General features: G+C 68.1%; 37 protein-coding genes and 3 pseudogenes. 11 read left to right on the top strand and 29 right to left on the bottom strand.

Annotated features, from left to right (window positions below; all coding sequences use genetic code 11):
• Positions 1-63: 63 nt before the first annotated feature.
• Together AC5P1C_RS39685 and AC5P1C_RS39680 are read right to left on the bottom strand one after the other, a co-directional pair.
• Complete coding sequence (locus AC5P1C_RS39685; protein ID WP_493870848.1) at positions 64-567, bottom strand: FAD-binding oxidoreductase; 504 nt, start codon at positions 565-567, stop codon at positions 64-66.
• Between the two features lie 40 nt (positions 568-607).
• Positions 608-736: a hypothetical protein gene (locus AC5P1C_RS39680; protein ID WP_493870850.1), complete on the bottom strand. Its 129-nt coding sequence runs from the start codon at positions 734-736 to the stop codon at positions 608-610.
• 15 nt (positions 737-751) lie between these two features.
• Between AC5P1C_RS39680 and AC5P1C_RS39675 the strand changes: the two genes are divergently transcribed.
• The gene (locus AC5P1C_RS39675) at positions 752-1,480 is read left to right on the top strand and encodes a helicase associated domain-containing protein (RefSeq protein WP_493870847.1); all 729 of its coding nucleotides are present in this window, start codon (positions 752-754) and stop codon (positions 1,478-1,480) included.
• On the opposite strand, the gene AC5P1C_RS39670 is transcribed toward AC5P1C_RS39675, so the two are convergent.
• The 7 genes from AC5P1C_RS39670 to AC5P1C_RS39640 are packed head-to-tail and all read right to left on the bottom strand — an operon-like array spanning position 1,477 to position 8,094.
• Positions 1,477-2,889, bottom strand: a complete 1,413-nt coding sequence (locus AC5P1C_RS39670) for an APC family permease (RefSeq protein WP_493870846.1) — start codon at positions 2,887-2,889, stop codon at positions 1,477-1,479. The two genes, AC5P1C_RS39675 and AC5P1C_RS39670, sit on opposite strands and share 4 nt — an antisense overlap.
• Positions 2,890-2,919: 30 nt before the next feature.
• Positions 2,920-3,852, bottom strand: coding sequence for a PDR/VanB family oxidoreductase (locus tag AC5P1C_RS39665; protein WP_493870845.1), 933 nt, complete (start codon positions 3,850-3,852; stop codon positions 2,920-2,922).
• Complete coding sequence (locus tag AC5P1C_RS39660) at positions 3,836-4,882, bottom strand: Rieske 2Fe-2S domain-containing protein (RefSeq protein WP_493870844.1); 1,047 nt, start codon at positions 4,880-4,882, stop codon at positions 3,836-3,838. The genes AC5P1C_RS39665 and AC5P1C_RS39660 overlap by 17 nt, the downstream gene beginning before the upstream one ends.
• Before the next feature lie 35 nt (positions 4,883-4,917).
• Positions 4,918-5,679, bottom strand: coding sequence for an SDR family NAD(P)-dependent oxidoreductase (locus AC5P1C_RS39655; protein WP_493870843.1), 762 nt, complete (start codon positions 5,677-5,679; stop codon positions 4,918-4,920).
• Complete coding sequence (locus AC5P1C_RS39650) at positions 5,676-6,119, bottom strand: VOC family protein (protein WP_493870842.1); 444 nt, start codon at positions 6,117-6,119, stop codon at positions 5,676-5,678. The genes AC5P1C_RS39655 and AC5P1C_RS39650 overlap by 4 nt, the downstream gene beginning before the upstream one ends.
• 32 nt (positions 6,120-6,151) lie before the next feature.
• A complete protein-coding gene (locus AC5P1C_RS39645) occupies positions 6,152-7,198 on the bottom strand; it encodes a C45 family autoproteolytic acyltransferase/hydrolase (protein ID WP_493870841.1) in 1,047 nt (348 codons plus the stop codon).
• On the bottom strand, positions 7,195-8,094 hold the full coding sequence (locus tag AC5P1C_RS39640) for a polysaccharide deacetylase family protein (protein WP_493870840.1): 900 nt from the start codon (positions 8,092-8,094) through the stop codon (positions 7,195-7,197). The genes AC5P1C_RS39645 and AC5P1C_RS39640 overlap by 4 nt, the downstream gene beginning before the upstream one ends.
• Positions 8,095-8,332: 238 nt before the next feature.
• Here AC5P1C_RS39640 and AC5P1C_RS39635 point away from each other — a divergent pair, with 238 nt between their 5' ends.
• Positions 8,333-8,812: an Lrp/AsnC family transcriptional regulator gene (locus AC5P1C_RS39635; protein ID WP_493870839.1), complete on the top strand. Its 480-nt coding sequence runs from the start codon at positions 8,333-8,335 to the stop codon at positions 8,810-8,812.
• 47 nt (positions 8,813-8,859) lie between these two features.
• On the opposite strand, the pseudogene AC5P1C_RS39630 reads toward AC5P1C_RS39635, so the two are convergent.
• From AC5P1C_RS39630 to AC5P1C_RS39610, 5 genes and pseudogenes are all read right to left on the bottom strand, one after another.
• Positions 8,860-9,506 (bottom strand): annotated as a pseudogene (locus AC5P1C_RS39630) (NF041680 family putative transposase); the annotation flags it as partial.
• 305 nt (positions 9,507-9,811) lie between these two features.
• The gene (locus AC5P1C_RS39625) at positions 9,812-10,270 is read right to left on the bottom strand and encodes a MaoC family dehydratase (RefSeq protein WP_493870838.1); all 459 of its coding nucleotides are present in this window, start codon (positions 10,268-10,270) and stop codon (positions 9,812-9,814) included.
• 67 nt (positions 10,271-10,337) lie between these two features.
• Positions 10,338-11,885, bottom strand: a complete 1,548-nt coding sequence (locus AC5P1C_RS39620) for an acyl-CoA synthetase (protein WP_493870837.1) — start codon at positions 11,883-11,885, stop codon at positions 10,338-10,340.
• Between the two features lie 10 nt (positions 11,886-11,895).
• On the bottom strand, positions 11,896-12,783 hold the full coding sequence (locus AC5P1C_RS39615; protein WP_493870836.1) for an amidohydrolase family protein: 888 nt from the start codon (positions 12,781-12,783) through the stop codon (positions 11,896-11,898).
• A gap of 1 nt (position 12,784) precedes the next feature.
• Positions 12,785-13,696, bottom strand: a complete 912-nt coding sequence (locus AC5P1C_RS39610) for an SDR family oxidoreductase (RefSeq protein WP_493870835.1) — start codon at positions 13,694-13,696, stop codon at positions 12,785-12,787.
• Between the two features lie 206 nt (positions 13,697-13,902).
• On the opposite strand from AC5P1C_RS39610, the gene AC5P1C_RS39605 reads away from it, so the two are divergent.
• A complete protein-coding gene (locus tag AC5P1C_RS39605) occupies positions 13,903-14,388 on the top strand; it encodes a MarR family winged helix-turn-helix transcriptional regulator (RefSeq protein ID WP_493870834.1) in 486 nt (161 codons plus the stop codon).
• Here AC5P1C_RS39605 and AC5P1C_RS39600 read toward each other — a convergent pair.
• A complete protein-coding gene (locus AC5P1C_RS39600; RefSeq protein WP_493870833.1) occupies positions 14,381-14,842 on the bottom strand; it encodes a DUF3237 domain-containing protein in 462 nt (153 codons plus the stop codon). The two genes, AC5P1C_RS39605 and AC5P1C_RS39600, sit on opposite strands and share 8 nt — an antisense overlap.
• Positions 14,843-15,167: 325 nt before the next feature.
• On the opposite strand from AC5P1C_RS39600, the gene AC5P1C_RS39595 reads away from it, so the two are divergent.
• Positions 15,168-16,814, top strand: coding sequence for an ABC transporter substrate-binding protein (locus AC5P1C_RS39595; protein ID WP_493870832.1), 1,647 nt, complete (start codon positions 15,168-15,170; stop codon positions 16,812-16,814).
• 29 nt (positions 16,815-16,843) lie between these two features.
• Positions 16,844-18,280, top strand: a complete 1,437-nt coding sequence (locus AC5P1C_RS39590; RefSeq protein ID WP_493870831.1) for an amidase — start codon at positions 16,844-16,846, stop codon at positions 18,278-18,280.
• 545 nt (positions 18,281-18,825) lie between these two features.
• Here the strand turns inward: AC5P1C_RS39590 and AC5P1C_RS39585 are convergent.
• From AC5P1C_RS39585 to AC5P1C_RS39565, 5 genes are all read right to left on the bottom strand, one after another.
• Positions 18,826-19,614, bottom strand: coding sequence for an ABC transporter ATP-binding protein (locus AC5P1C_RS39585; RefSeq protein ID WP_493870830.1), 789 nt, complete (start codon positions 19,612-19,614; stop codon positions 18,826-18,828).
• A complete protein-coding gene (locus AC5P1C_RS39580; protein ID WP_493870829.1) occupies positions 19,607-20,602 on the bottom strand; it encodes an ABC transporter ATP-binding protein in 996 nt (331 codons plus the stop codon). Before AC5P1C_RS39580 ends, AC5P1C_RS39585 begins: the two co-directional genes overlap by 8 nt.
• On the bottom strand, positions 20,599-21,456 hold the full coding sequence (locus tag AC5P1C_RS39575; protein WP_493870828.1) for an ABC transporter permease: 858 nt from the start codon (positions 21,454-21,456) through the stop codon (positions 20,599-20,601). The genes AC5P1C_RS39580 and AC5P1C_RS39575 overlap by 4 nt, the downstream gene beginning before the upstream one ends.
• Positions 21,453-22,403 carry an ABC transporter permease gene (locus AC5P1C_RS39570; RefSeq protein ID WP_493870827.1) on the bottom strand — a complete coding sequence of 317 codons (951 nt, stop codon included), beginning with the start codon at positions 22,401-22,403 and terminating at the stop codon, positions 21,453-21,455. The genes AC5P1C_RS39575 and AC5P1C_RS39570 overlap by 4 nt, the downstream gene beginning before the upstream one ends.
• 125 nt (positions 22,404-22,528) lie before the next feature.
• Positions 22,529-24,202, bottom strand: coding sequence for a CocE/NonD family hydrolase (locus tag AC5P1C_RS39565; RefSeq protein ID WP_493870826.1), 1,674 nt, complete (start codon positions 24,200-24,202; stop codon positions 22,529-22,531).
• Between the two features lie 97 nt (positions 24,203-24,299).
• Here AC5P1C_RS39565 and AC5P1C_RS39560 point away from each other — a divergent pair, with 97 nt between their 5' ends.
• On the top strand, positions 24,300-24,866 hold the full coding sequence (locus AC5P1C_RS39560; RefSeq protein ID WP_493870825.1) for a TetR/AcrR family transcriptional regulator: 567 nt from the start codon (positions 24,300-24,302) through the stop codon (positions 24,864-24,866).
• 199 nt (positions 24,867-25,065) lie between these two features.
• Here the strand turns inward: AC5P1C_RS39560 and AC5P1C_RS39555 are convergent, their stop codons facing one another.
• Positions 25,066-25,515 (bottom strand): hypothetical protein, encoded by a 450-nt coding sequence (locus tag AC5P1C_RS39555; RefSeq protein WP_493870851.1) that lies wholly within the window; start codon positions 25,513-25,515, stop codon positions 25,066-25,068.
• Here AC5P1C_RS39555 and AC5P1C_RS39550 point away from each other — a divergent pair.
• The gene (locus AC5P1C_RS39550; RefSeq protein WP_493870849.1) at positions 25,483-25,725 is read left to right on the top strand and encodes a transposase; all 243 of its coding nucleotides are present in this window, start codon (positions 25,483-25,485) and stop codon (positions 25,723-25,725) included. The two genes, AC5P1C_RS39555 and AC5P1C_RS39550, sit on opposite strands and share 33 nt — an antisense overlap.
• A gap of 1 nt (position 25,726) precedes the next feature.
• Positions 25,727-26,489, top strand: a pseudogene (locus tag AC5P1C_RS39545) (IS5 family transposase); the annotation flags it as partial.
• A gap of 93 nt (positions 26,490-26,582) precedes the next feature.
• Here AC5P1C_RS39545 and AC5P1C_RS39540 read toward each other — a convergent pair.
• From AC5P1C_RS39540 to AC5P1C_RS39530, 3 genes are all read right to left on the bottom strand, one after another.
• Positions 26,583-27,143 (bottom strand): dihydrofolate reductase family protein, encoded by a 561-nt coding sequence (locus tag AC5P1C_RS39540; protein ID WP_493870824.1) that lies wholly within the window; start codon positions 27,141-27,143, stop codon positions 26,583-26,585.
• Between the two features lie 606 nt (positions 27,144-27,749).
• Complete coding sequence (locus AC5P1C_RS39535) at positions 27,750-28,775, bottom strand: SGNH/GDSL hydrolase family protein (protein ID WP_493870823.1); 1,026 nt, start codon at positions 28,773-28,775, stop codon at positions 27,750-27,752.
• A 208-nt stretch (positions 28,776-28,983) separates the two neighbouring features.
• Positions 28,984-29,307, bottom strand: coding sequence for a hypothetical protein (locus tag AC5P1C_RS39530; protein WP_493870822.1), 324 nt, complete (start codon positions 29,305-29,307; stop codon positions 28,984-28,986).
• 308 nt (positions 29,308-29,615) lie between these two features.
• On the opposite strand from AC5P1C_RS39530, the gene AC5P1C_RS39525 reads away from it, so the two are divergent.
• Positions 29,616-32,393: an nSTAND1 domain-containing NTPase gene (locus AC5P1C_RS39525; protein WP_493870821.1), complete on the top strand. Its 2,778-nt coding sequence runs from the start codon at positions 29,616-29,618 to the stop codon at positions 32,391-32,393.
• Between the two features lie 7 nt (positions 32,394-32,400).
• Here AC5P1C_RS39525 and AC5P1C_RS39520 read toward each other — a convergent pair.
• Both AC5P1C_RS39520 and AC5P1C_RS39515 read right to left on the bottom strand, forming a co-directional pair.
• Positions 32,401-33,043 (bottom strand): annotated as a pseudogene (locus AC5P1C_RS39520) (transposase); the annotation flags it as partial.
• A gap of 470 nt (positions 33,044-33,513) precedes the next feature.
• Complete coding sequence (locus tag AC5P1C_RS39515) at positions 33,514-33,744, bottom strand: hypothetical protein (RefSeq protein WP_493870820.1); 231 nt, start codon at positions 33,742-33,744, stop codon at positions 33,514-33,516.
• Positions 33,745-33,914: 170 nt separating this feature from the next.
• Between AC5P1C_RS39515 and AC5P1C_RS39510 the strand changes: the two genes are divergently transcribed.
• Entirely contained in the window at positions 33,915-34,901 is a 987-nt protein-coding gene (locus AC5P1C_RS39510) for a hypothetical protein (RefSeq protein WP_493870819.1), read from the top strand.
• 55 nt (positions 34,902-34,956) lie between these two features.
• Here the strand turns inward: AC5P1C_RS39510 and AC5P1C_RS39505 are convergent, their stop codons facing one another.
• Together AC5P1C_RS39505 and AC5P1C_RS39500 are read right to left on the bottom strand one after the other, a co-directional pair.
• Positions 34,957-38,937, bottom strand: coding sequence for a CHAT domain-containing protein (locus tag AC5P1C_RS39505; RefSeq protein WP_493870818.1), 3,981 nt, complete (start codon positions 38,935-38,937; stop codon positions 34,957-34,959).
• A 30-nt stretch (positions 38,938-38,967) separates the two neighbouring features.
• Entirely contained in the window at positions 38,968-40,014 is a 1,047-nt protein-coding gene (locus tag AC5P1C_RS39500; RefSeq protein ID WP_493870817.1) for a hypothetical protein, read from the bottom strand.
• A 323-nt stretch (positions 40,015-40,337) separates the two neighbouring features.
• Here AC5P1C_RS39500 and AC5P1C_RS39495 point away from each other — a divergent pair, with 323 nt between their 5' ends.
• Entirely contained in the window at positions 40,338-40,652 is a 315-nt protein-coding gene (locus AC5P1C_RS39495) for a hypothetical protein (protein ID WP_493870816.1), read from the top strand.
• A 322-nt stretch (positions 40,653-40,974) separates the two neighbouring features.
• On the opposite strand, the gene AC5P1C_RS39490 is transcribed toward AC5P1C_RS39495, so the two are convergent.
• Positions 40,975-41,307: a MerR family transcriptional regulator gene (locus AC5P1C_RS39490; protein ID WP_493870815.1), complete on the bottom strand. Its 333-nt coding sequence runs from the start codon at positions 41,305-41,307 to the stop codon at positions 40,975-40,977.
• Positions 41,308-41,438 lie beyond the last annotated feature (131 nt).

The raw sequence follows: 41,438 nt of genomic DNA, 5'->3' as shown, positions 1-41,438 counted from the left end.
CCATGAAGCTTTCCTCGGCATCGCCGTCTGCCTGATCACTCACCGACACGTACAACGCCTTTGTTAGGGCCAGTAATGGGAGACCGCCGCCCACACGGAGAGCCAGTGGTGGCGCTGAGCCATCCTGAGCATGTCGTCCAGGCCGTAGAGCTCTTCCGCTGTGCGGGCTCCGATGAACAGGGCGACGTAGCGCCGCATGTCGCCGTGGCCCGCCTCCTCCAGCAAGGCCCGGATGGGGGCAAGTCCTGTTCCGCCCGCCACGCACACCAGGTCGCGATCGCCTGCGACATTCAGGGTCATGTCGCCCTGGGGTGGCCGCAGGCGTACGACGTGGCCCACGGTCGCATGGTGCACCAGAGTGTTGCTGCCGGTTCCGCGGGACACGGCGCGGATGTGGAAGGTAAGGGTGTTGTCCTGGCTGGGAGCGTTGGCTGGCGAGTGGTGGCGCCATGCCAAGGGGTGCCAGGGCATCTCCATGGTTACGTACTGGCCTGCCGCGTAGGCGTAGTGAAGGTCCGGTTGCACGGTGATCTCGGCGATGCCATGGCCGCGGTCGGCATGGTGCACGATCCGGGCTTCCCAGGTGGTGGGCCGTACGCGGGCGTCGTCATCGGCGCGATGCGGTGGTGTACGCGCGTGTCCATGCGGCGGCCATCACTGCGGTCCAGGCCCTGCCAGCGTACTGGACCAGAGCAGCCAGAAGACATTCACCGACCGCGGGATAGTGGGCCTCAATCGCACCGAACCTCTGGTGATCGCGTCCGAGCCGGACGCCTACTGGTTCACCGAGAACAAACCTGAGGTGAGCCTGGACAACTTCAACGGCGGCGACGGGACCAAGGACATCGCCTGGGACGCGCTAGCGTTCGTTCCCGGCGACTACTCCGGCATCCCCTCCAACCTCACCTTCGGCGACCCCGACCCCACGCAGCCGAACCGGCACCAGTCGAGCCGCCGAACAGCCGAACACAGGCACCTCCTGGCGCCGCCGGACGCCACCTACCAGGGCGCGAAGGTGGGCACCTTTCTGAAGAACGCGCGGGCCGCCGCCCGGAAGGCCGCCAAGATCGAACGGCGTCGTGCGGATGGGCTGCCCGTGGAGTCGTCGGCCGGTGCAATGTCGACGGAGCGGCGTGAACAGTTGGATGAGATCGACGCGTCCTGGTGCCCGTCGTGGCCGGTGACGTGGCAGCGGTCCTTCCACCTGGTGCGGATGCACCTGGACGCCGGTGAGGCGCTGCCCACCGAGGCGGGCAAAGTTCTGCGCCAGGGCGAGGACCTGGGGCGGTGGGTGCAGTCGGTGTGGCTCGGGTGGGAACAGCTCACGACCGTACAACTGGCAGCTGCTCCACGCACTGTCTCAGCCCGGCCCCGGTCCGGGTGCTGCCGACCTGGACATACCCGGACCGGAACTGGGCCGCTGTCTTTCGTGGAGCAAAGCCAGCCGGGCTCGTCGCGGCCAGAATCCGACAGCGGCTAACTGCGCTCCTGCACGCGTTGTCGGTACAGCCACAGCGCTACGCCTACGGCCAGCACCAGGAAGGCGACGGCCAGTTCGGTGAATCCCCCGTAGCCACTCACCGAGAAGCCGGTCGCACCGACGATGAGGATGACGCTCAGCAGCGCGGCCAGGGTCCAGGCCACCGGGACGAAGAAGGACGGCAGTCTGATCGGGCGCGGCGCGTCGGGGCGGTCGCGGCGCAGCAGCGCGAAGGCCGACAGGGCGAGGATGTGGGTGAGGATGTACCCGAGGTTCCCTGCCACGATGATCGCCAGCGGGGTTTTGAGCAGCGTCAGTGTGAGGACGTTGAGGACCAGGGCGACGACCAGTGCCCGGGCCGGCACGCCTCGTTTGTTCAGTACGCCGAACTGGCGGATCGTGGTTCCCTCGACGCCCATGGTGTAGAGCACTCTTGAGCCGTCGGCGAGGCCGGTGACCATGATGAGTAGCAGTGAGCCGATCAGGAACACGACCATCAGGTCGGCGCCGCCGCCTATCAGGGTCTGGAAGGCTCCGACGTAGAACGTCGTCGGATCGTCGGTGATGGGTCCTTCTCCCACGTATCCCGCGAGGGCGAGCGGCATGAGCACGAAGACGCCGAGGCCGAACAGTGCTCCGGCCCGCAGGGCCCGCGAGGTGTCCTTGACCGTGTCCCGGTATTCGGGCGCGAAGGTCGCGCACACCTCCACGCAGAAGCATGTCCACGCCATGATGTAGAGCCAGACGAGCGCCTCGCGCAGTCCTGCCGCTCCGTGGAGGTTCCAGTGCAGCCGGGAAGCGTCCCAGTCGCCGGTCACGAACGGGCCGACCATGAACACCAGCAGGGGCACCAGCAGCATGCCGCCGGTGAGGTAGACGACCCACATCGCGGCGTGCAGGCCGATCATCGCTGCTCCGAACAGCAGCACGATCACGCCGAGCCCGATCACGATCGGGAAGTTCAGCTCGACGGGGCCGATGGAAATGCTCCACTGCTGGCCGGGAAACCATTGGGCCTGTACCAGCGAGCCGACGATCCCTGCATACACCGAAAGGGCTGTTGTCCAGGGGAACCAGTAGCCGAAGGACGCGAGCGGTCCGACGATCGGCGCACGGTTCTTCCAGCCTTCGGTGGCGTAGTGCGTGATGCCCCCGGACGACTGGGGGAACATGGCCGCCAATTCGGTGTAGATCCAGTTGGTGAGGGCGGCGAGCACCATCGCGATCGCCCACAGGGCGACGGCGCCCCAGGCGCCGAGGCCGCCGATGGAAGCGCCCAGTGAGGCGACCAGTGCGGCTGGCATCGTCAGAGACAGGGCGAAGCCGTCGTACCAGCGCATCCGCTTGGGCAGCGCGGAAGCGGTGTTCTCCCCCGGCGCGCGGGCGTCAGGGCGTGAAACAGCAGACATGGGTGTCCCCTTCACGGGTGCGGGCGGCGCTTAGAGGTCGAGGACGAGGCGGGCGCCCGCGCTGCGCGATACGCAGATCATCATGGTGTTTCCGGTCGCCTGTTCCTCGGGGGTGAGGAGGTTGTCGTGGTGTTCCGGCGTGCCGGCGACCACCTTCGTCTCGCAGGTGCCGCAGATGCCCATCTCGCAGGAGGAGGAGACGGGCGCCCCGGCCGCGCGTACGGCGTCGAGGATGCTCTGTCCCGCTGGGACGGGGAGTTCGGCTCCGGATCGGGCCAGCACGACGGTGAACGTGTTCGCGTCGCCGGACGGTTGGTCGGCCGTGAACCGTTCGGTGTGCACCGGTCCTGGATGCACTTCCTGTACGGCGTCGAGAAGTCCGCCGGGGCCGCAGGCGTACACAGTCGCTGTGGGGTGGGGCGCGAGATACGCGGCGAGGTCCGGGCGTCCGCCCTCGTCCTCGAAAGCGAGGGTGACTTCGCCGCTGGGCAATTCGCCGAGGAACGCCATCGTGGTGCGGGAGCGGCCCGCGTACAGCATCCGCCAGGGGCGGCCGAGGGCTGTGAGGCGGGCGACCATGGGCAGGAGCGGTGTGATGCCGATGCCGCCGGCAATCAGGACGTACTCGGGCGCTTCCTCGTCCAGGCTGAACTGGTTACGTGGCGCGGAGACCGGCAGCTGTACCCCTGGGCGCAGTTCGTCGTGCACGCGCTGTGAGCCGCCTCGGCCGCCCGGGACGCGCAGCACGCCGATCCGGTAGTGGGACAGGTCCGTGGGATCGGAGCACAGCGAGTACTGGCGGATCGTGCCGTCGGTGAGGTGGACGTCCACGTGGGCGCCCGGCTCCCAGGCCGGCAGGGGCTTGCCGGCCGGGTCGACGAGGGTGAGCGCGATGACGCCGTCGGCGGCATCTTCCCGTGCTGCGACCTGGAGCCGGCGTGGGCTGTCAGCGGGCCGGGGCATGGTCGTGGGCCTTCGTGTCGTGGCGGGTTTGTGTTGCCACCCGGTCGGCGGTGCGGCGCATCAGTTCGTGGAAGGCGCGCCGGTAGTTGAGGGTGAACAGGTCGGCGGGTGCGGAGTATTCGGGCACCTCGGCGTCCCAGGGCACTTCACGGGGTTCGATGTTCGCGGTGATCGGCAGGTCTTCCAGGTACACCATTTCCTCGACCCGCAGGCATTCCTCGAGCGAGGCGCCCTTGAAGTCCCGCTCGTTGGCGACGCCCCAGAAGATCTTGACCTCCTCGTAGGAGACGGGAGAGGGAAAGCCCGCCACGACCCGGAGGCCGACGATGTCGTAGTGGTAGCTGATGGAGGCGAAGCCCGGCGCGGTGCAGTGGTAGGCCATGAGGCAGGCGCCCTGTGCCGCCCAGTCGCCGGAGCCGGCGTCCAACTGGTGGTTCATGTGGACGTCGATGCCCTCGCGGCGGACATGGAGCGGCTCGACCACCTCGGGGGTCGGGCCCATGGACACCTGATGCACGAAGGGGAAGTGGGCCACGTCTCGGAAGTTCTCGATTGCGACGGCGACCCCGGTACGGGACGACAGCGGTTCGGCGGCGAGCCAGACCAGATCCCGCTCGCGCCATTCCTCGGGGTCGTACAGCTCGGTCACCGGCTCTTCGAGCACGGTCCAGACGTGTCCGAACCGTTCGACGGCCGGGTAGGTGCGGATCGCTGCCTTCGGCGGGATGCCCGACTGGTCGGCGAGGGAGGGGACGTAGGTGCAGTGTCCGTCTCCGCCGTCGAAGCGCCATCCGTGGTAGGGGCAGCCGAGGGACTGGTCGGTGACGGCGCCCTGGGACAGGTCGGCGCCTCGGTGGGGGCAGCGTCGGGCGCTGACGCGTGCCGTGCCGTCGGACGAGCGCCACACGACGAGCTTGTCTCCGAGCAGGGTCGCGGGCTGCGGCGTGGCGAGGTCCGTGGAGCGGGCGACGGGGAACCAGGAGTGGCGCATGGCGCGCTCGGCCTGATCGCGTTTGGTGAGTGTGGACATGACGGGCTCCTGTGATGCCGGATGCGGTAGGTGCGTCAGATGCCGACGACGAGCGCGCCGCCGTTGACGGGAATGGTCTGGCCGGTGATGAAGCTGCCGGTGTCGGCGGCGAGGAAGGCGACCACTTCGGAGATCTCCGAGGGCTGGGCGAGTCGCCCGATGGGCACGGCGGCGACTTCGGCCTCGTAGTTGGAGTCGGGCACCATTCGGGTGGCGACGGCCCCGGGCGTCACGGCGTTGACCATGATGCGTTCGCCGGCGAACTCCTGGGCGAGGGTCTTCATCAGGCCGAGCTGGGCTGCCTTGGAGACCATGTAGCCGTAGGAGTGGCCGTCGGGAACTTGTCCCCACTGCGAGGAGACGAAGACGACTCGGGCGGCTTCGCTCTCGCGCAGATGCGGTAGCGCGGCGCGGGTCAGATACAGCGGGGCACGGACGTTGACGGCCAGCAGCCGCTCGAAGTCGGCGTCGTCGGTCTCGGCGAGACCGGTCATGGAGAACATCAGCCCCGCGTTGTGCACGAGGATGTCCAGCCCGCCCAGGGCTCCGGCGGCGGAGGCGATGAGTTCCTCGGCCTGTTCCCGGCAGCTGATGTCCGCGACGAAGGGTTCCGCCTTTCCTCCGGCATCCCGTACGTCGGCGACCGTGCGGTTGAGTTCGTCGGCATCAAGGTCGGCCAGCGCGATGGCAGCGCCGCGGGCCGCGAGGGTGAGGGCGTGGGTGCGGCCCATGCCGCGGGCGGCGCCGGTGATCAGTGCGCTGCGTCCGGCGAGGGAGCGGGCGTCGGAGGCGTTCATGCCTGGCCCCCGTCCTGCGCGGTGGCGTCGGCTCGGTGCGGCTCGGTGACGTAGAGCATGTTGCCGTCGGGGTCGTAGAAGGGCCGGTACCGGTACCAGACGTCCGTCGGGTGCTTCCAGACGATCTCTTCTGTGGTGACCCACTCGACGCGGCCGTCCAGTTCCGCGTACGCGATGTCCAGGTCGTCCACCTCGAACGCGAAGGAGTCGAGGCCCGGAGCGTTGTCCGCATTGACCTCGGTGCGGCGTGGTGCGTGCTCGCCTGCTTCGGACTTGAAGAGGTAGAGCGTCACATTGCCCAGGTCAATCGCGGCCCACTCCTCCTCGGGCACGTACGGCAGATGGAAGCCGAGTCCGAGAACGCCGTGGTAGAAGTCGACGAGCCGTCCGACGTCGTGCGTGAGGATGTCCATGTTGTCGATGCGCTTCAGTTGAAGCATGTTCTGCTCCCAGGTTGTTCTGTGATGGCGGGTCAGGTGTGGATGCGGCAGGGCGGGCCGGCGTGGATGTCCAGCTCGCAGGTGGTGAAGTCGATGCGCACTGCGGCCAGGGTCTGGAAGGCGTCGCCGCGTCCTTCGGGGGCGTGCACGCACACCCCGCCGCTGTGGTCGGCCAAAGCGGACAGTGCGTCGTGCGATGACAGGTCTCGGCCGCGTCCGTGGAGGGCTCGCCGGAGCACCTCGTAACGCACGAGCGTGTCGGGGTCGGTGCGCGGCTCGGTGTCACCGTCCGCGCCGGGCCGGCTCAGGAAGTGGTTGGTGTGCAGGAGCAACCCGTCGGGATCGGGCAGCACGTGGCCGGGCCCCTGAGGCCACAACTCGGCGGCGACGGCACTGCGGCCGGCGCTGCGGCCGCCGACGACGGTAATGGTGGTGGACGCGGAGGCGGACGCTTGCCCGATGATGCGCAGCGCATCGGTCACGGAGCCGGCCTCGTCAAGCAGCCGACGGGCGACGACATGTACGGGCACACCGTGATCACCGGTGTCGGCACGGTGGTGGAGGATGTTGAACAGACAGCCCAGACTGCGGTTGTTGACACCGATCTTGCCTACGATCCCGAACTCGGTGAGCGTCGTGGTGCGTCGTCCGTCGTCGTGCGGGATCTCCCATTCCAGCCAGTTCGCCGAGTGCCCGGCGTACCAGTCCCAGTTCTGCGCGGCCACCGGTTCTTCGTCGCCGTCGCGCAGGGCGACGATCGTGGAGCACTCGCCCGCGGCGCGCGTGCCCGCCAGGATCTCGGTGCGGGCGTTGATCGCTGCGACTGTCTCGGCAGACAGGCCGGCGCCGTCCGCGATGCCCCGGATCTCGGCCGCCAGCAACGGCGCCCAGGACTCGATGGCGAGCAGCACACGAGCGCCCGCGCCGCGCAGGTCCCGCACTCCCCCACGCGCGAAGAGGTCCCGGTAGCCGTCGACCGTGGCGGCCACACGGTCCCGCCAGACCTCTCCGAACTCCAGCCCACGCTCCCGCGGTCCTGCCACGGCCGAGACGAAGCGAATGTGATCTGACCGGTTCACCGGGGCACCGCCATGCCCACGGTCGATGACGCCCCACCAGGGGACGGCAACAACGGGCGCACGTGCGAGGCGACATCGGCGAGCGGAGCCGTCCAGGCCCGGCCGTCTTCGGCCACAGCCGCGACCAGACGGGCGAGTTCGGCGAAGCGCTGCGGCCGGCCGATCACCTCGGGGTGCATCGTGTAGCAGATGTGGCGCCGCTCCGCCTTGGCCCACTCGTACTCAGCGAGCCAAGAGCTGTACAGCTCACCGGGCGCAGCGGTATTGCCGCCGGTGTCGATGTTCCAGCCGTAGCGCGGCCAGTCGTCCAGCGACCAGTGGACGGGCAGCTCCAGGAGGGAACGGCCCTCATACGTCTCGTAGTACGGTCGGTCGTCGCCCATGCAGGACGAGTCGTAGTCGAAGCCGTGCTCGACGAGCAGATCGAACGTCTCCGGCGTCAGCTCCCACGAGGTCGACCGGTACCCGGTCGGACGGGGTGCGCCGGCAGCGGTGAAAGCGGCAAGGCCCTGCTCGATCTCGGCGCGTTGCTCCTGCGGGGACACCTTGTCACTGCGCAGGTGCAGGTGGCCGTGGTGGGCGATCTCGTGCCCGGCCGCCAGCACGGCCTCCACGACGCCCGGGTGCTGCTCAGCGGTGTGGCCGGGCACGAAGAACGTGCCGCGCATGTCGTACTCCGCGAGCAGCCGCAGGATTCGTGGCATGCCGCGAACAACGCCGTAGCGCCCCTCCGAGAGCGTGGTGAGCCGACGAGCATAAGCCGGACTCTCGCCGAGCCAGCCCGCTTCCGCGTCGACATCGAAGGTGAAAGAGACGGCTGCCTCGGCGCGGCGGGGCCAGATGAGATCGGGGTCGGCAGGTGATGTGGCAGAGCAGGCAGACGGACACAGAGACATGGCGACTCCTTGCGTAACCAGAATCGTCTATTGCTACGCACCTACACAGACATGGACGTCAGATGGTGCGCATCGCGTTACAAGTGAGACGCTAGGACTCGCAACGCGTGAACGCAAGAGGTGCGGGGTGCGCAATCCAGATAAACGCTCGCTCCCTGCGTACGCATAGCGACAGCCGGGCCCGGTCATGCCACGCAATGCGTGCCCCAGCGAGGCGTCACCCACTAGGATCGGAGCCATGAGCATCGAACTCGACGACCTGGACCGAGCGATCATCAGTGAGCTGGAAGAAGACGGACGCCGGGCATTCCGGGAGATCGCCCGGTCACTCGGAGTGTCCGAAGGCACGATCCGCAGCCGGTTCCGCCGCCTCGAGGAGGCAGGTGTCCTGAAGATCACCGCCTTCGCGGACCCCGGCCGTTTCAGCACCGCCCGCCTGGCCCTGCTGTTCCTCAAGGTGGACCCCGCGCACCACAATGGCGTCGTCGAGAGCCTGACCGCCTGCAGGGAAGTCAGCTACGTCTCCACGACCCTCGGCAAGGCCGACGTGTTCGCACAGGTCCTGACCGCCGACGACACCGAGCTCTGGACATTTCTCCAGGAACGCGTTCGCCCACTGCAGGGAGTCCTCGAGACGGAGTGCACTCTCGAGATCGCTGTACACAAGCTCTGGTTCGACAGGAACGGGAACGGCGGGCGCTTCGCCACTCAACCGTGACTTCGTCCCACACCTGGCGCCTCGCCCTGCGCATGCACGATGGCGCGTTATCCGCGATGCCCTTCAAAGCCGCCCTGGACCAATCGGGGCAGGGGTTTGGTGCCGACCTTGCGGTGGGCGGGCAGCTGATGCCTCGCCGGTGGCGACGACTCTGCCCACGTCGTGACGGGTGGCGGGGTGGCCTTTCTTCGAACCCGGTGGCCGACCGGGCCCGGGCCGGGACGGTTTCGGTGCACCGGCTGGTGAGCCGGTCTTCGCGTGCAGGATTCTGAACCCCCTGCGGACGCGGGCTGGTGTGAGTTTGTTCAGCTCGGCTGGTTTCTCCCACGGCCTTCGGAGGTCGGCGGCCAGTGGACGGGCCAGCCGGAGCTGGGCATAGGCGGCGATCACGAGCCAGGTCCACCGGTCGGCCGCTTCCGAGCTGCGAGGTCGGGGCCTGGTCCAGCCGAGCGTCTGCTTGAACAGGCGAAACGTGTGCTCGATGTCGAAGCGGCGGAGGAAGGACTGCCAGCAGCGGGCGACGTACGCCTCAGTGGCGCCGGTGCCTGACCACCACAGCCAGACCGGCCTGTTCACCCCGCCGCTGGGGGAGCTTCTCCACGACCAGGCGGACGACAGTGCCCTCGATGATGGGCAGCGGTCCGTCGTGGTCGAGCCAAGCCGCCGGCCGAGTGAGCCGTGGGTGCAGCCGGTCCAAGGACGTCTGAGCTTTGTGCGCGTCCCTCCTGGGCCAGGCGGATCGCACCGACGACTCGATCTCCGGGGCGTGCTGGAGGCATCGCCAAGGCAACCGCGGCGACGGCGCCGCGTCCCCTGCACGGGGACGAACGAGGGCGTACGCGTTGCGTCCGTGAGTGCCGGCCGCCCCTTGAAGCAAAGGCGGCCACGAGGTCGGCAGGGCCGGCTCACCTGGCGATCAAGCAGCGCAATGGTCCTCGCCACGAGCCCGGCCGGCGCGCAGGCGCCCGGCTCGACCTGCACCGGAGGATGGTCGGCCGGTCAGGCGTAGTGGCGATAGACGGCCTGGGCGACGCAGGCCGGCTTGTCGCTGCCCTCGATCTCGACGGTGAACGTCAGAGGCATCTGCACGCCGTTGCCCTTGACCTCCTCCACGGTGCCGACGGCGCCGTGGAGGCGGATCTTCGCGCCGACCGGGACGGGGCTGGGGAAACGGACCTTGTCCAGACCGTAGTTGACGCTCATGCTGGTGCCGGTGATGTCCAGCAGTTCGCCGAAGAGCGGGATGATGAGGGACAGGGTCAGGTAGCCGTGGGCGATCGGACCGCCGAAGGGGCCGTCCTTGGCCTTCTCCGGTTCCGTGTGGATCCACTGGTGGTCGTCGGTGGCGTCGGCGAAGGTGTCCACCCGGTACTGGGTGATCTCACGCCACTCGGTGTGGCCGAGGTCGCTTCCGCTGAGGGACCTGAGTTCGTCGAGGCCGTTGGCGGTGATGGGCATGGACGATCCTTTCGGTGGCACAGGCAGCAGTGAGCAGACTGTGCAGGCGGGTTTGACGGGATGTCTGTCACGGCTGAGGGCGGTCTGCGGAATCGGTCGCGTAGGTGGCGCGCACGACAGGCTTGATGATCTTTCCCGAGGCCGTACGCGGCAGACTCTCCGTCACCACGAGGGACCTGGGGATCTTGTACTTGGCGAGCCTGCCCCGCAGATGGCCGAGAATGTCGTTCTCATCCGCGACGGTCCCGGGGCCGAGGACGACCACAGCGCGGCCCACCTCGCCCCAGACCGGGTCAGGCACACCTATGACCGCGCACTCGGCGACGGCGGGGTGGGTGAGGAGTGCGTCCTCCACCTCGGCCGGGTAGACGTTCTCACCACCCGAGACGAACATGTCCTTGACCCGGTCGACGATGTACACGTACCCGTCGGCGTCGGCCTGGGCGACGTCGCCGGTGCGCAGCCAGTTGCCGTCGGTGAAGGCGCCCTCGGTGGCCTCGGTCCTGCCCCAGTATCCGGTCATGACGTTGGGGCCCTGTACGAGGATCTCGCCGCGTTCTCCGGGCCCGGCGTCGCGGCCGTCGGGCAGCACCACGCGGGTGTCGGTGAAGAAGTGCGGGACGCCGGCGGAGCCCGCCTTGGCGGAGGTCTGTTCCCTGTCCAGGTAGAGGACTCCGGGAGATGCCTCGGTCATGCCGTAGCCCTGGCTGAAGGCCAGGCCGCGATCGAGATAGGTGGCGATGGTGCGGGCAGGGACGGGTGCGCCGCCACAGTTGAGGGTGCGCAGGCTGGACAGGTCCGTGGTCGTCCAGCAGGGTCGGGCGGCCATCGCGTCGTACATCGTGGGGACGCCGAACATGTACGTCACCCGCCGGCTCTCGATGAGCTCCAGGACGTGGTCGGCATCGAAAGAACCGAGCAGCACCACCCGGCCGCCCTTGAGCAGGGTAGGCAGGCAGGTCATGTTGAGTCCCGCGGTGTGGAACAGCGGGGCCACGACGAGGGTCACCTCGTCGCTGGCGAGGTCAGTGTCGACGAGGACGTTGACACTGTTCCAGGTGATGTTGGCGTGGGAAAGGACGGCGCCCTTGGGCCGGCCCGTGGTGCCGGAGGTGTACATGATGATGCACGGGTCCTCCGGCACCACGGTCTCGTCCAGGGAGCCTGCTACCGAGGCGGCCAGGAGTTCCTCGTAGCCGAGAGCGCCGTGCTCGTGGGGTCCGGCGAGTGCGATCCGGTGCCGCACCCCGGCCTCGGCAGCCGCAGCGCGGGCCGCCTCGGCCTGTTCGCCGGCGTGGACGAGGACGGTGCTGCCCGAGTCGGACAGGTTGTAGGCCAGTTCGGGAGCGGCGAGGCGGGTGTTGAGTGGGACGAAGACCGCGCCGAGTGCGCCGGCGGCGAACAGCGTTTCCAGGAAGGCCGGATGGTTTGGGCCCAGGTACGCGACGCGGTCGCCGCGTGCCGTGCCGAGGCCGCGCAGGGCGTGGGCGAGACGCAGGACGCGTTCGTGCAGTGCCCGGTAGGTCCAGGAGCGGTCCTCGTGGACGACGGCGACCCGGTCGGGCGTCTTGCGGGCCCGGCGCGCCGGCCAGGAGCCGATGCCTTGGTTCAACACGAAGGGCCCCTCAGTCCGTGAGCAGGCCGAGCAGGCGGGCGGCGTTCTCCTTGAGGATCTTCGGCCGGACCTCGGGCTTGATGTCGAGCTTCTCGAAGTCGGCGAGCCACCGGTCGGGGGTGATGACGGGGTAGTCGGAGCCGAAGAGAACCTTTTCCTTGAGCAGACTGTTGGCGTACCGCACGAGTTGTGGCGGGAAGTACTTCGGGGACCAGCCGGACAGGTCGATGTAGACGTGGGGCTTGTGGGTGGCCACCGCGAGGGCCTCGTCCTGCCAGGGGAAGGAGGGGTGGGCCAGGATGATCCGCAGGTGCGGGAAGTCCACCGCGACGTCGTCAACCAGCATGGGGTTGGAGTACTTCAGGCGGATGCCGCCACCGCCGGGGACCCCTGCGCCGATACCGGTCTGCCCGGTGTGGAAGAGAGCGGGGACCCCGAGTTCCTCGATGGCCTCGTAGAGAGGGTAGGCGAGGGGATCGTTCGGGGAGACCGCCTGAATGCTCGGGTGGAACTTGAATCCGCGTACTCCGTGCTCCTCGACCAGCCGCCGTGCTTCCCGTACGCCCGCGCGGCCCTTGTGCGGGTCGATGCTGGCGAAGGGGACCAGGACGTCGGCGTGGGCGGCGCAGCTTGCGGCTATCTCCTCGTTGGAGATGCGGGGGTGTCCGGTGGCGTGTTCGGCGTCGACGGTGAAGACCACGGCCGCCATGCGGCGCTCGCGGTAGTGCTCGGCCATCTCGTCGATGGTCGGCTGCCGGTGGCCGTGGGCCTTGAAGTACTCCTCGGAGGCTCCGAACAGCTCGGGGCTCAGCGCCCCGTGGCTGTCCTTGGAGACCTCCGCGTGCGTGTGTACGTCGATGGCGGTGAGCCGGTCGAGGTCGAGCGCGAGGTCGGCCATGTCACGCCTCCGGGGCCTTGGGCTCGGGGATGCCGTAGGTCTCGGGGTCGGCGCCGACCCCGTCCGGCCACTGGGCGGCGATGGCGTCGGCGTCCCAGCCGCCGTCGGCGAAGTCGACGGTCTTCTCTTTGGGGTGGGCCCACAGGGCCAGGCGGTCGCCGCCGATGCCGATGGCCTGGCCGGTGACGTCCTTGGAGGCGTCCGAGGCGAGGAAGGTGATCAGACCGGCGACGTCCTCGACGGTGCCGAGGCCCTCGTCCTTGCGCAGCCAGTCCGGCAGTGGCTTGCCGGTGCGCTCGGACTCATCGATGGCCGGTGCGAACGCGGGGATGGTCTTGGTCATCTCGGTGACGGCGACCGGGACGACGGCGTTGACGGTCACACCGGCGCGGCCCAGTTCCATAGCCCAGGTGCGGGCCATGGCGACGATGCCGGCCTTGGCCGCGGCGTAGTTGGTCTGCCCGAAATTGCCTCGCTGCCCGGCAGGCGAGGAGATGAGGATCAGCCGGCCGCCGGTGCCCTGCTCCCGCATGCGGACGGCGGCGGCGCGGGCGCAGGTGAAAGTGCCGCGCAGGTGGACACGGACCACCGCGTCGAAGTCGTCGTCGGTCATCTTCCACAGCACGCGGTCGCGCAGGATGCCGGCGTTGGCGACCAGCACGTCCAGGCGGCCGAACTCCTCGACCGCCGTGTCCACCAGACGCTGGGCCGCCTCGCTGTCGCCCACCGCCGCGACGACACCGGCCGCGCGGCCACCCTCGGACCGGATCGCGGAGACGGCGGAGTCGACGACCGCCTGGTCGACGTCGTTGACTACGACGGCGGCCCCCGCCGCGGCGAGGGCCTGTGCGTAGGCCCGTCCGAGGCCGCGACCACTGCCCGTGACGACGGCGACTTTGCCCTGAAGATCCATGAGAGGAACCCCTCGTAAGTGGTGGAACCGGAATGTCGAAAGCGTCGACGGCCGGGCATCGACAGGAATCCTGGCGAACGCCAGTCTGAGCAACCAACAGGAAACCTGTCAATGGCCTAGCCTGGAGACCCGCAGGCGACTGCGGCGCACCGCGAAGGGAACGACATGAACCAGCCCATACGGACCCCCCTGACGAAGGGGCAGGCTTGAATACCTCACTGCTGTACCTGATCAAGAGAACCGAGCTGGCGGTCCGCGCTCGCCTGGAGGAGCTGCTCAAGCCGGCAGGGATCACGGCGTTGCAGTACACCGCCCTCACCGTGCTGGAGCGGCGCGACGGGGTCTCCGCCGCCCAGCTCGCCCGCGACTCCTTCGTGACCGCCCAGTCCATGGCCGACATGGTCCGCGCCTTGGAGCGCCGCAATCTGATCCGCCGCGAGCCCAACCCCGGCAACCGCCGCGAACGCCTGATCCTGCTCGCCGAACCGGGGCGGCGGCTGCTCGCCGAGTACGCCGGGCCGGCCCGCGCGCTGGAGGAGCGCATGGTCGCCGACCTGAGCCCCGAGGAGACCGAAGTGCTCCGCGAGGCCCTGGTCGGGGCATGGCGGTCCCTGGCCCGGCCAGAGGTCGCGGCGACCGCGTCGCGGTCCGCACGGCCCGCTCACGCGGACCGTGGCGGAGCTGCTACTTGAGCGCGTACATGCGGATGACGACGGCATCGTCGCCGTCCGGGCGGGCGAGCCCGACGAAGACGGTCTCCGCGAGCCAGCGGTGGTCGGCGGCGTCGGTGCGGAAGACCGGCGAGGTGCGGTAGTAGTGGCCGGCCTCGGAGACCTGCAGGCCCCCGTCGAACTGATCCGGGGCGCCGGACTTGGGGCGGTAGTAGCCGCGGTTCACGACGTCGATCACGGCGCCGTCCTCCGCCTGGAGCAGGTAGCGGGCCTCCAGCTCGCACACCTCCCCGCGCGTGCTGCTCCAGTCGCCACCGCCGGAGAGGACCTTCCCGCGCAATCGGGGACCGGACACGCTGCCGCCGATGATGGGGGTGAACTCGGTGACCTCCCCGTCACCGTTGCCGATGTGCAGGGTGTCGGACACCTCGGCACGGATCTCGAACGCGAAGTCGAGGGCGGGAGTGAAGGACATGGCGGTTCTCCGCTTCTGTGAGTGAGGGGCGACGCCTGCGCACGGCGCCTGCGCGGTACACACCGGACACGCGCCAAGACTGCGGACGCGGCGGCCCATGGGTCGCGAGGCATCACCGCCGACCCGACCGCCCCGCCCCCGACGGGACGGGCACCTGATCCGCGAGAAGGCCGCGCCTTGCTCTTGACGCTTTAGCTCACCAGATGCAAGCGTGACATGCAACAGCGTTATATGACGTTCATTTACGACGGCTCGTCGACGTTCCTCACCTCCCCCCGTGTCGGGCGTCCCTCTCTTCCCTCACTCCTCGGCAAGGAGCACAGCTATGGCTGCGAAAAAAACGGTGCTGGCGTTGCTCACCAGCGTGGGGCTGCTGGCCGCCACGGCCTGCAACGGCTCGTCGGGCGAAAGCGGCGAGACGGCCAGGCCCGGGCAACTGACCACCACCACGGTGCCCGGCACCTCCGAGGTCGACCGCGTGACCTGGGCGCTGCCCTACGGCGAGCCGACGACACTGGACCCCGCGAAGGTGGGCGACTACTCGCCGCAGACCGTCGCGTCGAACCTCTGCGACACGCTGACGCGGATGAACGCCGACTTCTCCCTGAGCCCCGGACTCGCCGAGAAGGTCACCTGGACCAACGACAAGACCCTGGTGCTCAGCCTCCGCCCCGGTGTGAAGTTCTGGGACGGCTCACCGATGACGCCCGAGGACGTCGTCTACAGCCTGGAGCGCCAGCGCGACCCCAAGACACAGGCCCTGTACGGGAACTACCTGACCGCCGTGACCTCGATCAAGGCCACCGGCCCTCACCAGGTCACGCTGCGGACCAAGGGGTACGACCAGACGCTTCCCAAGGCACTGTCCACATCGTTCGGCGCTGTGGGCAAGAAGGCGTACACGGAGAAGGCCGGATCCGCCTACGGAACGGCCAAGGGCGGCCTGATGTGTACGGGACCGTTCACGCTGGAGTCCTGGAAGTCCGGCAGCAGCATCACCCTGGAGCGCAACGACTCGTACTGGGACACCAAGCTGAAGTCGAAGGTACGGCAGGTCGAGTTCAAGTTCATCACCAACAACAACACCCTGACCAGCGCACTGCTGTCAGGTGAGGTCGACGGCACCTATGAACTGCCGCCCAGTAGCGCCACCGCGCTCGTCAAGGCGGACAACGGCGCCATACGCCTCGGCCCGTCGACCCAGAACGTGCTGCTGACCCCTGCGAACGGCGAGTCGCCCGCGGCCGACCGCAAGCTGCTGGACGCGCTGTCCCTGGTCATCGATCGCGAGGCGCTGATCAAGAACGTCTTCGGCGGAGACGGCACGACCCTGAAGTCCCTTGTGCCCCCGTTCACCTGGCGCGGGGACAAGGCCGCCGACCACTTCGACGCCGCCTACGCCGCGCTGCCCGACGCTCCGAAGCCAGACGCGGAGAAGGCAAAGAAGCTGATCGCGCAGGCCGGCGCCGTCTCCCGACCGCTGGTGGTCGCCATTCCCGCGGGTGACCAGCGGTCGCTCCAGGCCATGACCTTCGTCCAGGCCGCCGCCAAGAAGATTGACGTCGACATCGAGATCAAGCAGCTTCAGCCCACCGAGATGTCGTCCCTCTTCTACGACCCCTCGGTCCGCAAGAGCCTCGACCTCGTCCTCACCTTCGGCTACGTCGGCATGCCCGACCCGGCGTCCTACGTCGCCGAGAGCGTCACCCCCCGTGGCATCTTCAACTGGACGAACTACAGCAACCCCGAGGTCACCCGGCTGCTCGACCGGGCCCGCACCGCCTCCGACCCGGTGGCATCGGCCAAGGCGTACGCCGAGGCCCAGGCTCTCTTCACCCCCACCACCCCGGCGGTGTTTCTGGCCACCACGCACGAGCGGATGTTCATGAACAAGCGCATCAGCGGCGCACCGGCCTCCTTCGCCTACATGAGCATGCCGTGGGCCGCCCACCTCGGCGGCACCGGCAAGTGACCAACTCTTACTCGCATCTGGAGACGACCATGACCGACAAGCCGCTGTGGGACCACTCGGCGGCCGAGCTGGCCGCTGGCATCCGGGCGAAGAGCTTCTCGGCGACCGAGGTCGCCCGGGCGTTCCTCGCCCGCGTCGAGGAGACCAACCCGGCGCTCAACGCGCTCGTGGACATCCGGCCCGAGGAGGTGCTCGCCCAGGCCGCCGACGCCGACACGGCGGTCGCCACGGGGTGGGACCTCCCTCCGCTGCTCGGCGTCCCGGTGTCCACGAAGATCAACACTTCGCAGCGCGGTTACGCCAGCACCCACGGGGTGGCGGCCTGGGCAGGCGCTGTCGCCCAGGACGACGCCGTCTGCGTCGCCGGCCTGCGAGACGCCGGAGCGACGTTCCTGGGCCGCAGCAACAGCCCGGCCTTCGCCGTACGCTGGTTCACCGCCAACGACCTGCACGGCAAGACGCTCAACCCCTGGGACCCCGGCCGCACCCCGGGTGGCTCGTCGGGAGGCGCCGCCGCGGCGGTCGCCGCCGGGATGACCCCGATAGCGCAGGGCAATGACATCGGCGGGTCCGTCCGGTTCCCCGCATACTGCTGCGGCGCCGTCGGCCTGCGCCCCACAGTGGGGCTCGTCTCCGGCGTCGAACCGCGCGGTGCGCAGGAGTTCGACAGTCCGCTGTCGTTCCAGACCATGGCGGTCCACGGCCCGCTCGGCTGGACCGTCGACGACGTCCGGCTCGGTCTGCACGCCATGGTGACGCCGGATCTCAACGACCCCGTCGGGCTTCCGGTGCGGCCGCCCCTGGGCGAAGCCGGCCAGGTCAAGGTCGCCGTCGTCCGCGACGCCGGAGTGGTCAAGCCCCACCCCGCCGTGAACGCCGCCATCGACGACGCCGCCCGCTGGCTCACCGATGCCGGTCACGAGGTAGAGGAGGTCGGGCTTCCCGAGCTCGGCGAGGCTGCCCGGCTGTGGTCACTCCTGCTCTACCAGGAGCTGAAGACGATGATGTCCGAGATCGACACGTTCGGTGACGACGCGGTCCGTGACTCGTTGGCCTCCTCCTTCCGGGCCGCCGCAGAGATCTGGGGCGAGCAGCCCACCCTCACCGATTACATCAAGGGCTACGCCCGCCGCGGCACCCTGATCGGCCGCCTCCAGCAGTTCCTGGGCCAGGACCGGATCGTGCTGACGCCGGTCGCCGCCGAGCCGCCGTTCGAGCAGGACGCCGACCTTGCCGGCGACACCCGCATGGGCGAGCTGCTGACCGCGCAGTGGCCGATGCAGGCCATCCCGGTACTCGGTCTCCCCGCCGTCTCCGTGCCCACCGGAATCCGCGACGGCCTGCCCTCCGGCGTCCAGCTGATCGGCGGCCGCTTTCAGGAAGACCTGCTGCTCCACGTGGCCACGGCCATCGAGGCGAGGGCACCACGCACCCGGCCGACCCAATCCTGGGCGCAGACCGGCTGACCAGCCGCAGCACAGCCCGTCGACGGCGTGCCCTGGCGATCTCCACCGACCGCCGGGGCACGCCGCTTTCCTCTTCCCCCCTCGCGCACAGGCCGCAGCGCAGCCTCTCCTGCAGCGGTCGACCGGCCTCGCTCGGCCGGCCTGCGCGGGACATCACGACTTGTCCGCAACGACGTGCTGCCCTCCGGGCCGGGGGGCGCGGGGCCCGGCCAGGGCACTCCGAAGCCCGGCCCGCCGACCGTCTCCGTCCGAACGCCGCCACGGGCGAATCGATTCGGCCAAGACGTGTGTGGAACTGCCGCGCCCCCAGAAGGCGGCGTCTGGAGCTGGAGAAGACCCGCCTCGACCGGCGGGGCTCCGCGAGGAGGCTGTCCCTGACGTATATGCCTCGGGCAGCGCCCCGGACGGGAAGGGCTTGGCGGAGCGCTGTGAAGCCGATGAGCGGACGACGCGGTGTACGCGTCTCAAAGCGAAGGGACGTCTGTCCGGCGTCTCGCCTGGACAGACGTCCTCGTCAGGGGATTGACCACGCGCCGTGCCGAACATCAGGCGGCGTCCTTGTCCGCCCTTCTCCGCGGCTTCCAGCCCGGTTTCGGAATGGAAGCGATGAGACGCTGGGTGTACGGGTGTCGGGGGTCGTCGAGGACTGTCGCGACAGGGTTCTGCTCGACGACTCTTCCCGCCTGCATCACCAGGACGTCGTCGCTGATGTGCCGGATGGCGCCGAGGTCGTGCGTGATGAACAGCAGGGCGGTTCCGGTCTCCGCACGGATGCGGGCCAGCAGGGCCAGGATCTGCGCCTGAATGGACACGTCCAGGGCGGCGATGGCCTCGTCGAGGATCAGGACCCGTGGTTCGGCGGCCAAGGCGCGAGCGATGGCGACACGCTGGCGCTGTCCGCCGGAGAGCGCCTTGGGGAGAGAGCGCGCCTGCCGGTCGTCCAGGCCGACCATGTCGAGAAGTTCGGCCACGCGGGCACGAAGCTGTCCGGCGGGCGGATGCCGGTTCAGCGCGGCCGCCTCTGCGACGGCGTCACCGACGCGCTGCCGCCGGTCGAGGGACGAGTAGGGGTCCTGGAAGACCATCTGGATCTGCCGGCCTCTGGCACGGCGCTCGCGCGACCGCGGCCGACCCGGCGGGCGCTCGTCACCGGCGACGATGATGTGTCCGCCGCTCGGTTTCTCAAGCCCGGCGATCAGGCGGGCAGTCGTCGTCTTGCCCGATCCCGACTCCCCGACGATCGCCAGGGACCCTCGCTCCGGGAGCGAGAACGTCACGTCGTCAACGGCGACGAAGTCGCCGAACTCCTTGCGGAGGCCGCGTACCTCAAGCATGGCTGCCGGCCTCCTCGGTGGCGGGCGTGTGGGGGAAGTGGCACGCAGCTGTGCCGCCACCGGCGGAACTCGGTTGTGGCCGGTCGCTGCGGCACAGGTCCTGTACGTGGGGGCATCGGTCGCTGAAGGCGCATCCGTCGGGTACTTCGAATCCGGACAGTGGCCTGCCGGGGATCGAACGGAGTTTGGCGCCGGTGTCGGTGACCGAGGGACGGGAGGCGAGCAGGGCGCGGGTGTAGGGGTGGGCGGCCCGCCCGCGCAAGTGGTCGGCGGGGAGTTCTTCCACGGTCGTGCCCGCGTACATCACCGCGACCCGGTCGCACACGGCGGTCGCGAGTTCCAGGTCGTGGGTGATGAACAGCATCGCGAGCCCGCGCGCTTCGCGGGCCTCTCCGATGATGGCCATCACCTCCTCCTGCGTGGTCACGTCGAGGGCGGTGGACGGCTCGTCGGCGAGCAGCAGGCGTGGCTCGGCGGCCAGCGCGGCGGCGATCATGACGCGTTGGAGCAGGCCGCCTGACAGTTCGTGGGGGCGTTGGCGCATGCGCCGGTCGGCGTCGGCGATGCCGACCTCACGCAGGATGCCGGTGACCTTCTTGACGGCTTCGGCGGCCCGGACACCGCGTGTGGTGGTCAGTCCTTCGATGAGGAAGTCGCCGATGCCGCGGGCGGGGTTGATGTGGGCCCGGGGGCCCTGGAACACCATGGCAACCTCGCCGGCCCGGAAGGCGCGCAGGCGCGCGGGCTTCATCTCCGGGACGGACTCCCCCGCGAACAGGACGTCTCCGCGGATGCGGGCGCCTCGGGGCAGCAGGCCGAGAATGGAGCGGGCCGTGAGGGACTTGCCGGATCCGGACTCGCCCACCAGGGCGACGGCCGCTCCCTCGTGGATGCTGACGTCGGCACGGTGAACGACGGTGCGTAGCTCTCCGTCGAGGGGCAGGTCGATGCCGAGCCCGTTGATCTGGAGCAGGGGTGATGGGGTCATGCCTTCTCTCCGAGCAGACGTCGGGACAGTCCCGTCCCCAGCAGGTTGAACGCGACGACGACGATCAGGATGGCGATGCCCGCGTACAGCGACTGCTGCGGCTGGCTGGCGAGGATGGAAGGTGCTCCGTTGGACACCATCAGTCCCCACTCCGGGTCGGGGGGCTGGCTGCCGAGGCCGAGGAAGGAGATCGCGGCGACATCGAGGAGGGCGTAGCCGAAGCCGATGGCGGCCTGGACGAGGACGAGAGGCAGCAGGTTCGGCAGCAGGTGCCGCAGCCAGATACGGACGGTGGGTGCGCCGAGGAGCTGGAGCGCGGAGATGTAGGGGAGGTTGCGTTCCTTGATCGCGGCGGATCGGACGACGCGGGTGATCAGGGGGAGGTAGGCGATCGACAGGGCGACGATCGGTGCGGTGAGTCCGGCGCCGAAGACCGCAGCGACGAGGACGGCCATGATGAGCCCCGGGAAGCCGAAGACGATGTCCAGTGCGCCCGAGACGAGCCGGTCCAGCCAGCCTCCGAACCAGGCCGCCGTCAGCGCGAGGAGGGTGCCGAGCGTGGTGGACACGGCGATGATCACCGCGGGGGCGGCGAGGCTGGCGCGGGTTCCGACGATCAGCCGGGAGAGAAGGTCGCGTCCGGTGTCGTCGGTTCCCAGGAGGTGGGTGGCGGACGGTCCGGCGTGGACGTTCATGGGGTCGACGGCGTTCGCGTGGTACGGGGCGAGCAGTGGCCCGAGAACGGCCAGCAGGACGAAGAGGGCGACGACGCACCCCGCGCCGAGCGTCAGGTAGTCGCGTGGGCGTCCGGTCCGGTGCTTGGTCGCGGTGGGGGTGAGCAGGGCGGTGGTCATCGGGCCCCTTTCTGCGCGGCCCGGGGGTCGAGGGCGGCGCTGACCAGGTCGACGGTGGTGTTGATGATGACGAACACGACCACGAAGATCAGCGACACGGCCTGGACGACGGCCATGTCCTGCTTGGACGCGGCCTCGATCATGAGAGCCCCGACTCCTCCGGTGCCGAACGCCTGCTCGGCGACGGCCGCGGTGGCGATGACGCCGGCGATGCCGACACCGGAGACAGCGAAGACGGGTCCGGAGGCGTTGTGCAGCACGTGCCGGCGGATCACCATGCGCTCGGGGACGCCGCGGCTGCGGGCGGTCTCCACGTGTTCCGAGCGCATCTCCGCGCGCACGGCGGTCCGTGTTACCTGGGCGACGTATCCGATCCAGGTCATGGCCAGCGCGACGGCGGGCAGCGTCAGGTGCGTCAGGGTGCCGGTGAAACCCTCGCCCGAGCCGTATACGGGAAACCACGGGAGCTGGACGGCGAAGAGCCAGATGAGCAGAACCGCCATGATGAAGGTCGGCACCGCCATCGCGCCGGCCGTCAGGGTCGTGGCGAGGGTTTCGGTGCGGCCGCCACGTAGTGCGGCGACGGTACCGATGAGGGTGCCGATGGCGAGGACCAGGACGGCGGCGTATGCGACGAGTGCGAGGGTGTCGCCGGCTCGGGCGCCGATGAGGCCGGCGACGGAGTCCCGGTAGACGAGGGACCGTCCGAAGTCGCCCTGCAGACAGTTGCTGAGCCAGTGCCAGTAGCCCTGGATGAAGGAGTCGTCCAGGTGGTACTCGCGGTGGATCTGTGCCAGCACCGCCGGGGAGGGGTTCCGGCTGCCCCCGACGAGCAGTGTGGCGGGGTCACCCGGGGTGAGGAACATCGCACCGTAGATGGCCAGGCTGGAGACGAGCACGGTCACGACGAGCATGGCCAGCCGGGTGGCGACGAAGCGCGGACTCATCGCGGACCACCTGTCTCGCCGCCGCGTACGTCGGCCAAGAGGGAATGGTGCACTGAGTTGCCGATGTCCGGTGGTGTGCTGGGAAGTTGGCGCAGAGGGAGCATGGGTCCTCCAGGGCGCAGGGGCTATTCGCCGCTCTCGGGCAGAACGGTCAGACGGAGCCGGGAAGGGTGGACGGAGCCGGTCCGAAGCGTCTGCAGGCTCGCCTTGGGAGCGGTCATCAGCCACGGGCTCTCCAGCGAACCGGAGTTGGGGAGGTGGTTCGGGAAGTCGCTGTCGGCGATCATCAGCGCGAGTCGATGTCCCGGGCGCACCCGATAGCCGGTGTGTCCCAGGGCGATCTCCAACTCTCCGGGCGCGTGGGCCTGGGCGCAGCCCCGTACGATCAGGCGGGCCGTGCCGTCCGGCGCTAGGTCGAGCAGGCGGACGAAGACGTCGAAGGTGGGCGCGGTGCTCTCCACGTGCAGCAGCGCGTGCACGGGCCCGGCGAGGTCAAGCGGTGTGTCCGAGGCGGGACCGATGAACACGAGGACGTCGTCGCGGTCGAGGGTGGGACGCTCGTCGACGTGGTCGCGCAGCTGCAGGAAGGTGTCAGCCGCAGCGGACGGCACGAGGTCGTCCGGGTCGTACCTCCACTCGACCGAGTCCGGATCGTGGGCCGGGTGCGGTGCGAGTCTTCCGCCCGGGGTGGCGCCGGTCGCGGCGGCCGGCTCCGCCAGGAACAGCTCGGTCGCCGTGGCTTCGGGCAGCGGCCAGGCGGCGGCGGTGCGCCAGCCTTCGTGGCCGAGCTTCCAGCGCACCCGGGGCAGCGAGTCGGGCTGGGCGGTGCCTTTGAGGAACACGTCGAAGAACTCGATCGCGGGACCGGTGTAGAAGTCCAGCATGCGTTCGAGGGCGGCGTCGTCGGCCAGGTGATCGGTGGCCGGGGAGGCCGGGGCGTCCTCCAGGAAGTAGTTCTCGTGGTCGATCGTGTCGGCGATCAGATACTGCACGGCCGCCCAGCCGGGGCGCTTGGCCAGCTCCGTGTAGTCGCGCATGTGGGCGGTGCCGAGGTTGTCGAACCAGCCCACGCAGTGCAGCACCGGCACTGGGCGGGCGTCATAGGGGTGCGGCCCGTTGTACGGGGCGAGGGGGATGCCGCCGACGATGAGATCGAAGCCCGGCGAGCGCTTTCCCAGCGCGTCGAACACCTCCTCGTAGGCGGCGATGATCGGGCGCCTGGTGAGATCGACGTCGAACTCGTAGCTGTCGTTGTCCGTCCACACTTGTGCCTGGTACGTCGCTCCCTCCAGCCAGACGGGCTGCCGCCCGGAGCCAGGGTCGTAGGTGGCGATGCCGGGGGAGTTCGTGGTGCACGTCACCCGGGGGACGATGGCTCGCAGGGCGGGATGCTGACTGGAGACCGCGGACCATTGGGTGAACCCGTAGTAGGAGTCGCCGAACATGCCCACGACCCCGTCGGACCAGGGCTGGCGGGTGATCCACTCAAGGGTGTCGTAGCCGTCGTCGACCTCTCCGGTCCAGCCGAGTGTCCGGCCCTCCGAGCGGAATTTGCCGCGGACGTCCTGGACCACCACGACGTAGCCGTGTGCGGTGAACCTTTCCGCGACCCTTTCGAAGAAGACGTACCGGCTGTTCTTGTCGTAGGGCAGGCGGGCCAGGACGGTCGGTGCCGGCTCTCCCTGGTCGGCGCCGTACACGTCGGTGGCCAGCCGCACTCCGTCGCGCATGCGCACCATGTGCTGCCGCGCAAGCGGAGGGACAGGTTCCGGGGTGACGCGATGGACGGCAAGGCTCATGTGGCCCTCCAGGGAGGCAACCTTTAGACAACAACGTGATATAACAGCGTCACATTCAGGTTGTTCAACGTCAACCCCTCTGAGCTAGGTTGCTGCCATGCCGATCGACGTCGACGAAGTCCAGCGCCGCGAGGCAATCGCCCAAGCGACCCTCGCTGTCGCCGCCCGGGACGGAGCGCGAGCCGTCACCATCCGCGCCGTGGCGAAGGAACTCGGCGGATCCACGGCGATGGTCACGAACTACGTGCCCACGCGAACGGCCCTGATCACCAACGCTGTCCGCGCGGCCGAGTCCCGGTGGCGGACCGACCTGGAAACCCACCTGGGCCAGCTGACCGGTGCGGACCGGCTGCGCGCCACGGTGGAGTGGCACCTCAGCACGGAACCCGAGGACTTGCTGCTGCGGACACTCTGGGTCGAGATGCTGACCTCGGCGCACACCGACCCAGGGGGCATCGACCGCCGAGAACCCCGCGAGTCGCGCCAGGAGTTCTTCGATGCGTCCCTTGCCGCGGGAGTACCCGACGCCAGCCTCGCCGCCGACGTGCTGTCCCTGCTGACTCGCGGCTACTACATCTCCACCATGGAGGAGCCGACCCACTGGACGCCGGAGCGGGCCAGTCGTGTCGCCACAGCGGTTGTCCATGCTCTCATGGGCCCCTGAACGCGGCCCACCACAGAGGCCCACGCCCGGCGACTGTCCGCCCGACTTCGACGAGACCCAGGACAGGCGCCGATACCTCCGTCAAGCACGCGGCGGCGCAGGAAGACGGTTGCAACATATCGGCGGATACACCGCCACTCTGCCCGCCGAAAGACAGCACGCCGCGATCTACGACTTCACCCGCAGCACTCGCCGACCCCTATCCCGCGATCACGATTCCCAGCAAAAACAGAATCGACAAGTCCCGCCGAGCGTGCGGCGCCCACCGGAAGTACCGGCGCACCTTCGTGCCGCCGCGCACGTGCTCCTCCACCCAGGGCATCTTCCACTCCCCCACAGGCTCCGGTGGGATCTGCTGCTGGACCCAGTCGCGGTCCTGTTCGCCCTGGCCGTGACAGGCGAGCAGCAGGACGTCGTTCCACTCACCGAGGCCGAGGTGGGGCAGGAATTCGAGGATCGCATCGCGGAACCATCCGGTGAGGAGCGCGTCGTGGTCGGCGATGCGGTCCTGGCCGCCGCTGTCGACGTGGCGGCCGACCAGCTGGCCAAGCCGGGCTGATGTGTGTCGTTGACTGATGCCCAGTGGGCGCGTATCGAGCCGTTGCTGCCTGACCGGATGCCGAGGCGGGGCGGGCGGTGGCGGGATCACCGGCAGGTGATCGATGCGATCGCGTTCAAGTACCGCACCGGCACACCGTGGACGGACCTTCCCGAGCACTTCGGGTCGTGGAAGGGCGCCCACAACCGGCTGCGGATGTGGGCCGCCGACGGCACCTGGGAGAAGGTCTTCACCGCCCTGCTCGCGCGGGCCGACGCCGAGGGCGACCTCGACTGGGTCGTCGCGGTCGACTCCACCTGACCTGTGGGAACGAGTGGGCCCGCTGTTACCTCCTCGGCCGCCCAGACGGCATCGGTATCCGGGGCGGTTGCGTGCGGATGACCGGGCTGCGTTGCGGGGGATCGTGTACGTGCTGTGCAAGGGCGTGAGCTGGCGGGATGTTCCGGCGGAGCAGGTCGGCTGCAGTGGCGTGATGGCCTGGCGGCGTCTGCGGGACTGGACCGAGGCCGGTGTCTGGCCGCAGTTGCACGAGGTGCTGCTGGCCGAGTTGCGGGCCGCGGGTCTGTTGGACATGGACGATGCTGCGATCGACGGCTCGCACGTCCGGGCCCTCAAAGGGGGCTCACACCCGACCTTCGCCGGTCGACCGGGCCCGGCCTGGCAGCAAGCACCACCTGATCGTCGACCGGCACGGAACTCCGTTGGTCGTGTCGCTGACCAGTGGAAACCGTCACGATGTCATGCAGTTGATGCCCTTGTTGGATGCGATTCCCGGCATCCGCGGGGTCCGTGGCCGACCGCGCAGCCGGCCACGTCGGCTGTTCGCCGACCGCGGCTACGCCTACGACAAGTACCGCCGTCTCCTTCGGGCCCGCGGTGTCACCCCGAAGATCGCCCGCAAAGGCACCGCCCACGGTTCCGGACTGGGCAGGACCCGCTGGGTCGTCGAGCGGACTTTCGCCTGGCTACACCAGTTCAAGCGATTACGGATCCGCTACGAGATACGCGCCGACCTCCACCTCGGACTGCTCCAACTCGCCTGCTGCACTATCTGTTTGAGGCGGCTCCGAACCTCACTCTGCAACGATCAGTTAGGAACAGTAGACGACGCTCTCCGCCAGCAAGGCGGCCCTGACCGGTCAGGGCCGCCTTGGCCCCTACGCCTTTTCGACGGGGAGGTATCGCACATCGACCTCGGCGAAGGGGTGTGGGCCCTGGGCGTGGCGCAGGCGCACCGGTTGTCCTCCGGGTTTGTCGAAGAGCCGGATGCCGTCGCCGAGCAGGACGGGTGCGATGTGCAGGTTGATCTCGTCGATCAGACCGCGTTCGAGGAGTTGACGGCCGATCGTCGGGGAGAGGACTTCGAGATTCTTGCCCTCGGCGGCCTCCAGGCCGATACGTACCGCCTCGGCCACATCGCAGTCCAGGAATGTGACACCGGCGGCGGGCGCGGCGTCTTCGGGGTGGTGGGTGAGGACGAAGATCGCACCGTTCCAGTCCTCGCTGTAGGGGCGGGCTCCCGGGGCGCGGTCCCAGCCGTCGCGTCCGCCCAGGACCGCGCCGGTGGTCTTGATGTACTCCTCTTCTACGCCATCGCGGCCGGTGACCCCTGCCAGCCAGTCCATGGAGTGATTCGGGCCCGCGACGAACCCGTCCAGCGACATGCTGAAGTGAAAGAGAACCTTGCCGGCGGCTTGTTGCGGTTCGATGGCTACCATCTGAAGCTCCTTCGTTTGTCATGCCGGTGCGCATGCACCCGTTACACAGGCAGACCAGATGGCCGCCCCGAACTCATCGGCGCTTCCTGGGGCCTGCCCTTCGACGGTGGCGCGGTGTCGGCGCAACCTTTCGTCTCTGCCTTATGCGGTGGGTGCTACCGGGATCGGGGTGACCGTCATCGCCGCTGGGGAGGTCCCTGGCCCGCTGTTGGCGCAGCTGTAGGAACCTGGCACTGAGGCGACCATCTTCTGCAGGCAGGTGCCAAGGGCTGCCTGACCATACGCGTTGGGGTGGATACCCTCTTGCGGACTGCCCTGGAAAAGAGAGACGTCGCGCGCCCATTCACTGGTTGAGCTGTCCGGTGGCCTCTCATCGGCCTGCAGCGATTGGCTGCCGCAGACCTCCCTGCCGTTGAAGGCGTTCTGCAGGTCGAGGAACTCTGCGCCTGTGGAGCGGGCAATTTCCCCAAGGCTCGTAGCAATCTGCGGAATCAGCCAGTCCCGGGCCCAGTCCAGGTCGGCGTCGTAGAACGGGCAGCCCCGGCGTTCGCGCTGGAGTCCCGACGGGGGGAAGCGGGCTTCGGTATGCCGGGGAATCGCTGCTGGCTAGGACTGGAGGATCAGGCGGTAGCCAGGACTGTTCATCATCGCCTCCTGGATCGCCTTGATGGTTTCGGTGACGTTGGTCCGTACGCCTGCGAGTTCGGCTTCGACCCTGGACTTGGCGGTAGGGGCGCATGGGCCGCGGCCAGGCCGGACCAGATATCTCTTCACGCAGTCCTCAACGATGTCGCCGAACTTCAGGTCGTTTCCCCCGATGGAGAGGACGATGACCTTCACATCCGCCTGGGCAGCGATGCTTTTCAGCTGGGCGATCTGGGGTTCCTCGCCCTTGTGGGAGGTGCTCCTCACGTGCGAGGTCGTGGCTCCCGAGCATGCCAGGTTGATTCGCAGGTCGACGGGGAGCGAGGAGCTTTTGCTCTCGATCTCGGCCACATCGGAACGGTCACATCCGTTGCCGCCGTCGTACGTCGTTCCGCCGTAGATCTGAGGTGTGTCGTACAGGCATCCGAACACAGGGGAGCACTCAGCAGCGCGGTCGGTGTTGAGCCGGTTCCCGCCCCGGTCGGGAGAGTTTCCCTGCCAGCGTCCGGCCTCACCGGAGATGTAGCTGTCCCCCATGGAGACCGCAACGCTTTGGCCTGGAGGAAGTTTGCGTGGAGCATTCTTCAACCAGAACGAAGAAATCTTGTCGTTCAATGCGAGACCGACGTTGGCGGCCCGGTCTCCGTAGTAGTCCTGTGCGGTGCCCTGGAAGTTGGTGTTCTCGTGCGCGGTCACCTGGGTGCAGTTGTTGAACATGGCGAAGGAACTGACAGCGTCGTTCCAGCCGGTCCCCAGGTCGCCGATCCCGTATCCGCTGGAGTCACACCCTCCGCCCCTGCCGGAGTAGGTGGTGTAGGCCCCGTTGAACTGATCGTCCAGGTAGACCTTGAGCAGAATGGTCCGGCGGAGTTCGGCCTGGGCCAGGGGCTGTTCGGCGTCCTTGCCGCAGACGCGTGAAAAGACGCGTGAGGAACGCTCGCCGGTTCTAACGGGTTCGAGGACTACGAGACAGTCCTTGGCTGTCATGGGCCGTTCGCCCCCGCTACCCGGAGACGGCTTGGACTCCTTGGCCTGCGCCGTGGCAGCATCAGCGGAGCCGGCCAGGACTGTTCCGATGAGGGCCAATCCGATGAAGGCCCTGAGAGTTCGTCTGAAGTAACGCATCGGGCGAAGGTTCCCTTCTCTGAGCGGCGTGCCCGGCGGATACCGCGACCCCGGTGACCGCCGAAATTGGTCAGTTGTCCAGGTACGCGCCGTGAATCCAAACGTTGGATGGGCCGCCCCATAGGTTGCCTTTGAACCAGTACGATCCGTCGTCCAGCCACACCAGGTCGGTAGTGTCGAAGCCCTGACCCTGGTGCACTTGGCCGAGAACTTCGCCCCACGGAGCGCGCCGGTACTGGACGTTGTCCTCCGTGACGTAGCACGTCTGCGAGACGAAGCACGCGTTCTGCGACGCAACCGTCTGCGATGGGCCGGCGACCGGAGCCGCCGAGGCGGCGGGCGCCAGAACCGCGACCAGGGAGGCAGCCGATGCAACGGCCAGCGCGATCTTCAAGGACATGCGGGGTAACAACGGGCCTCCATGGGTTGCAGGGAAAAGACCAAGGTGCGAGCGGCCCCAAGAGGGCTGCCATTACGGGGCCGTTACCAGCCCTTGTCAGGGTGTGTCTGGTGTCGTCGGTCCCGGTTGTTTACGCTCGGCCGGCTGGCAGTGAACAAACAACCGGTGCACAACCAGGCTCTGACCCGGGGGTGCCTACGTGCCGCGCAAGGAACGCCCACTGGAGGCGGGCGACAGCTCGCTGCTGCAGTTCGCCGCGGATCTTCGCCAACTGCGCAAGGATGCGGGAAACACTCCCTACCGTGTGCTTTCTGACCGCGCGCACTATTCGGTTGCCGCCCTGTCGGTTGCTGCCGGGGGGCGCCGATTACCCACCCCTGGCGGTGACGCTCGCCTACGCGCAGGCGTGCGGCGGGGATATCGAAGAATGGGAGCGCCGCTGGCATCGTGTTGCCGCCGATATCGCAGCCACCCAGCAGGAAGGTGCGAGCATCAAGGCGGCAGATCGAGCCCCCTACATGGGGCTGGATGCGTTTCGGCACCAGGACGCCGATCTCTTCTTCGGCCGGGAGCGTGTCACCGACGAATTACTGGACCGCCTCTCGCGCCAACGGCTGCTGGCCGTCTTCGGTGCCTCAGGGGCGGGAAAGTCCTCGCTGCTCCCGCGGCTGGCCGGGACTGAACCACAACCAGCCACCCTGACCCTCACTCCCGGGCCCAAACCCCTGGAGGAGTGCGCGATCCACCTCTCCCGCCTCACGGATACGACACCGGGTTCCCTGGCCAAAGAGCTGTCGGAGGACCCCCGCAATCTGCATCTGGCGGTGCGCCGCATGCTGGCGCAAGAGCACCTGGGCCCCGAACTGATCCTGATTGTCGACCAGTTCGAGGAAGTCTTCACCATGTGCACCGACCCCGATGAACGCAACACCTTCATCGCATCCCTGCTCACCGCGGCCCAGGCCCCCAACAGCCGCTGCCGGGTCGTCCTGGGCATCCGCGCCGACTTCTACCCGCACTGCACTCGTCACGCCGAGCTGGTAGAGGCGCTGCGCGACGCGCAGATTCCCCTGGGCCCACTGCGCACGGACGAACTGCGCCGAGCCATAGTAGAACCGGCCCGCCGACTGGGGCTAAACGTAGAGGGGGCGCTGCTGGCCACCCTGGTGGTCGAGGCCCACGGCCAGGCCGGAGTGCTGCCCCTGCTGTCCCACTCGCTGCTGGAGACCTGGCGCCGGAGACGGGGCAACGCCCTGACCGCTGCCGGGCTCCAGGCCGCCGGGGGGATCGAGGGGGCACTCACGCGTAGCGCCGAGGCATACTTCCACGCTCTCGACCCGCGACGGCAACGGTGTGCCCGGCACCTGTTCACACGGTTGGCTGCCCCCGCAGACGAGTCCGACGCGGTGCGCCGGCGCATCAGCCGCAACGAACTGGACAACGACCCAGATTCCGAAGCGGTACTGGAGCACGCGGTTCGTGCGCGCCTGCTCACCCTGGGAGAGGACCGGGTGGAGGTCACCCATGAAGCTCTCATCCGAGGCTGGCCCCGCTTGCGGGAATGGTTGAGCGAAGACCGTGAACGATTGCGTCTGCACCGGCAACTCACCGACGCCGCACACCAGTGGGAGAGCCTAGCGCGCGATCCCGACGCCCTGTACCGGGGCGCCCGCCTGGCCCTGGCCTGCGAGTTGAACGACAGCGACGACGGACGGCTCACCGCCAAGGAACGCCAGTTCTTAGACGCCGGCGTGGCAGCCGAAACGGCACAGGCCCAAGCCGCTCGGCGCCGCACCAGACGCCTGCAGCTGCTCTGCTCACTGCTGGCGGCCCTGCTCGTGCTCTCGGCGGGGGCCACCCTCTACGCGGTGCATGCGGGCAAGGAAGTCGCCCAGCAACGCAATGCGGCAGTCGCGCAGAAGCTCGCCGACGAAGCCGTAGCGAACTACAGCAGTAAGCCGTCCCTCGCGGTTCAACTAGGCCTTGTGGCCCACCGCCTGGCCCCTACCAACAAGACACGTGACAGCCTGCTCAGCACTCTGACCACCTCACGGACGGCGCACAGCGACGAGATATTCGCGTTGGCAGCCGCCCCCGACGGCCGGACGCTGGCCACCGCCAGCGGGGACCACACCGCCCGGCTATGGGATATCAGCAACCTCGGACGGCCCCGCGTGCTGGCCACACTCGCCAAGCACAGTGATGACGTCCGGTCCGTCGACTTCAGCCCCGATGGACGCATGCTGGCCACGGGCAGTGTGGATCGCACGGTCCGGTTGTGGGACATCAGTGACTACCAGCACCCACGGTTACACGCCACGCTCGCCGCAAGCACCGCAGCCGTCTTCTCGGTTGCGTTCAGCCCGAACGGCCACACCTTGGTTGCCGCGGGCGCTGACCATCGGGCTCGGGTGTGGGACGTCCGCCGCCCAGAGAACGCGAAGCGCCAGACCACTCTCACCGGTCACACCAACACGATCCGGGACATTGCGTTCAGCGCTGATGGACGTCTGCTGGCTACCGGCAGTGAAGATCGCACCGCTCGATTGTGGGACATCCGTGACCCCAAGCACCCACGGTTGCACGCCACGCTCACCGGAAACACCACAGCGGTATTCGCTGTCGCATTCAGCCCCAACAGCCGAGTCCTGGCCACGGCCAGCAGCGGTCGAACCGCAGTGCGCCTATGGGACGTCAGTTCCGCCACGAAGCGGCCCGAACAGCTGGCAACTCTGACCGGTCACACTGATGTCGTCGGCGCAGCCGCCTTCAGCCCCGACGGCCACACTCTCGCGACGGGGAGCGACGACCGTACCGTGCGCCTCTGGAACATCTCCAACACCCACCGCCCCTCGCTACAAACCGTCATAGCCGGAAGCGCCATGGCCGTCGGCTCGGTGAAGTTCCCCCGCAGCAGCCACGCCCTCGCCTTCACCGGCTACGACGGAACACTGCGGCTCCTGCCGCTCAACTTCCGCCAGGCGATCGCTCAGGCATGCAAACGGGCACAGCCTAGAATCACCCGGACGACATGGCAGCAGTACCTGCCGCACATCGCCTACAGCCCGCCCTGCCCCTGAGCGAGCGCTGGATCCGGGTGGCAAGTGTTCCGGCGAAAGCCGCTGCGGGCGCCGTCACCCGGCCAGTGCCACCAATCGATGATTCCCAGCCCCCAGACCAGGGTTCTGGTACATCGCCCAAGCGCGCTGATCAGCGACCACATGCCTGAGAGGATGTCGCCGCCCTGACGGGACGGGATCATCGCCGCGGACAAGTAGCGGGAGAATGCCAGCGTCATAACCAGCACCGGCAGGATCCTTTCCTGCCCAGCCGCGACTGGAATCTTCGGCTCGGGGGACCACCGGTCGCATTGCGTGATCTCGCAGGGTTCGTACTGGACCCGGTCCACCGGATCGATCCCCACATACTCCGACCGCAGCAGAGCCAGCCGCTTCTTCAAGAGTGACATCGAGTACGGCCAGCTGATCCGTTCGGCGATGACCGGTGCCGGCATCCGCGGCCATTCCTTCAGCAGGGCCCGGATCTGAGATTCATACGCGTCCACCACCAAACCCCTCGGTGCACGCTCGTACTTGGGCGGCCGGTCCGAGGACAACGCGGCCCGCACCGCGTTCCGGGCCACCCCCAAACGCCGCGCTATCTCTTTGATGGGCACATCCTCCGCTCGATGCAGACGACGTACCTCGGCCCAGTCCTCCACCTTTATCACCCTCCATGATCATCAAGGGGGCGTCAATTTTCGGAAGACTCCTGGGGGGCAGTCTTCAGGAACCTGCAACATGAGGGTGCCGTCGGCGTGGATCTGTCCCCCGTTGGGTGGAGTGGCGACGCTGGGGGCCGAGCTTGCCCGCGCTGTCGTGGGCAAGCTCGGAGCGCTCACCGGAGTGCATAGACCCTGTTCTTCGGCGTGAGTTGGATACCCCGCCGAGCAACAGTGTTGTTGCGGCTGTCTGAGAGTACAGGAGGGGCTGGAGTGTGTAGCGGGCGGACCTTTCGGCTGGGTCATCAGGTCACCGCCCCAACCTGGCAGCGGTCAACGGGGGGGGAAACGGTACAGGGGCAGTGCGGCTCCGACGATGTTTGGCTTTGCGAGAGCCCAACTGTGCGCAAGCGGACCATAGTTGAATGGGTCGAGGCCATTCCGAGGAGGGAGGATCCATGTCCGATGAGGGTGACCCGTCAGTAGAATGTCGTGCGGCGGCGCTTGCCTACGTCTGCGAGCACCTTGAGGCGATCCGCGAGGATGTCTCTTTCGCCTGTCCGGGAGAAGAGACGCCGCTGGATCAGCTGCTCGCCGCCGTTCGGCGGGGTACAGACGTCGACTACGCCCTCAACCAACTGCACGATGCTTTGCAGGCCGATGGTGATGTGCTGGGCGTGTACGGGCACTCGGAGGATCGGGCCGCTCAACGCAGCATCCGTCTGGCTGGGATATCTCGCAGTCCGCTGCGAGGAGGGGGCGATGTGGTCTATCTGTGTCCCGCCGGCCGCTGTGCGCGGTACTGGTGGCCCCAGCCCCTTGAACCCCTGCCTCGTTGTGAGATCGACTGCCAGTCATTGCGCCGAGCACGGCTCCAGTCATGACGGGCCTCTGGTCGGAGCTGGGAAAGCAGTTGGCAGAACGCTGGATGTCTCTGCTTGTTCTCCCTGGTGCTTTCTATGTGGCCATGGTGGGCGCTGCGGTGCTCCTTGGTCAATCGCGGCCATTTGACGTCGCGTATCTGGTGGATGAGATCACGGCCGGGGCCGAGGCGTCCGGTACCCGCACGCCGGGCGGACAGGTAGTACTGCTGATTGCCTTCTTGGCAGGCTCCGCGGCCGTGGGACTGGTTGCCCAAGGGTTGGCTTCGCTTGTCGAGCGGCTGTGTCTTGCCGCGGAATGGACTGCCTGGCCAACTGTTCTGCGCCGCATTGCTCGACGGCGGGTCGTTCGGCGTCAGAATCGCTGGCTCGCCGCAGCTCGCAGCTTTCACTCCATGCACGAGGGTGCCGGGCGCGAGCGGGCAGCGGGCCGCAGCGTGGACTTGGCAGCTCAGCAGGCTGCTCTTGGTGCCATGACCCGGATTTCAGAGGAGTATCCCGCTCGCCCGACGTGGAGCGGTGACCGTATTAATGCCGTCGTGGCCCGGTTGGACCGTGTGTATCAGCTCGACCTGGGCACTGTCTGGCCGTACTTGTGGCTCATGCTGCCGGAGTCCGCTCGAGCGGAGGTCACGGCTGCCCGCCAGGCCCTCACACGCGCCACCACTCTGATCGCCTGGGCTCTGCTCTATCTAGCACTGGCCGTGCAGTGGTGGCCTGCTGCCCCGGGCGCCGTGGCCGTGGCGGTCATCGGTTGGGTTCGCACGCGAGCGGCCGCAGATGCTTACGCCCTTATCGTGGAAGCCTCCACCCGTCTCTACATCATGGACCTCGCGCGCCGGCTCGGGCTCGAAGCAGCACCCGGGCCCTCGATCGTTGATGAGCTTCCCCCGTTCGGTCCGCTGACGGAAAGCGCCGGTGACGCTCTCACACGGTCTCTCTATATCCCCCCTGCGCGTCCGCCTTCTTCGCGTCACGAAGACTGATGCCATGGCCGGTCAGGGACGCGCGGGGGCGTCAGGCACCGGCACCACACCCAGGTCAGGCGCCGGCATGAAGGAATCCGGCCCAGAGTGATGGAGTGTGCGGGAAGGCGTCTCGTGCCTCTCGTACGGCACTGTGCAGTGCACGGGCAGCGCGGCTCGCATCGAGCACATGCCGGTCGGTGCGCAGGTTGTTGTAGAAGGAGTCGGCGATGGAAACGGAAAGACGGTCATCGATCACCCATAGCGTGCCGACGACATGGGGGAATCCCATGAGCTGAAAAGCCGATGTCAGGTGGATTACCTCATCGGCCAGGTCGGTCGCGCGGATGGTGGCGGTCTCGCACGCGGACAGGTAAGCCAGCTGGGCGGGGGCGAGCGTGGTGTGGGAGAGGCTGGCGACGGACAGCGGGTCACGCTCGTGATCGTGTAGGAGCAGCAGGCTCTTAGAAGGGTCCGTTGCGTTGCTGGCTCCGTGGCAGATGAAGTGTGCGATGGCGCAACCCGCCAGGTGTTCCAGGGCGTTGGCTCTGGTCGGTATGGCGGGTCCACTGTCCGGCGGTGGCATGTGGCCGGGGTCGGGCTCCATGAGCAGGACGCTGCCCGGCAGCCGGTCCCTGACCATGGTGGCTTCCGTGGCCGCGTGGGTGAGGCGGCCGTCGTTGGGAAGGCCCGGGGTGGTGGGCATGGCCACAATCAGAGCTCGGGGGGCGGCAGGGGATGCCGGCCTGGGCCGCCGGGCGAATCGGAGGGCACGCACGGTGGGTGTGTAGGAAGAGACGGTGCGATCCATGACGGTCCGCCGAGTGTGCATGTCCGCCGGGTCGGTGTGGTAGCCGGCGGCGTGCAGGGGCAGAAGGCTCAGCAGGCCGCCGGGAACCCACCAGATTCGGGGTGGGTCGGTGCCGGGCGAAGGCTGGTGCTGGAGCCCCAAGGAGGAGAGAACCGGTTCAGCGGCACAATCCCACAGCCACTCCAGCAGCGTGGACAGGGTCGCCTGTGCTTCGACCCTCTGCGTGCGCCCTGTGCCACAGACTGCGTTGTCCAGAGCACGTTGGAAGACGGAGATGTTGTCGGTGAGAGTCTGGTGATCCAGTGCGGGGAGCGGGTGCGCGCTAATCCCGGTCCCGGTGAGCAGGAGCGCGTCGCTGCGGTGGCGGCTGATGTTGAACAGCACCACAGGGCCGCCCGCTGCTGCTTCGGCCAGGAGTTCGTCAGTGGTGGGCGGGAGCCCGAAGGAGGCGAACCCATCCAGGGCACGGATCTCGTCGAGGGTTCGGGCCAGTTCTTCCACGAGGTGCTGCCGGGCTCGAAGACCGTCGGTCTGAGGCTGGGCCGACGCCCCGGGAACACCCAGGTCGGCGGGCGCCCGCACCGGAGTCTGCTGGTCCAGGCGGCTGCGGAGGTCGAGCAGCCGTGCGGCGAGAGCCGGGTGGTGGCGCTGAAGTTCGGCGAGCTCACTGTGCATGTCCAGTTCCTGGCCGAGCAGTACCGCACGGCCCGCCTCCAGGAGCTGAAGGGCACGGACGGCGCGCTGCTCCGCTGTACCTCTGCTGTCCGACAGGGCGAGCGCGGCTGCGTCGGCGGCAAGGTTTGCCAGCCCACCGAGAAGATGCTGCTGATCTCCTCGCTCCAGCTGACGGGGGACCACGTCCGGCAGCAGGCGTACAGCGGCCTCCATGAGGTCGGACGCGCGATCGGGCTCTGCTTGAGCCAGCAAGTCTGCGGCGTTGTGGGCCGCTTGGATTCGATACGACGGCGCTGCCGACTCCACCTCGCAGGCCTCGGCGAAGGCCGCCACCGCCGCATCGCGGTCGGCCACGGAGCCGGTGCGCTCGTAACGAACGCGCAGGGCGTGTCCGAGGTGGGCCAATCGGACCACCTGGTCCGAGCTCTGGGAGCAGCCTGCCTCAACGGCCTGACGGCCCAGGTCGACGGCCTCATCCAGATCATGCGCCGTGCCGGCACGCTCGGAACGAAGCCGCAGGGACCCGCTCAGCAGGGACGATACCGAAGCGCAATCCGGATGGCCCGCGGACATCAGACGCAGAGCCTCCCGGCCCGCGTGGACCGCCGCATCGAGATCGACGATTGCCTTGTTCCTCTCGAAGCGGACGCGTAACGCCTCGCCAAGAGTGGCCCACGCGGAGGCGGGTGTGCCGGGCGCGGCAGCCGCCGTCGCAGCCCGCATACTCTCGATGGCTTCGTCCAGGTGATCACCCCTCCCGGTGCGTTGATAGCGGGCGTACAGAACGTGCCCCAACATCGATTGGAACGTCGCCAGACGCGGGTGCCCAGGTGCCGTGACTTCGACTGCGGCCCGGGTGTACTCGGTTGCCGCTTCCAGATCAGCCAGGGCCCCAGTGAGTCCGAAGCGGACTCGCAATTCTGCACCCAGGTGGGACAGGAACACAGCGTGATCGGGGTGTCCGGTCGTGGAAGATGCCACGGCGGACTGCCGGGCTTCGACCGCAGCCGCCAGATCCTCCGGTGCTCCCGTAAGGGTGTGGCGCCTGCTCAGGAGGTTTCCCAGGTTGGAAAGGTGTCTCGGACGATCGACTTCTTCAGCTGGGGGGACCCTCACCAAGTCCTGGAACACGGCTATGGCCTCGTTCACGTGGGCCAGCGACGGATCGGCCTCCACGCGCAACCGCTGAGCGTCGGCCAGCAGGGACAGGTAGGTCTCCCGATCGGGATCGGCACGGGGGACCAGCGCGACGGACTCCGCAAGGGCTGCGATCGCCTCCTGCAGGTCTGTCCCTTCCCCCGTCAGCAGAAACCGTCTTCCCCACGCGGCTCCCAGACCGCACAAGTACCGGGCTCGTTCCGGATCCTGAGCGGGTGTTGCAACTGTTGCATCCACCAGTAGCTGTGCGAGGTCGATCGCACGCTCAAGGTCTGCCTGGCTTCCTGTCTGCTCGAAGTGACGCCACAGAACACTCATCCGAGCTTCCAGGTCCCCGTTCTGCCCGGGCTGGCCAGCAGCTCGTGAGACTCCCTTCTCCTCGGTCAGGCCGGTGGTCGGTCCGGTGGTCATGCCGGTTCCGTCGCCGGTGGCCCGAGCGGCCTCGGGAGCAGAGGACCGGCGGAGCCCAGGTCCGCCGTCCGGCGGCCGGGGCAGGCCAGTGCCACGCGATAGCCCTCCCTCACCCTTTCCCTCACCATCGTCACCACCGTCAACAACGGCGTCGGCGGATGCAGGATGAGAGGGCTGACGGAGTTCGTTCGCTTCGTCCAAGTCCGCGCTGAAGCCGTGGAGTTCGAAGCGCGCAACGAGTCCACGCACCAGGTGATCGCGTAGAGCTTCCAGGCTGTGGGACTCTTCAGCAATGCTGCTCACCGCATCGCGGGCAACTCCGATCAAGGCATCGAGGTCTGTTTCCACGCCGGTCCGCTCGTAGCGGTCCCACAGAACCACGCAAAGTCCCCCGAGCACCACCGAGCGGCTCTCGTGGCCTTCCGCGAGCGCGCCCGCAGCCGCCCGCATGACCTCGACCGCCTCATCCTGATCAGCGGTAGCGCCGGTCAGCTCGTGTCTCGACCGGAGTGCGAACCCCAGCACGGCGAAGGCTTCGCCCCTCCTGCGGGACGAGTCAGGTAGGGCGTCCACCAGGCGTCGGCACAGTCCCACGGCGGAGGACACGAGCTCCGGGTCGGCAGAGTCCACCGCTTCCTGCACGACGCCTGGTACGTAGGGAAAAGCCTCAACGGCGAGTTCGGGAAGCAGCTCCTCAGGGAGCCAGATGTCGGCGATGAAGCACGGCCCCAGCAGGCGGACCGCCGTATGCAGCTCTTCGGCGCCCTCTGCTTCAGGGAGGGCCTTGCCGCGTAGCCAGTGCAGCACTCCTAGCACGTACCGCACCTCGTGGTCGGTGCCTGTGCCCTCGGCGGGCAGCAGATCCTGGAGCCCCCGGACCTCATCAAGCGCCTGTGCCTCAAGCGCAAGCGCGAAGTTCTCAGTGGAGAGGATGCGATTGGCCGTCGCCCGAGCTGTGACGATTCGTCGTTGTCGCTTCAGTCGGTCGCGCCATTTACCCACGCCGAGATCCCCCCCGAAATCGTGCCGGATTCACCGAGTGCGAAGACGCAGTACATCCTCCAGGACTGACTTACGGAGGTCCAGGGCGGGATCGCCTGCGGGGGTGGCCGATACGGAAAGCCGGAGGGCGTTGATCGCCGCTCTCAGATCAGCGGGGGACTGCTTCCGCTTATAGCGGAGGTACGTGGCATAGCCGTAGTTGTACTGGCGGTCAGCCCAGTGGGAACCGCCCTGCCCGGTACAGTCCAACGCCTCACGCGTGCATTCGATCAAGGCATTGAGGTCTGCCATCGCCCCGCTCTGCTGGAATCTCTCCCAGTGCCGACCGGCCAGTTCAGAGAGACGTTCTGCACGGCGCGGGTGCTGGGCCGGGGTGGCCCGGACGCCTGCGTGGAGAGTTTGGATGAGGTCCTTCAAGTGTGCCGACGTCTGCGAGAGTTCGTATCTTGATTCGAGCGAACCCACCAGGTTGTAGATACGCTCGGCCCGGTCAGGATGGCCTTCCGGAGTCGCCTCGACTGCCTCTCGCCCTGCTTCTATCGACGCATTCAGGGCGCTAGAGGAACCCGTGGCCACGAAATGAATCCTGTGGGCGAGACCGAGGTTGGACAGCACCGCCGGCCGGTCTTCGTGGTCGTGCGGTACAGCGCGGGCGATGCGTTGCCACAATCGCGCGTGATGTGCGGCAGGTTCGGGGCGAGGATCCGACAACAACTGGTTGAGCAGGTCCAGAGCGTTGTGCACCGCGCTGTCGGCGAGCGCTGTCTCCAAGGGCTCCGGGACGCCCTCGTCTCCGGCCAGATAGCACATGAGGAAATACTGGAAAGCCTTCGCGCCGTCGGGTGTTTCCCCTCCGCCCCCAGCCTGATGTCGATACCAATAGAACCAACCGAGCAGCGACAGCGAAGAGTGGTTCCCAACGTCGTCCCTAATGGCCAGGTCAAGTGCCTGGGCGTCCGCGAGTGCTCGCTCCCCGCAAACACCGCTGTAATCACCCGTGGCTGTAGCCTCTCCTACCCGCGCCTGCACGACGCCGAGGAGGGCCGCCCTCCTCTGCGCTCTGCGTCGCCCCAGCATGGCCGAAAGGTTAGTGCAGCCGGATGCGGTGCGGGGAGGGGTAGGTCGATTCAACCGGTGGGCCGCTGTGAGGATGGCGGTCTGTTCGTTACGAGGCGGAGGCCCCAACTCGCTGCCATACTGGTCGTTTCAGAGCAACGGCCTGACCACCCTGTTCGCCGCGTTCGACGTCGCCACGGGGGAGGTCATCACGGCCCTGCACCGCCGGCGCGCCGACCCGGCCAGTGGCCTCGACGACGGTCTCGAATTCCACCGCTCTCGCGGAGCCACACACCGACGACCGACTCCGGCTGCCGGGCGCGATAAGGACCGCGACGGTCCAGGTGACCTCTGCACGACGGCTCAGCGCCGTCGACAAGGAAGCGTTTGCGGGCATCATGGCCGGACGCCGAAACCGCATCAACGACACCTTGCGCACGGCCCTGCTGGTCGCAACGAGTCTCACCGAACGGAGGACCAGCGACCCGGACCGGGACACGCGGCGCTTTCTCGCCGCGGCCGAACAGAGCTTCCGGACCACGGCCCCGATGGCCGGCCACGATGGTCTCAACCGGTACGTCGAACAGGTCGTCACCCACCTGGACGGCCCGCACCGCTCGGACGACGCCACGCTCCTCGCCCTACGCCACGAGATGTGAGACGAACCCTCCAGATTCGTGAACCTCGCTCACGGCGGTTGACTGAGCCGTGGCTCAACGACTCGCGACGCGTTCCGCCTACATGGACGCCAACGACGCGACACCACAGGGGCACGCCAAACGCGTCGGCGCGTACAGGCTGAGCTCGCCCCGTACCGGAGGGCTGGAGCGCGGTTCCTGCACGGCACCTTCCTGCACGGCACCTTCGACAAGTCAGGCGCTCGGCCCGCTGCGTACCGCGATGATCGGCTTGGCCTGCGCACTGATCGTGGTGGCACTGTTCGCGGTGATGTCCAGGTAAGCGAGCCCCGCCCGGGGGGCTTCAGCCAGCCGATCCTGCTGTTTCGGCGGCATCGCGGTACCGGACGTTGATGCGTTGGGCCTCTTCGAGTTGGTCTTCGAGGATGACGATGCGGCAGGCGGCCTCGATAGGGGTGCCCTGGTCGACGAGTTCCCGTGCGCGGGCGGCGATACGCAGCTGGTAGCGGGAGTAGCGACGGTGGCTGCCCGCGGAGCGCAGCGGGGTGATCAGGCGGGCTTCGCCGATAGCGCGGAGGAAGCCCTGGGTGGTGTTGAGCATCTCGGCGGCCCGCCCCATGGTGTACGCGGGGTAGTCGTCGTCATCGAGACGCCCGAACGAGTCGTCTGCTGTCATTGCACCTCTCTATGGAACGGTTGGAACGCGTGGAGGGGCCCGGGTGCACATATGGCACCCGGGCCCCGAAGGAACTGCTACACCATCTGCCGACCCTGATCCTGCGTCGGCCTTCTGTTTCCGCTGACCCG

It is taken from the genome of Streptomyces sp. A18, assembly GCF_059026065.1.
The sequence above is the reverse complement of the archived record's forward strand: the minus strand, read 5'-3'. Positions and strand labels throughout refer to the sequence as shown.

Excerpts from the sequence above, each read along its gene's own strand:
- AC5P1C_RS39670 (WP_493870846.1), bottom strand. The coding sequence starts at position 2,889 with ATGTCTGCTGTTTCACGCCCTGACGCCCGCGCGCCGGGGGAGAACACC.
- AC5P1C_RS39665 (WP_493870845.1), bottom strand. The coding sequence starts at position 3,852 with ATGCCCCGGCCCGCTGACAGCCCACGCCGGCTCCAGGTCGCAGCACGG.
- AC5P1C_RS39660 (WP_493870844.1), bottom strand. The coding sequence starts at position 4,882 with ATGTCCACACTCACCAAACGCGATCAGGCCGAGCGCGCCATGCGCCAC.
- AC5P1C_RS39655 (WP_493870843.1), bottom strand. The coding sequence starts at position 5,679 with ATGAACGCCTCCGACGCCCGCTCCCTCGCCGGACGCAGCGCACTGATC.
- AC5P1C_RS39650 (WP_493870842.1), bottom strand. The coding sequence starts at position 6,119 with ATGCTTCAACTGAAGCGCATCGACAACATGGACATCCTCACGCACGAC.
- AC5P1C_RS39640 (WP_493870840.1), bottom strand. The coding sequence starts at position 8,094 with ATGTCTCTGTGTCCGTCTGCCTGCTCTGCCACATCACCTGCCGACCCC.
- AC5P1C_RS39635 (WP_493870839.1), top strand. The coding sequence starts at position 8,333 with ATGAGCATCGAACTCGACGACCTGGACCGAGCGATCATCAGTGAGCTG.
- AC5P1C_RS39625 (WP_493870838.1), bottom strand. The coding sequence starts at position 10,270 with ATGCCCATCACCGCCAACGGCCTCGACGAACTCAGGTCCCTCAGCGGA.
- AC5P1C_RS39615 (WP_493870836.1), bottom strand. The coding sequence starts at position 12,783 with ATGGCCGACCTCGCGCTCGACCTCGACCGGCTCACCGCCATCGACGTA.
- AC5P1C_RS39610 (WP_493870835.1), bottom strand. The coding sequence starts at position 13,696 with ATGGATCTTCAGGGCAAAGTCGCCGTCGTCACGGGCAGTGGTCGCGGC.
- AC5P1C_RS39600 (WP_493870833.1), bottom strand. The coding sequence starts at position 14,842 with ATGTCCTTCACTCCCGCCCTCGACTTCGCGTTCGAGATCCGTGCCGAG.
- AC5P1C_RS39595 (WP_493870832.1), top strand. The coding sequence starts at position 15,168 with ATGGCTGCGAAAAAAACGGTGCTGGCGTTGCTCACCAGCGTGGGGCTG.
- AC5P1C_RS39590 (WP_493870831.1), top strand. The coding sequence starts at position 16,844 with ATGACCGACAAGCCGCTGTGGGACCACTCGGCGGCCGAGCTGGCCGCT.
- AC5P1C_RS39585 (WP_493870830.1), bottom strand. The coding sequence starts at position 19,614 with ATGCTTGAGGTACGCGGCCTCCGCAAGGAGTTCGGCGACTTCGTCGCC.
- AC5P1C_RS39580 (WP_493870829.1), bottom strand. The coding sequence starts at position 20,602 with ATGACCCCATCACCCCTGCTCCAGATCAACGGGCTCGGCATCGACCTG.
- AC5P1C_RS39575 (WP_493870828.1), bottom strand. The coding sequence starts at position 21,456 with ATGACCACCGCCCTGCTCACCCCCACCGCGACCAAGCACCGGACCGGA.
- AC5P1C_RS39570 (WP_493870827.1), bottom strand. The coding sequence starts at position 22,403 with ATGAGTCCGCGCTTCGTCGCCACCCGGCTGGCCATGCTCGTCGTGACC.
- AC5P1C_RS39565 (WP_493870826.1), bottom strand. The coding sequence starts at position 24,202 with ATGAGCCTTGCCGTCCATCGCGTCACCCCGGAACCTGTCCCTCCGCTT.
- AC5P1C_RS39560 (WP_493870825.1), top strand. The coding sequence starts at position 24,300 with ATGCCGATCGACGTCGACGAAGTCCAGCGCCGCGAGGCAATCGCCCAA.
- AC5P1C_RS39550 (WP_493870849.1), top strand. The coding sequence starts at position 25,483 with ATGCCGAGGCGGGGCGGGCGGTGGCGGGATCACCGGCAGGTGATCGAT.
- AC5P1C_RS39540 (WP_493870824.1), bottom strand. The coding sequence starts at position 27,143 with ATGGTAGCCATCGAACCGCAACAAGCCGCCGGCAAGGTTCTCTTTCAC.
- AC5P1C_RS39535 (WP_493870823.1), bottom strand. The coding sequence starts at position 28,775 with ATGACAGCCAAGGACTGTCTCGTAGTCCTCGAACCCGTTAGAACCGGC.
- AC5P1C_RS39510 (WP_493870819.1), top strand. The coding sequence starts at position 33,915 with ATGACGGGCCTCTGGTCGGAGCTGGGAAAGCAGTTGGCAGAACGCTGG.
- AC5P1C_RS39500 (WP_493870817.1), bottom strand. The coding sequence starts at position 40,014 with ATGCTGGGGCGACGCAGAGCGCAGAGGAGGGCGGCCCTCCTCGGCGTC.
- AC5P1C_RS39490 (WP_493870815.1), bottom strand. The coding sequence starts at position 41,307 with ATGACAGCAGACGACTCGTTCGGGCGTCTCGATGACGACGACTACCCC.